The organism is Bradyrhizobium sp. WSM4873 (genome assembly GCF_055811355.1).
In genome coordinates this window covers 1-55,790 of record NZ_JBVVPS010000025.1, presented here as the reverse complement: position 1 = coordinate 55,790, position 55,790 = coordinate 1, and the positions used below count along the sequence as shown (strand labels likewise).

Genomic DNA, 55,790 nt, shown 5'->3' with positions numbered 1-55,790 from the left:
GCGATCATCCCGTCGATGCTGCCGCCGGTCGAATAGTCGATGAACGGATAGATGCCGTTCCAGAACATGTCGGCGACGTGAACGATGTTGGCTTCTGCGAAGGTGACGGAGATATCGCTGTCGGTGTGCGCGGGTCCGTAATACTTCAGGCCGATCGAGGTACCGTTGAGCTTAAGTTCGCGGTTGTCGGCAAAGACTTCGCTGGGGATTCCGCCCGCGCCGAGCGGAAGGAAATTGTAGTCCCAGTCCTCGACCCGCTGCACTTCGGCAAGGTGTTTGCGGGTGTTTTCCTGCGCAATGATTTTGGCGCCGGCTGTATGCAGCCATTCGTTGCCATCGGCGTGATCGAAATGCCAGTGGGTGTTGACGAGATGGGTGACGGGATCGGCGCCCAGATCGGCCAGCGCTTTGGTGAGTTGTGGGCGTGAGACGCGGATCCCCGCATCGATCAGGACCTTGCCGTCGGGCCCGGTAAGCACGGCAATGTTGCCCCCGGAGCCTTCCAGCACAGTGATGTTGTTTCGGAGCTTGTGCGTGACGATCGGCGATATTGCAGCGCTGTCCTTGATCAGGCTGACGATGCCTCGCGCCTCTGCGTAGGCTTGCCTGGGGCTAAGCCATCCCGAAGCGGCGGCGGTCGCGGCGCCGACGCAACACAGGCAGAAACCGCGTCGGGACAACGATGGGAGCTTTGGCGAACGCATGCAATTTTCGCTTTCTCGAGCGACAATCGACGGCGCCAATGATCGACCCCGCTGTCACGATGGAGCGTGGAGCCAATGCAGCATGCGGTCTATCACGATAGCACGATCGGCTGCGCTTGCGCGCAGCCACGAATTACTCCTTTACCGCGCCTGTCAGCGACGAGACGTAGTAGTCGACGAACAGCGAGTAGAAGATCGCAACCGGCAGCGAGCCGAGCAGCGATCCGGCCATCAGCGCGCCCCACTGGTAGACGTCGCCGGTGACGAGTTCGGTCAGGATCGCGACCGGCACCGTCTTGTTGGCGCCGCTCTGGATGAAGGCGAGCGCGTAGATGAACTCGTTCCAGGACAGCGTGAAGGAAAAGATGCCGGCCGAGATCAGGCCGGGCACCGCCAGTGGCAGCGTGATCCGGCGCAGGATCTGGAGCCGTGTGGCGCCGTCCACCAGCGCGCATTCCTCGAGTTCGTAGGGGATCGACTTGAAATAGCCGATCAGGAGCCAGGTGCAGAACGGCACCAGGAAGGTCGGATAGACCAGGATCAGGGCAAGCGGGCTGTCGAACAGGCCGAACTGCACGACCACGGTTGCGAGCGGAATGAACAGGATCGACGGCGGCACGAGATAGGCGAGATAAATGCCGAGGCCGACATAGGGGCTGCCGCGGAAGCGCAGGCGTTCGATCGCGTAGGCGGCAAGCGTGCTCGCGATCAGCGACAGCGTGGTCGCGCCGACCGCAACCAGCATCGTCGTCCACAGCCAGCGCGGATAGGCGGTATTGAACAAGAGGTGCTTGATGTGCGCCAGCGTCGGCGAGGAGATCCAGAACGGATTGTGCTCTTTGTAGTTCATCAGCTCGGCGTTCGGCTTGAACGAGGTGATCGCCATCCAGTAGAACGGAAACAGCAGGATCAGCACGAAGCAGCCGAGCGGCAGATAGATCATCATCAGCCGCCGCAGCCCGGAATCCCAGGCCATGGTATCCGGCGGTGTGGTGGCGACGGCGGCCGGCTGGGCGGCGGTATCAGTCATTGCTCTCTCCCTGCTGCCATTTGCGGCGCGCCAGGCCGAAATAAGAGAAAAGCGTCGCGAACACGAGGAACGGGATCATCGACACGGCGATCGCCGCGCCTTCACCGAGTTCGCCGCCGGCGATGCCGCGCTGGAAGGCCAGCGTGGCCAGCAGATGGGTCGAGTTGCCGGGGCCGCCGCGGGTGATGGCGTAGACCAGCTGGAAGTCGGTGAAGGTGAAGATGATCGAGAAGGTCATGACGATGGCGAGGATCGGCATCATCATCGGGAAGGTGATGTAGCGGAACCGCTGCCAGGCACTGGCGCCATCGAGCATCGCGGCCTCGTAGAGCGAGGGCGAAATGGTCTGCAGGCCCGCCAGCAGGGAGATCGCGACGAAGGGAATGCCGCGCCAGATGTTGGCGGCGATCAGCGAGAAACGCGCCGGCCAGGGCGAGCCGAGGAAGTCGATATTGGTGGTGCGCCAGTGCAGCACGTCGACCAGAAGGTAGGAGATGATCGAGAACTGCGGATCGTAAATCCACCAGAACGCCAGCGCCGAGAGCACCGTCGGCACGATCCAGGGCATCAGGATGATGGCACGCAACAGGCTCTTGAACGGAAAATGGTTGTTGAGCAGCAGCGCGAGCCAGAAGCCCAGCGCGAACTTTCCGAAGGTCGCGATGCCCGTGTAGACCACGCTGTAGAACACCGCGTTCCACCACAGGGAATCGGTGAGCAGATACTGGAAATTCTCGAAGCCGACGAAGACGCCTTTTCTGCCGATCGTGGTGTCGGTGAAGGCGAGCCAGATACCGAGGCCGAGGGGATAGGTCAGGAACACCGTGAGCAGCCCGATCGCGGGTGCGAGGCACATCACGATCAGGAACGGCTTGTGGTCGAACAGGCGCACCAGCCAGGAGGGCTGCCGTCGTGCGAGGGCGAGAGTGGGAAGTGTGGTCACGGACATCGGTCAGGCGTCCTGTTTTAGGCTGTCACCACATCCGTCATTGCGAGCGAAGCGAAGCAATCCAGTCTGTCTCCGCAGTTACAGTCTGGATTGCTTCGTCGCTTCGCTCCTCGCAACGACGGTCGCTTTATCGTCGGGCGTTACTTTTGCCGCCGGAAGTACCGCTTGCAGCGCTGCTCGGCTTCCGCGGCCGCGGCTTCCGGCGTGGCAGCGCCGGTCGCGACGGACGCGAACATCTGGATCAGCACGTAGTCGGCGGTGACCGCTCCGCTCGCGGTCGAGATCGGTCCCTTATAACCGCTGTAGTAAGTGCTATTCATGGTGTTCTTGAAGATCGATACCTTGGGGTCCTGCGCCCACACCGCGGCATCCGCATAGGCGGCGAGCGGCTGCGACCAGTAGCCGGAATTGGCGTTGAGCCACGGCTCGTACTGGTCCTTTTCCAGCATGTATTGCAGGAAGGCCTTTGCGGCGTTTGGATACTGGCTGTGTTTGAACACCATGGCGTTGAGCGTGAGTCCATCCATCGGAGAGACCTTGGCGAGGCCCTTGGGCAGTAGCTGATGCTCACTATCGTCCGCGATCGCCTTGGTCGCCGGATCGTTCTTCAGTGAGAAGTACAGCGAGACGCCGTTGGCGGTCAGCCCGATCTCCTGCGCGGAATAGGCGCGATTGTTCGACACGTCATTCCAGGACGTCGTGCCCGCGATGAAGGTCGGGTAGAGCTGCTTGACCCAGTTCAGCGCTGAGATGGTCTCCTTGCTGTTGATTGTGACGTTGCCGTCTTCGTCGAGCAGCGCCGCGTTGTGCGACCACAAAGACCAGTTCGCGAAACCGGTGCCGTCACCTCTGGCATTGCCGAGCGCGAAGCCTGCCGGCTTGCCGGCCTTCTGGAGCTTCTGGCAGAGGTCGAGGATTCCGGCATGGTCGTCCGGGACCTTGTCGAAGCCGACCGATTGCAGGATCGACTTGCGGTAGATCAGCGGACCCGCCGTGGCGCCGAACGGCAGTCCGATCCAGGCGTCGCTCTTGTTCTTCTTGCCGTAGCGCTGCGCCAGCGGCAGCCAGCCGCCGTAACGCTTGCCGACATAGTCGGCGACGTCGGTCAGCTCGATCAGCTTGTCGATATAGATGTGGGGAGCGTCGGAGAAGCCGATGATGATGTCGGGGCCGGCACCGGAATTCGCAGTCACCGCGGTCTGCTGGTTGATGTCCTCCCAGCCGACGAAGTCGACCTTGACCTCGACGCCGGTCTCCTTGGTGAATTTCGCCGCATTGGCGCGGAACACGTCCTCGTCGGCCTGGACGAAACGCACCGGTCGCAGCATGCGCAGGGATGCGCCTTTCTCGATCGGCAGTTTCGGGGTGGGGACATCCGCCGCCTTGATCGCGGATTGGGCATTTGCCGGAGCACCGGTTGCCGCGATTGCCGCAGCGGACAGGCCCAGCGCCAAGGCATCACGACGTGTGATGTCGTTCCTCATCGGTTCCTCCCTATGTGTTTCCCTTCCCGGCGTTGATCGCCGGTGAAGGGTCCTTCCGGTTGCCGGCGCGCCTTCGCGGCCGTCCCGCCTAGCTGTTCGGGCCGCGGTCCATGCTGACAGGCTGCCAGCGGCGGAGCGCGGTGTCTTGCAGCACCGACGGATTGACGCAGCTTACCGGCCACATGCCCTGAAGCACCAGTGACAATTCGTAGCCCACCCGGCGCTTGCGCGCCTCGTCGAACCGTGCCGAGGCGGAGGCGACGTGGGCGGTCAGGGTCACGTTATCCATGCCGAGCAGCGGATTGTTGTGCGAGGGCGGCTCCTTCTCCAGCACGTCGAGGGCGGCATGGGCGATCCAGCCCTCCTGAAGCGCCTTGATCAGGCTTTCCTCGTCCACGGTGGCGCCGCGGCCCGTGTTGATGAAGACCGAGCCCTTCTTCATCTGCCGGAAGTGCTTCTCGGTGAGCATGTGATGCACCTCGGGCCGGGCGGGGGCATGCATCGAGACGAAATCGGATTGCGACAACACCTCGTTCAGCGTCGCCGGAATCACGCCGTGGTCTGACATCAGCGTTTCCTGGATGAAGGGATCGTAGGCCATCATCCGCAGGCCGAAGGGAGCCGCGCGTTTCGCAACTGCACGCGCGACGCGGCCGAACGAGATGAAGCCGAGCGTCTGGCCCATCAGCCGTGGGATCTTCGACAACGCCGGCCGGCCCTCCGCCCAGCGGCCGCTGCGCACCATCCGGTCCTGCTCGACCAGCCGGCGGAAGCCCGAGAGCAGCAGCATCATGGCGTGGTCGGCGACCTCCTCGATGAAGGTGTCGGGGATGTTGGTGACGGGAATGCCACGCGCGGTCGCGGCCTTGATGTCGACGCTGTCGACGCCGACCGAGCCCAGCGTGATGACCTTGCAGCTCTCCAGCGCGTCGATGATGGTTTTGGTGATCGGGATGCCCTTGGCGTAGATCGCGTCCGCCGTCTTCGCGACCGCGATGAACCCGGCCTCGTCGGCCGGCGCCTCGACGATCTCGGCGTCGATCGGGTCGAGGGCCTCACGCTCGTAGGAATAATCGCTGCTCGCGACCGTGAAGCTCGCGCCCTTCGGCGTCACGATCCTGTATTTCGGCATGTCCTGCTCCCGATTTGGTTTCTTGTTGTGACCCGGACTTTGCGCGGGCCTTTGCGTCTTTTACGCGAAATCGGGGCGGGTGCGTACAATCGGCGGTTGTCGTTGCGGCGATTTGTGCGACTGGCCCCCTCGTTTTCTCCGGGCTTTTACGGGGCGTCCCGTAACAGGTTGCTAAGGGCTCGCCACTAAAAGTTGATTCAACTGCGACCGTTTCGCTCGCGTGCGTTAAGCTTGGAGCCAATCCCGTGAAGTTGACCAATATGAAGATCGCCCCCAAGCTTGGCATCCTTGTCGGCGTCACGTTGCTCGGCCTGTCCATTTCCGGTGTTCTTGCCGGCTACCTGATGAAGCGCGAAATGCTGAACGCGCGGATTGAACAGAGCCACGCCATCGTCGAGATGGCGCTCAACATGGCGCTCGGACTGCAAAAGCAGGTGGACGGGGGGCAACTGACCAAGGATGCGGCCATCGCGGAGTTCGGCCGTCGTGGCAGTACGCTCACTTATGACAAAGGCGCCGGATACGTATTCGCCTATACGATGGAAGGCGTGACCATCCTGTCACCCAGTCTCAAGACGATCGGTCAGAATCAGCTCGACGTCGAAACCAACGGCAGAAAGCTCGCGCGCGAGCTGCGCGACGGCGTTGCGGCCAACGGCAACGTGACCCTGCGCTATGAATATGTGAAGCCGGGTCAGGAGGATCCGATCCGCAAGCTGTCCTACGCGGTCGCAATACCGGGCTGGAACATGTTCGTCGGGACCGGCGTCTATCTTGACGATCTCGACGCCAGGATGGGCCCGGTCTACTGGCTGCTCGGCTTGGCCATGCTCGGCATCGTCATCGTCGCCGGCAGCGTTGCCTGGCTGCTCGGCCGCAGCATCAGCCGTCCCTTGGCGCTGCTCGGTGCCCGCATGAAGGATCTCGCCGAGGGCAAGCTCGAGGGCGACATTCCCGGTGTCGGCCGTGGCGACGAGGTCGGCGCGATGGCGTCGACCGTCCAGATCTTCAAGGACAACGCACTGCGCATTCGCGACCTCGAAAAGACCGAAGCCGATGCCAAGGATCGTGTCGCGGCGGAACGTCGCAGCGCGATGGAGGGCATCGCCAGCGACTTCGAACGCAGCGTCAACGGCATCGTCCGCTCGGTCTCCTCGGCCGCGACGGGTATGCAAGCCACGGCGCAATCGATGACCGCGACCGCCAGCGACGCCTCTTCGCGTGCGGCGACGGTCGGCGCCGCCTCGCAGAGAGCGTCGGGCAATGTCGGCACGGTTGCCGCCGCCGCCGAAGAGCTGTCGAGCTCGGTTGCGGAAATCTCGCGCCAGGTCACCCGCTCGACCGAAGTGGCGAGCCGCGCCGTCAACGACGCCGAGCGCACCAATGCCACGGTGCAGGAGCTCTCCACCGGCGCCGAGAAGATCGGCGAGGTGGTCAAGCTGATCCACTCGATCGCGGCGCAGACCAATCTGCTCGCCCTCAACGCCACCATCGAGGCGGCGCGTGCCGGTGAATCCGGCCGCGGCTTCGCCGTCGTCGCTTCCGAAGTCAAGGCCCTCGCCAACCAGACCGCCAAGGCGACCGAGGAAATCTCCGCCCAGGTCGCGGCGATGCAGACCTCGACCAGCGATGCGGTCGCCGCCATCGGCGGCATCACCCAAACCATCGCCGAGATGAGCCAGATCACCGCGGGCATTTCCGCCTCGATCGAGCAGCAGGGCGAGGCGACCCGCGAGATCGCCCGCAACATCCAGTCGGTCGCGGCCGGATCGAACGAGATCAACGCCAATATCGGCAGCGTCACCTCGGCCGCGGAAGCGACCGGCACGGCGGCAAGCGACGTGCTCACCAACGCCCGCGAGCTCGACAGCCAGTCCGGCGCGCTGCGCAGCGCAGTCGACGGCTTCCTCGCCAAGATGCGGGCGGCGTAAGGCAGGTCTCGTGCCCCGGACGCAGCGTAGCGCTTCTTCAGCGGTGCGCTGCAGAGCCGGGGCCCATGCTGCCGCATTCTAGTTCCCGGCTCTGCCTCGCACCGCTTCGCGCTGCGCCGCGTCCGGGACACGATACCGCCCTACTGCTTCTCGATTCCCGCCTCGCGGATCAGCTTCTCCCACAACACCAGCTGTTCGTTCACGAACGTACCGAGCTGCTCCGGCGTTCCCGAAAACGCGTCCATGCCGAGGGTGGCGAGCTTGGCCTTGATCTCCGGCTGCTCGATGATCTTCCGGATCTCGCCATTGAGTCGCGTCACGATCTCCTTGGGCATGCCGGCGGGTCCGAAATAGCCCTGCCACGACGAGATGTCGAAGTCCGGCACGCCGGCCTCCTGCATCGAGGGCAGGTTCGGCACCAGCGGCGAGCGGTCCTTTGTCGTGACGGCGAGCGCGCGTAGCGCGTTGCCCTGGACATGCGGCAGGCCGGTCAGGATGTCCACGAACATCATCGAGACGCGGCCGCCCATGACGTCGTTGAGCGCCGGCGGTGAGCTCTTGTAGGGCACGTGCAGGAGGTCGAGCCCGGCCTTGTGCGCAAAGGTCGCACCCGACACGATCGCCGAGGACGAGCCCGAGGCATAGCTCAGCTTGCCCGGATTGGCCTTGCCGTAGGCGATGAGTTCGCCGACCGTCTTGGCCGGCACCTCCGGGTGGATCACCAGCATGAAAGGCAGGTCGCCGGTGCGCGCGATCGGGGTGAAGTCCTTGACCGGATCATAGGTCAGGCTCTTGAGCAGATAGGGATTGGCCGAATGCGTGGTGTTGGTGGTCACCAGCAGCGTGTAGCCGTCGGGCGCGGCGCGCGCGACATAGGTGGCGGCGATCATGCCGTTGGCGCCCGCCTTGTTCTCGATGACGATGCCGACGCCGAGTGCCTGCGACAAATGCTGCGAGATCAGCCGCGTCGTGGTGTCGGTGCCGCTGCCGGCCGCGAACGGCAGCACCAGCGTGATGTTGCGGCTCGGATAGTTGTCGGCCTGCGCAGCGGATGCGGCGGCGAGACAAAGGGCGGCCGTGCCGATGGCACGCAGGTTTCGGATCAACGCTGAAAGCATCTCGGTTCGTTCCCTCTTTTTTCGTTGGCGGGGAACCTAGCGTCTCCTCGTCGAAATCGGAAGGCGCGAGTTTGTCGCCTCGTCTCGCGGCGCGGAATTACTTCACCGCGGACCCCTGGCGCGAGGCGATCACGACGCCGGCGAGCACCAGCAGGTAGCCGATCAGGTGGAATGGCTGAATCTTTTCGCCGAGCAGCAGGATCGCCATGGCCGAGCCGAACACCGGCACCAGATGGAAGAACGGCGCGGCGCGATTCGGGCCGATCAGCGCCACGCCCCGATTGAAGAACAGATAGGCCAGCGTCGAGGGAAAGATCAGGATGTAGCCCAGCGTCGCCAGCGTCACCGCGTCGAGTTGCAGGACGCGGCCGCTCCAGGCCTCCCAGATTGCGCTCGGCAGCAGCATCGTCGCGCCGCAGCAGGTGGTGAAGGAGAGAAAGGAGAGTTGGTGGATCTTCGGTCGCCGCGGGATGAAGGCGGAATAAATCCCGAACGCCACCAGCGAGGAGGCGAACATGATGTCGCCCCTGTTGAAGCTGATGCTCGCGAGCGCGGCGAGATCGCCGCGCAGGATGATGATCAGCACGCCGAGAAGCGAGATCCCGATGCCGGCGAGCTGCGCACCGGTCAGCCGCACGCCGAACAGCACCAGCGACCACAGCGCCACGAACAGCGGTCCGGCCGACTGGATCAGCAGCGCGTTCAGCGCCTCCGTGTACTGCATCGCCCAGTACGAGATCGCGTTGTTAAAGGCAAAGCCCACCAGCGACAGGAACAGCATCAGCGGCAGGCTCTTGCGCAGATTCGGCCAGTCGCGCTTCAGGTGCGGCCAGGCGAACGGCAGAAGGATCAGGAACACGCCGAACCAGCGGATCGTGGTCACCGTCAGCGGCGGCACATGCGCGCCGACGTGGCGCGCGAGCACGATGTTGCCGGCCCAGAACAGCGAGCTCAGGCTGAGCAGCAGATAAGGCTGGTTGTTGAGCCAACTGGCCGGATTGGAGGCCGGTGGCGCGGGCGAAGCGATCGTCATTGGCGTTGGATACAAGCTTGCGCCGGATTTGCGTCGTGACACAAGTCACGCGGCCGCAATGCTACAATGCAGGCATGACCAGAGGAGGCGGCATTGGCGGTTGATATGTTGAACATCGACGGCCTGGAGCGGCTCGATCGGGATGCACCGGTGGTGATGTTGAACCTGATGCGCTTCCACGCGCGCTCGGGTGACGGTTCCGGCTGGGACGCCTATTTGCGCTACAGTGCGGTCACAGTGCCGATGATCAAGGCGCGCGGCGGCACTCTGCTCTGGACCGGCGACGCCAAGGCGGTGGCGCTCGGCCCGCACGACGGCAACAAGTGGGATTTCGTCGCGCTGGTCTATTATCCCACGGTTGCGGCTTTCGTCGACATGATGACGTCGGAGGCCTACGAGAGCGAGGCCGATCCGCATCGCGTCAACGCCTGCGCCGAGCACGTCATCATTGCGACGAGCGAAGCGTACAGCAAATTCAAGACGAAGTAGGCTTGGCTGCCGCGCGGCGCTTTTCCCTCTCTTACGGCGGAGAGAGGACCTATGCCGCCTGCTTCCGTGACGCCACGAACACGCCGGCCAGCACCAGTGCGAAGCCGATGAAGTGGAACGCCTGCGGGTGCTCGCCCAGAAATGCCATTGCCATGATCGAGCCGAACACCGGCACGACATGGAAGAACGGCGCGGCGCGGTTGGCGCCGATCAGGCGGACGCCGCGATTGAAGCAGAGATAGGCGAGCGTCGAGGGGAACACTGCGACATAGAACAGGGTCAGCAGGTTCGGCCCGTCGAGCTTCATGACCGGACGCGCGGACAATTCCCAGATCTCCAGCGGAATGAGACAGGCCGCACCGCAGCCGAAAGTGAAGGCGAGGAACGACAGGCCGTGCATCGGCGGCCGCTTCAAGGTCAGCACCGAATAGAGCGCGAAGATGATCAGCGCGACGACGAAGATGAGGTCGCCCTTGTTGAAGTCGATGTTCGACAGCGTGGTGAAATCGCCATGCAGCAGGATGATCAGCACGCCGCACATCGACAGCAGCACGCCGAAGGCCTGCGCCGCGGTGAGGCGTACGCCGAGGATGGCCAGCGACCACAGCGCCACGACGAGCGGCGCGGCGGATTGCAAGAGGAGAGTGTTGAGCGCCTGCGTATGCTCCAGCGCCCAATATTGCAGCGTGTTGAAGGCGCCGATGCCGGTGATTGAGAGCGTGACCATCAGGCCGAGCTTGCCGCGGATCGCGGGCCAGTCCTGCGCAAGGTGTTTCCAGGCAAACGGCAGCACCAGCAGGAAGGCGAAGAACCAGCGCAGGAACGACAGTGTCACCGGCGGGATGTGGCCGGCGGCGAGCCGTCCGACGATGGCATTGCCGGCCCAGCACAGCGCGGTGATGCTGAGCAGCAGATAAGGCTGGTTGGCGATCCAGTTGTGGCCGGACGTGGCCGCGCCGGTGGTCTCGTCGGTGGCGGACATTGGATGGTTGTGGCCCCGCGTCATGCGCCAAGCCTCCGGCCCGGCGGCACCCGGGCCGGTTCAGACCCGGCCCGTTCAAAGACACGGAAATCCGGCCGATATCAATGGCGCGAGGTGCATCGCGTCCATGCACGGCAGTGGCCGGAACCTCGCTCAGCCCTTCAGCCCGGCACGGATCGCAAACGGCTTCAACAGTTCGGCGCAGGCGAGATAGACGACAACCAGAAGCGCGATGCCGGCCATCATGAGCGGTGGCGGCGCAACAAAGCCGAACCAGGCACCGAGCGGCGTGAAAGGCACCACCATCGCGACCAGCAAGGCCACCAGCGAGGAGACGGACAGCACCGGATCAGGCCAGCTGCGCCACGGTCGGCCGTTGGTGCGAATGATGAAGATCACGAGGATCTGCGTCGCCATGGATTCGATGAACCAGGCGGTGCGGAATTCGTCCGGCGATGCTTGAAACAGCAGGATGAGGGCGCCGAAGGTCAGGAAGTCGAAGACCGAGGACAACGGTCCCATGATCGCGGCGAAACGCACCAGCCGCGTCATGCTCCAGACCTGCGGCTGCGCGGTAGCCGCGCGCGAGACCTGGTCGAAGGGGATGCCGAGCTCGGAGAGATCGTAGAGCAGGTTGTTGAGCAGGATCTGCGTCGGCAGCATCGGCAGGAACGGCAGCGCCATCGAGGCGATCGCCATCGACAGCATGTTGCCGAAATTCGAGCTCGCGCCCATCCGGACATATTTCATGATGTTGGCGAAGGTGCGCCGGCCTTCTTCGACGCCGTCGGCGACGACTTCGAGATCCGAGGCGAGCAGGATGATGTCGGCGGCGGCCTGCGCCACGCCGGTCGCGCCTTCGACCGACAGGCCGATATCGGCGGCCTTCAGCGCCGGAGCGTCGTTGATGCCGTCGCCGAGAAAGCCGACCACCGCGCCGCCGGCCTGGAGTGCCTTCACGATGCGCGACTTCTGATGGGGCGCTAGCCGGCCGTAGGCGTCGGTCGATTGAACCTGGACTGCCAGTGCTTCGTCGCTGAGCTCGGCGATGTCGGCTCCCGATAGGACGCGGTCGGCATTCAGCCCGACCAGGCCGGCGAGCCGCTTCACCACCACCGGATCGTCGCCCGACAGGATCTTCAGCGTGATGCCGGTTGCCGCGAGCCGTGCGATGGCGGCCGCGGCCGTCAGCTTGGGCGGGTCGGCGAAGGCGCAAAAACCTTCGAAGACGAGATCGGTCTCGTCGGCGGTCTCGACCTCACGCGCTGCGCCGGTCCACGGCCGCGAGGCGATCGCGATGCTGCGTAGCCCTTCGCTCGCGAGCTCGTGCACGCGGGCGATCGCGCGGGCCCGGGCGCCGTCATCCATCACGCACAGCTCCAGCACCGCCTCCGGCGCGCCCTTGACGATGAGCAGCGCGCCTTCGGGGCTGGTCGCGAGCACGGATCCCAGCCGCCGTGAAAAGTCGAACGCTTGCCTGCCGGCAAGGGTCCAGCCCTGTGCGGCATTCGAGTGGCCGGCAACCAGCGCCGCGTCGAGCGAGCCGCGATCGCCGCCGAGTTTCGCGGCGATGGCGCCGAGCCGGGCGGCGCGGGCATCGTCCCCGCCGGCGGCATCGAGGCTCCTGGCCAGCGTGATCTCGGCCGAGGTCAGCGTGCCCGTCTTGTCCGTGCACAAGACGGTCATGGCGCCAAGATCGTGGATCGCGGCGAGGCGCTTGACGATCACCTTGCGGCCGGCCATGCGCAGCGCGCCGCGCGAGAGCGTCACCGTGGTGATCATCGGCAGCAGTTCCGGCGTCAGTCCGACCGCGAGCGCGACGGCAAACAGCAGCGAGTCCATCACCGGGCGGCCGAACACCACGCGGACGGTGAGCACGACCAGCACCAACGCGAGCGTGGCGCGCGCGATCACGAGGCCGAACTCGCGCAAGTCGCGCTCGAACGGTGAAGCCGTCTGGGCCTCGGCGAGCGCGGAGGCCGCCGCTCCGAACACCGTGTCGCGTCCGGTCCTGACGACGAGCGCGATCGCCTCGCCGGTTTGCGCGACGGCGCCGCGAAACAGTGCATTCGACGTGTCGTCTGGGTCGGTGGTGGCGCCGGCGCGCTTCTGGACCGGATAGGGTTCGCCGGTGAGCGCCGCTTCGCCCGCGGTGAAGGCTGTGCTCTCCAGGATGAGCGCGTCCGCGGGAATGATGTCGCCTGAACGGACGCGCAGGATGTCGCCGGGCACCAGCCGATCGACGTCGATCTCGCGGAAGTCGTTGTCGCGTCTGACTTCGGCCTTGAGCGCCACTGATCGGCGGAGCACTTCCGCGGCCTGCAGCGCCTGGCCTTCCTGGACGGTGTCGAGCCCGATCGAGAGCGCGAGTATTAGGACAATGATGAGCCCGCCGATATCGTCGCCGGTGAGCATCGAGACGATGCCGGCAACCAGCAGGATCAGCGACAGCGGCTCCAGCAGCCGGCGCATGATCGCGCGCGCCGCCCCCTCAACGCGCGGCCGCGCATCGCTGTTCGGCCCAAAGCGATCGAGGCGTTCGGAGGCGTCTGCGGCGGTCAGGCCTGTGAGGCCGCAGCCCAGTCGCTTGCATAATTGATCGGGTGAAAGATGACAGAAGCGGTTGTCGGCCTGCGCTGGACTGTCCGACAAGCAAGGCTCCCGTTTCAAAATGTCTCCTCAGGCAAATGCCTCGAAATTCGGCGTAACCTGTTGACCTACCGCAATTTGGATGGCCGCGCGCCCTGGCTTCGCCGACATCTGCCGACTGAAACGAGGTGCTGCATCGCATTGATCTCGAGCTCGACCATTGCTGCGGCCGCATCATCGAAGTGGTCGATGGCCGCATCCGGGCCTAACGTCGTCAAGCCCATCCGACAAAGCGGATTTTTAGGGGATATCAAGGGCTTGGATAGCGCATTGGGCCCCGAAAAAGCCCCGTTCTTGCTTGCTTACAGAGGCTGCATCCTTTATCCGGTTGGCTGCCTCGCGTTCGAGCGGCCTCGGCCGTGATTGGGCTGGGCGCATCTAACAGATTGCATAGGGATTACCCGCGAATGGCCAATGTTGTCGTCGTCGGCGCCCAGTGGGGCGACGAAGGAAAGGGCAAGATCGTCGACTGGTTGTCGGAGCAGGCGGATATCGTCGTCCGTTTCCAGGGCGGCCATAACGCCGGCCACACGCTGGTGATCAACGGCAAGACCTACAAGCTGGCGCTGCTGCCCTCGGGCGTGCTGCGCGAGCAGAAGCTGTCGGTGATCGGCAACGGCGTCGTGTTCGATCCCGCCGCCTTCCTCGACGAGGTCACGAAGCTGCGGTCGCAGGGTGTCGCGGTCAGCCCGGACAATCTGCGGGTCGCCGAGAACGTCACGCTCATCCTGCCGCTGCACCGCGAACTCGACGCGCATCGCGAATCCGCCAATGCGGCGACCGCGATCGGCACCACCCGCCGCGGCATTGGCCCGGCCTACGAGGACAAGGTCGGCCGCCGCGCCATCCGCCTGATGGACCTCGCCGATCTCGACACGCTGCCGCACAAGATCGACCGGCTGCTGGCGCATCACAATGCATTGCGCCGCGGCCTCGCCCTGCCGGAGTTCGACGGCAAGGAGATCCTGAAGGAATTGACCGCGCTCGCGCCGCAGCTCCTGCCCTATGCCGAGACGGTGTGGCGGCTGCTCGACATCAAGCGGCGCGAAGGCAAGCGCATGCTGTTCGAAGGCGCGCAAGGTGCGCTGCTCGACGTGGATCACGGCACATACCCTTACGTCACTTCGTCCAACACGGTGGCGGCGCAGGCCGCCACCGGATCGGGTCTCGGCCCCGCCGCGGTCGGCTATGTGCTCGGCCTCTGCAAGGCCTACACGACCCGCGTCGGCCAGGGCCCGTTCCCGACCGAGCAGGACAACCCGACCGGCCGCAAGATCGGCGAACGCGGCCGCGAGTTCGGCACCAATACCGGACGGCCCCGCCGCTGCGGCTGGTTCGATGCGGTTCTGGTTCGCCAGGCGGTCCGGACCTGCGGCATCAACGGTCTGGCGCTGACCAAGCTCGACATTCTGGACGGCTTCGACACGATCGAGGTCTGCACCGGCTATAAGCTGGACGGCAAGGAGATCGACCACTTCCCGGCGGGCGAAGGCGCCCAGGCCCGGGTCGAGCCGATTTACGAGACCATCGAAGGCTGGAAGGAGCCGACCGCCAATGCGCGGTCCTGGGCCCAGCTGCCGGCCCAGGCGATCAAATATGTCCGCCGGATCGAGGAATTGGTGGGGTGCCCGGTCGCACTGCTTTCCACCAGCCCCGAACGCGAGGATACTATCCTGGTACAAAATCCGTTTGAGGCTTAACGATCTCTTACCGGGACGCGCGTATAATTGAGTAGAAATGGCTGATTACTATCCGCTGATCGCCCGCGCTATTGCCGCCCTGGACCCCAACGCTCCCGGCGAGAGCCGTCGCGCGCTCTACGAGCGGGCGCGCACGGCGCTGATCGCGCAGCTCCGCAGCGTGCAGCCGCCGCTCTCCGAATCCGAGATCACCCGCGAGCGCCTCTCGCTGGAAGAGGCCGTCCGCAAGGTCGAATCGGAGGCTGCCCAGCGTGCCCGCGAGGCCTCGCGCCCCGGTGGCGGCGCCCGCAGCAGCGGCAGCGGCGATGCCTTCCGCCGCGCCAGCACCCGCGCCACCGAGGGCAACGCGCCCGCGCCCCAAAGCGCTGCCCCGCCGCGCGCCCGTCCGGCTCCGCCGCCGCCGCGCGCCGACCGGCCCTCCTTCAACGTCGATGACCAGGGCGACGCCCCGCGTGCGCCACGGGCTCCGCGTTTCGACGCGCCGCGGCAGCCGGGTCCGTCGGCACCGCCGGCGATGCCGGAGCCTCCGCCGGCCGGACGTGATCGCGCCAGTGGGCGCCGTCCGCCGGACATGGGACCTCCGCCGCCGCTGCCGCCGGCACCGGGCGTGCGCGGCTTCCGCGACATCACAGCCGACGCCAACGATCTCGGCGGCGCCGCCGCGCAGGCCAACCGCGCGGCGCGCCGCACCTACGCCAACGTGCCCTCGCCCTCGCCGGAATTCGACCGGCTCGAGCCGAGCCTGGAGAATCGCGCCGCCGGGACGGACGCGCCCTACTCCTACGACGAATCGATCGAGGAAGCCGAGCGCTACGCGCCGCAGTCGCAGCCGCCGTCGCAACGTCCACACATCCCGGTTCTCGACCGCGAACCTAAGAGGAAGCGCGCCCGCACTGGCTCCGCCTTTCCGTTCAAGAGCGCGATCGCCGTCGGCATCGTGCTGATCCTGGTCGGTGCCGGCATCCTCTGGGGCAAGCAGCTGGTTCAGACCGCGACCAACCTGTTGAAGTCTTCGCCGACGCAGGTGGTGGAGGCGCCCAGGGATTCGTCTCAGCCGCAGAGCAAGCCCAAGATTCCGGATCGCGTCGGCCAGCCCTCGGCCAGCGACCAGCCGGTCGCGCCGGTGGCGCAGAAGGTCGTGCTCTACGACGAGGATCCATCCGATCCGAAGGGCAAGCAATATGTCGGCTCGGTGGTGTGGCGGCTCGAGCCGATCAAGGCGTCGGGCAACCAGAAGGCCGACGTCGCCGTGCGCGCCGACATCGAGATCCCCGACCGCAAGTTCAAGATGACGATGTCGTTCCGCCGCAACACCGACTCCTCCCTGCCGGCGAGCCATACCGCGGAGCTGACCTTCGTCCTGCCGGCGGACTTTTCGGGCGGCGGCGTCGCCAACGTGCCGGGCATCCTGATGAAGTCGAACGAGCAGGCACGCGGCACGCCGCTCGCAGGCCTCGCGGTCAAGGTCACCGACGGCTTCTTCCTGGTCGGCCTCTCCAACGTCGACGCCGACCGCAGCCGCAACGTCCAGCTCCTGAAGGAGCGCTCCTGGTTCGACGTGCCCCTGGTCTACGCCAACCAGCGCCGCGCCATCATCGCCATCGAGAAGGGCGCTCCCGGCGAGCGCGCCTTCAACGACGCCTTCGCGCAGTGGGGCGACTAGATCTCTACTCCGTGAGACCTCGGCCTGCGTGGCTCGAGACGCCCGCCTTGGCGGGCTCCTCACCATGAGGGTTTGATATCTCGCCGCGAAACGAGACCTCATCCTGAGGGCCCGCCCCTTGGGCGGGCGTCTCGAAGGATGGCCGCAGGTACGCTCTCTCTACTGCGCCGTGGCTTCCCGCTTGCGCGATGTCGCGGCTGCGTGCTCGCGGTCCATTACGGCGCGGCAGCCGGGGCTGACCTGAGCTTTCTTCTGCACCATGCAGGCCCTGATCCTGGGGATGTCGGGGATCTCACTGGAGCACAGCCGCATCGCATCGCCCGAGCACATCTGCTGCGCTTCGGACGAGAACGCGAAGCCGGGCGATGTCGGGATTGCGATGGCGGTGGTGGCGAGGGCGAAGAGAGTTGCGATGGTCTGATTGCGTGTCATGCAGAATGCGTCCCCGAGTTCCGTGGGCTTGAGCCACTTGATTTTGGGGCGCCGCACGCGGCTTGACCTGCCGCATGTCTCAGCCATCACGCCGGGACCTCAATCCCGCATGTGGTTGCTCGATCTCTCGTGATGTTCGAATCGAAAAGTGCTGCGCCGCCCGAATCAAGTATGCGCCATTGTCGCGCGGCCGCAATGGCAGGCGAAAAGGAATTCGCAATTGTTGCGCGCACGTCACGCACAATGCGACTCGCGTGCGATCAGATCAATCGATCGGAGGATACGCTCGCTTGTTCCGCATCGCTTGCGCCAAGGGCTGCGTGCTCTTCGACAGCCGTAACGCCCTTTGCCGTGAGCTCGAACAGATCGCCGTCCTTCATCACGTAACCGTCGGCGATCAGCTCGCCTATCTTGCCGTGCCGGTCGTCGGCAAAGGCGATGGATTGGCTGATGTCCCTGAGGATCGAGAGCTGTTCGTCGCGCAACATGGCTTCACTCTCCGTTCGCGGGGGATGGTTCCGGTCCTCACATGCCGTGGCTCTGAAACACCTTGCTGCAAGACCGCGACAGCTTGGCCCTGTTGGCTTGCAAGCAGCCTTGTACGGCCATGTCGTTGCCGAGGTCCTTGCGGCAGAAGCGCGAGGCGTCCCGCGAACAGGCCTTCTGCTCCTGCGGCGTACCCATATGGCCTTGCGCGAAAGCGGGCGCGTTCGACAGGCCGCTGACGGCCGTCAGCGCGATCATCGCCAGGAAGAACAGTTTGCGGGACATCGGCGGCTCCAGATCTGACAGGTGAGTTTCAAGTCCGTCGCTATGCCGCTTGTTCCCAGCGCGGAGCCCGCACCTCCCGCTATTCAAGGTTCCCGCGGCGCTGCTATAACGGGGCGAAGGATGAGGGTGCCTGATGAAACGCTATCTCGTGTTTGCGCTGGTTGGCCCGTTCGTGGGCGGATTCCTGCTGCTGCTGACGACGACCTATCAGTCCGGCTATTGGACCCAGACCAGTCTCGCTGAGGTCGGCAAGCTGTTCGCAGTGTTCTTCAAATCCCTGCAATACAGTTATCTGTTCGGCTTCCTGCCCTCGCTGATGATCGGTGCGGTCGATGACATCCTGGTGCACATCCGCCGGATCGGCCCGGTGCTGCGGATTCTGCTGGTCGGCGTGTTCGCCTTCATCCTGGCCTCGCTGACCTACAGCTCGCGCGGGCCGGACTCGGGCGCGGTGCAGTTCATCCTGTACGGCCTCGTCGGCTTCGTGCCGGCGGTGATTTCATCCTGGCTCGTGCATAGATATGTCGCGGAGCCGCAGCCGGCGGCGGCACAGACTTGAAGGCGCGACCTTCGATCACGCCGCAGCAACCTCCGCCGCTGTGGTGCGTTCCCTACAGGCCATGACCATGCCCGATGACGACATTCTTGCTCCGCGTCGATCCCGTCCGGGAAGCCGCTCGGGTGCGGCCTCTTCGGGCACCGAGGGGCGTGGGCCGATCATCGATCAGGACGGCCACGAGATCCGGCCCGAAACGCTGGAGCAGGGCTTTCGCGAGTTTCGCTTCGAGTTCGGGAAGGACAGTCCCTTCGCGGGCAACCCGTTTGGCAATCTGACGCGCGAGCAGCGGATCGCGCGGATCGAGGCGATCGCAAAGCTGCTCGACGTCGCCTTCGTGCTGCCCGGAACCAATATCCGCTATGGCATCGACGGCTTGATCGGGTTGATCCCGGTCGTCGGTGACATCATCACCACTGCGATCTCGCTTTGGCTGGTGCGAGAGGCGAGGGCGCTCGGGGCGCCCTGGTACATCACCGCGCGCATGCTCGGCAATGTCGCCCTCGATGGCGTCGTCGGCATCGTCCCGTTCGCGGGCGACGCCTTCGACGTCATGTTCCGTGCCAACATGCGCAATGTGCGCCTGCTCCGCCGCTGGCTCGACAAGCAGCCTCGCATCTGACACGCCCCAAAACGCAAAAAGCGCGACGGCCTTTCGGCCACCGCGCCCTCAGCGCACATCGGAGTGCTTCGCGAAAACTTATGCCGCGTCGGCGGCGTCGGTGCTGGCTTCCACCGGCTTGCGGTGACGGGGCAGCGGGAAGGCTTCGCTCTCGTAGAGCGAGCGGATGCCGTTCTGGTCGAAGCGCGCTTCCTCGACCTGGAGATAGGCGCCGTTCAGCGAGTCCGTCGGCAACTGCTCCATCGCGAACTGGACGGCTTCGGCCGCGGTGCCGAACCGGCGATAGGTGAATCCTGCACGCTTCTTCTTGCGAATCGCAGCGGGGAAGAGCTCGGCGGAAGTGTTGAAGTTGAACGGACGCAGTGGACGCATGGTCAAAGACCTCGTGATCTCTCTGGGGCTTTAAGCGCGTGGGGTTGGGACGGGCAGAGGCCACCATTGGAGTGGGCGCCGCACATGTCATTTTCGTCCTCTAATATAGCCCGTTTTGACAAAATTGCGACCCCCGCGATGCGAGATGATGAATCCGCGCATGGCAGATCCGCAACTCAGAAATTTGTAATGATATCAATGGCTTGAATGGTTTATAGCTTGCCAAGGAGCAGCAGCACGAGCAGCACCACCAGGACGAGGCCGCCGATCCCCATACCGGAATGACCCATTCCGTAGCCGTAGCCGCCGATGCGGCCCGACAGGCCGCCCACGAGATAAATGATCACCAGGATGATCAGGATGGTCCCAAGCGTCATGGCATCCTCCCTGGCGGCCGCCGCAACGCCATGGCCGGCCGCACCACCAGGTAAGAAAAGCACATCGCGCCGCCGGGTTCCATGACGGAACCCGGCGGCGCGCAAGGTTTATTTGGGTTCGAGCTTCAGCGCTGCGGAATTGATGCAGTAACGCAAGCCCGTCGGCCCCGGGCCGTCGGGAAAGACATGGCCGAGATGGCCGCTGCACTTGGCGCACAGCACCTCGGTGCGGATCATGCCGTGGCTGACGTCCCGCTCCTCGTCGATATGGCCCTCGACGGCGGGCTGGGTGAAGCTCGGCCAGCCGCAGCCGGAATCGAACTTCGCGTCGGACTCGAACAGCACATTGCCGCAGCCGGCGCAGGTGTAGGTGCCGGCGCGGTGGTCGTGCTCATATTCGCCGGAGAAGGGACGCTCGGTCGCCTTCTCGCGCAGCACCGCGTATTGCATCGGCGACAACTCGCTGCGCCATTGCTCTTCGCTCTTGATGACCTTGTCGTCCGTGGTTTTCGTCTTGGTGTCGGGCATGGGTCTCCCGTTTTTTCGATGATCTTGTTTTCGGTGATCTTGTTCAGTGATCTTGCGATCAGTTGGTGACCTTGCTGGCGCTCACCAGCGTCGGCTTCTCGATATAGTTATCCGCGAACAGCTTTTTCAGGTTCTCGACCTTCGGGAGGTCGTTGTAGGCGATATAGGGCTGGTTCGGGTGCAGCGTCAGATAATCCTGGTGATAGGCCTCCGCCGGATAGAACGCCTCAAGCGCCCCGACCTTGGTCGCGATCGGCTTGCTGAAGACCTTGGCGCCGTTGAGCTGGGCGATATAGGCTTCGGCCACCTTCTTCTGCTCGTCGGAAGTGGTGAAGATCGCCGAGCGATATTGCGTCCCGCTATCGGGGCCCTGCCGGTTGAGCTGGGTCGGGTCGTGCGCCACCGAGAAGTAGATCTGGAGGATCTTGCCATAGGAGATCTTCTTCGGGTCGTATTTGATCTCGACCGATTCCGCGTGCCCGGTCCGGCCGCTCGAGACGGTCTGGTAGTCGGCCGTCGCCTTGGTGCCGCCGGCATAGCCGGAGACCGCGTTGACGACGCCCGCGGTGTGCTGGAACACGCCCTGCACGCCCCAGAAGCAGCCGCCGGCGATCACTGCGGTCTGGATCCCGCTGGCGGGCGCCGCGTCAAGGGCGGGAGCGGGGATCACGACCGCATCTTCTGCGGCCCGGGTCGGCGCGGCAAAAGCCAGCGTCAGGGCGGTGGTTGCGGCGAGCAGGGACAGGAGGGCAGGTCGGCGCATGGCGATCCTCTTTCCGAAGGTCTGACAGTCTAGGGCGGTTGGGGCCGGGCGAACAGCCTGCCCGGCAATTTCGGACATTCGAGATACGGGCCGACCGGGCGATTGTTACGGCCGGACGGACACGAGTCTGTGAAACGCGCCGCCTGGAGCAGCCCGGCTTGGCGAGGACAGGAACTCCGCGCTAGATGAACCGGCGCGATCGGTGATCGACCCAAAGAATGATGGCTGGAGCTGACCTGACAACATGCTGCGCCTCGTATCCCTGACCTTCGTCCCCGTGCTCGCCGTCCTGGCCGGCTGGAGCTCGATCGCGGCGGCCGAACCGCAACCCGGCGACGACCTCGCCCTTTGCCGCGACCGCCAGGCGGATGCCCAGGCGAGGGCGCAGGCCTGCGTCAAACTGCTCAATGCCGATCGTGTCACCGGCAAGGACAAGGGCATCGCGCTTTCCGTGCGCGGCAATACGCTGATCAACAAGCGCGACTACGGCCACGCGATCGAGACGTTGTCCATGGCCGTCGACCTCGATCCCGACAACGTCGTCACGCTCAATTTGCGCGGCCTCGCTTATGAGCGGACGGGCCAGGACGACCATGCGATGGCGGACTACAACCTCGCGCTCCAGAAGCGCCCGACCTACGGTGTCCCCTACAACAACCGCGGCATCATCCAGTTGCGCCGGGGTGCGCTGCAAAGCGCGCTCGACGATTTCAACCTGTCGATCAAATACGCCCCCAAGTTTCTGCTCGGCTACACCAACCGCGCCCGCGTGCGCACGCTGATGAAGGATTTTGACGGCGCGCTCGCCGATTTCGCGGAGGCCGAGAAGATCGAACCGGCCGCGCAGCAGATCACCGGCAACCGCTGCATCACCTACGGCTTGATGGGCAAGTTCGATCAGGCCTTCGCCGACTGCAACGGCCTGATCGAGAAGCAGCCGAAGAACACCTACGCGATCAACAATCGCGCCGACGTCAACATGCTGAAAGGCGATCTCGACGCCGCGCTGAAGGACTACAACATTGCGATCCAGATCAACCCGAACAATGTGCGGGCACATTCAGGTCGCGGCCAGATCTACGAGCGCAAGAAGGATCTCGCCCAGGCCCGTGCCGACTATCGTGCGGCGGCCTATTCGCTGACGAAGTTCGACGAGCTCGACGTCGCGCGCGCCCGCGCGATCGCGCAGGAGCGATTGGCCGCGCTGACCCCGCAGGCGCCGGCCGGATCCGCGGGGCGCCGCGTGGCGCTGGTGATCGGGAACGGCGCCTACAAGAACGTCCACGCCTTGCCCAATCCGCCACGCGACTCGCAAATGATCGCAGCCGCGCTGCGCGATGTCGGCTTCCAGACCGTGATATCCGTCAGCGACCTGACCCGCGACAAGTTCTTCGAAGCGTTGCAGACGTTTGCCGCCGAAGCGGAGAAGGCCGATTGGGCGGTGGTCTATTACGCCGGCCACGGTTTCGAGATCGGCGGCGTCAATTATCTCGTTCCCGTCGATGCCAAGCTTGCCGCCGACAGGGACGCCGAGACCCAGGCAGTTGCGCTGGAGCAGGTGATCGCGGCGGTAGGCGCGGCGCGAAAAGTACGTCTGGTGATGCTGGATGCCTGCCGCGACAATCCGTTCGCGCCGACCATGCAGCACACGCTGTCGCTGAAGCTGGTGGACAAGGGCTTTTCCAACATCGAGCCCGGCGCCGGCTTCATGGTGGTCTACGCCGCCAAGCACGGCGAGACCGCGATGGACGGCGACGGCGGCGCCGACAGCCCGTTCGCCACCGCGCTCGCCCGCGAAATCAAGGTGCCGCGCGTCGAGATCCGAAAACTGTTCGACATCGTCCGCGACGACGTCTGGCTCGTGACCAAGCACGTGCAGCAGCCGTTCTCGTACGGCTCGCCGCCGGGAAGAGAGGATTTTTATTTCGTTGTGGGGAAGTGAGCCGCGATGCCGGTGCCGTAGGGTGGGCAAAGCGAAGCGTGCCCACCGTTTCTATTCTTCTGTGAAGAGATGGTGGGCACGGCGCTTTGCGCCTTTGCCCACCCTACGGCAGCGCGACATCAAACGACGATGCTCAGCCGCTTCGCCGCCCGCGTGATGCCCGTGTACAGCCACCTCGCCCGGCTCTCCTGAAACGCAAAGCTCTCGTCGAACAGCACGACGTCGTCCCATTGCGAGCCCTGCGACTTGTGCACGGTCAGCACGTAGCCGTAGTCGAACTCGTCATAGGGCTTGCGCTGCTCCCAGGCGATCGCCTCGACGCCGCCCTCGAAGCAATCGGCGCGCACCGAGACCTTCGTCACCTTGTGGCCGAGATCCTCGTCCGGCGACAGCCTCATGCTGAGAATGCGGGATTTCGAGCGCGAGGTGTTGCGCGACTTCACGCGCCAAAGCCCGCCATTGAACAGGCCCTTCTTGCGATTGTTGCGCAGGCAGACCAGCTTGTCGCCGGCGACGGGGAAGACGTCCTCGATGTTCTGGCGCTGGCGCACCCGCATATTGTACGCGCGCCGCGTGTTGTTGCGGCCGACCAGCACCTGGTCGGCGGCCATGACGCGATCAGGATCGAGCTCCTTGCGCGACACCACCTCGCTCTCGCCGTAGCGGCCGATGTCGAGCTCGCGTCCCTCGCGGACGTCCATCGACATCCGCACGATCGGGTCGTCCTGGGCCTGGCGGTGCACCTCGGTCAGCATCGCGTCCGGCTCGGTATTGGTGAAGAAGCCGCCGCCCTGGATCGGCGGCAGCTGGGCGGGATCGCCCAGCACCAGCAGCGGGCAGTCGAACGACATCAGGTCGCGGCCCAGTTCGGCATCGACCATCGAGCATTCGTCGATCACGATCAGCTTGGCCTTCGAGGCCGGGGCGTCGTCCCACAATTCGAAGCTCGGCTGCTCCTCGCCGGATTCGCGGGTGCGGTAGATCAGCGAATGGATGGTGGAGGCCTCGTCGCAACCCTTGTTGCGCATGACCAGCGCCGCCTTGCCGGTGAAAGCGGCGAACTTCACCTCGCCATCGACGCCATCGGCGATGTGCCGCGCCAGCGTGGTCTTGCCGGTACCGGCATAGCCGAACAGGCGGAACACCGGCGGCGTGCCGTTGCGGCCGGGTTTGGCCTTGAGCCAGTCGCCAACGGCCTTGAGCGCGGCATCCTGATGCGGGGTGAATGTGGCCATGTCTGTCTTGAGGAGGGGGCGAAACGGAGCGATTCGCCAGCCCCAAAACTAACCATTCGCACCGCCGGTTCAAGCCGGGCGGGGCGCCCTACTGCCAGCCGGGAACGCCGCGCATGTCGGGCAGATGGTGGGCGATGCCCTTGTGGCAGTCGATGCAGGTCTTTTCCTTGGTGAACAGGAAGCGCTGATGGGCGACCGAGGCCCGCGGCGACTGCTTGGTGATGTCCATGGAATCGGCGCTGTGGCAGTTGCGGCATTCCAGCGAATCGTTGGACTTGAAGCGCGCCCATTCATGCGCCGCCAGCTCGAGCCGGTGATCCTGGAATTTCTCGCGGGTGTCGATCGTGCCGAAGATCTTGCCCCAGACCTCCTTGGAGGCCTGCATCTTGCGGGCGATCTTGTCGGTCCAGTTGTGCGGGACGTGGCAATCCGGACAGGTCGCGCGCACGCCGGAGCGGTTGGCGAAGTGGATGGTCGACTTCAGCTCGGCGAAGACGTTGTCCTTCATCTCGTGGCAGCCGGTGCAAAATTTTTCGGTGTTGGTCAATTCCAGTGCGGTGTTGAAGCCGCCCCAGAAGATCACGCCGGCCATGAAGCCCGCCAGCACCAGCACGCCGAGCCCGAACACCGAACTCGGACGGATCAGCACTTGCCAGAGCTCGCGCGCAAAGTCCCAGCTTCGCGTGACGAAGCCGCGTTTGGCCTTCATTCCCTCGTCGGGCTCATCAGCGATCGTCGTCATCGGCGGCCACCGGGGCTTGCGCGCGACAGCAGCGTGTCGATGTCGGTGAAGTCGTTGCTGACCGGCGGATTGGCGGTGTTCTGCGGCACGTGGCATTCCGTGCAGAAGAAGCGGCGCGGCGAGATCGAAGCCAGGAACTGGCCGTCGCGATCCATGAAGTGGGTGATCGAGACCATCGGCGCCTGCGATTCCGCGATGCGCGCCCGCGCATGGCAGGACAGGCACTTGTTGCCGTTGAGGTCGATCTGATAGCCGTCGATCGTATGCGGAATGACAGGCGGCTGTTCCGGATAGTTGCGCACTTCCCTTTCGGAGGTGTTGCGGTTCGGCAGCATCGGCGGCGCCGGACCTTCGTCGTTGAGCGGGGTCGGGCCGCGCAGGCCTGACGTCACCGTCTGCGCGGTCAGCGAACTCGCGCCGGCTGCGATCGCGACTGCGAGCAGCGCTACTCCAAATCGTTTCATCATGACACGTTCACCCGCTCGATGCGCACGGCGCACTTCTTGTAGTCGGTTTGCAGCGAGATCGGATCGGTGGCGTCCAGCGTCACCTTGTTGATCAGCTTGGATTCGTCGAACCACGGCACGAAGACCAGGCCACGCGGCGGCCGGTCGCGGCCGCGGGTCTCGACGCGGACACGGATGAAGCCGCGGCGGGAGACCACCTTGACCTCGTCGCCGCGGCGGATCTTCGCCTCCTGCGCGTCGTCGGGATGCATGAAGCACACGGCCTCGGGGAAGGCCTTGTAGAGCTCGGGCACCCGGCGCGTCATGGTGCCGGAATGCCAGTGCTCGAGCACCCGGCCGGTGGAGAGCCAGTAGGGATATTCGTTGTCGGGCGATTCCGCCGGCGGCTCGTAGGGAAGGGCGAAGATGCGCGCCTTGCCGTCGGGATAGCCGTAGAACTGCACGTCGGTGCCCTGCTTGACGTAGGGGTCGCTGCCCTCGCGGAAACGCCATTTGGTTTCCTGGCCGTTGACGACAGGCCAGCGCAGGCCGCGCTCGCGGTGATAGGTGTCGAACGGCGCGAGGTCGTGGCCGTGGCCGCGGCCGAAGGTGGCGTATTCCTCGAACAGGCCCTTGTGGACGTAGAAGCCGAACGCCTTGGACTCGTCGTTGAGGTAGCCCTGCTCGATGTCGGAGACCGGAAACTTGTCGACATGGCCGTTCTTGTACAGCACGTCGAACAGCGTCTTGCCGCGCACGTCCGGCTTCTTGGCAATCAGCTCCTCGGGCCAGACCTCCTCGATCTTGAAGCGCTTTGAGAATTCCATGAGCTGCCAGAGATCGGACTTCGACTCGCCCGGGGCAGCGACGAGTTGATGCCAGAACTGCGTACGCCGCTCGGCATTGCCGTAAGCGCCTTCCTTCTCCACCCACATCGCGGTCGGCAGGATCAAATCGGCGGCGAGCGCGGTGACCGACGGATAGGCGTCCGAAACCACGATGAAATTGTCGGGATTGCGGAAGCCCGGATAGGTCTCTTCGTTGGCGTTGGGACCAGCCTGAAGGTTGTTGTTGACCTGCACCCAATAGGCGTTGATCAGGCCGTCCTTCAGCATGCGGCTTTGCAGCACGGCATGCGCGCCGGGCTTGTCGGGAATGGTGCCTTCGGGCAGCTGCCAGATGTGCTCGGTCTTGGTGCGGTGTTCCTTGTTGGTGACCACCATGTCCGCAGGCAGGCGGTGCGAGAACGTGCCGACCTCACGCGCGGTGCCGCAGGCCGAGGGCTGGCCGGTCAGCGAGAACGGGCTGTTGCCGGGCGAGGAGATCTTTCCGGTCAACAGATGAATGTTGTAGACGAGGTTGTTGCACCAGACGCCGCGGGTGTGCTGGTTGAAGCCCATGGTCCAGAACGAGACCACTTTGGTCTTGGGGTCGGCATAGAGCTCGGCCAGCGCCTCCAGCCGGTTGAGCGGCACGCCCGACATCTCGGCCGCCTTCTCCAGCGTGTACTCCGAAACGAACTTGACGTACTCGTCGTAGCTCATCTCGGTGGAATCGTTGGCCTTCGCCGCGCCTGTTGCCTTCTTCTGCAACGGATGCTCGGGCCTCAAACCATAGCCAATGTCGGTCTGGCCGCGCCTGAAGATGGTATGCGCGGCAACGAAGTCCTTGTTGACCCGGCCGGTCTTGATGATGTGGTTGGCGATGGCATTCAGCAGATAGAGATCGGTCTGCGGCTTGAACACCATGCCGATGTCGGCGAGGTCGAACGAGCGATGCTCGAACGTCGAGAGCACGGCGACGCGGACATGCGGCGCGGAGAGCCTGCGGTCGGCGAGGCGGGTCCACAGGATCGGATGCATCTCCGCCATGTTGGAGCCCCACAGCACGAAGGCGTCGGTGGCCTCGATGTCGTCATAGCAGCCGGCCGGCTCGTCGATGCCGAAGGTGCGCATCATGCCGGCCACGGCGGAGGCCATGCAGTGGCGCGCGTTGGGATCGATGTTGTTGGTGCGGAAGCCGGCCTTGAACAGCTTTGAGGCCGCGTAGCCTTCCCAGATCGTCCACTGGCCGGAGCCGAACATGGCGACGCCGTTCGGCCCGCGCTTCTTGATCGCCTCCTTCCACTTCACCTCCATGATGTCGAAGGCTTCGGTCCAGGAGATGGGCGTGAACTCGCCGTTCTTGTCGTATTTGCCTGCCGTCTTGCGCAGCATCGGCTGCGTCAGGCGATCGTGGCCGTACATGATCTTGGAGAGGAAGTAGCCCTTGACGCAGTTGAGGCCGCGATTGACCTCGGCCTTGATATCGCCGTGGGTGGCGACGACGCGATTGTTCTTGGTCGCGACCATCACCGAGCAGCCGGTACCGCAGAAGCGGCAGGCGGCCTTGTCCCATTTCAGTTCGGCCACGTCGCGCTCGGCGACGAGGTTTGCGGCGAGCGCCGGTGCCGGCATGCCCGCAGCGGCGGCCGCGATGGCGGCGGCCTCGAGCTTCAGCATCTGGCGGCGGTCGAGCTTTGGCGATGTCATAATGGCTCTTCCTGACTCAGGCGGTTTCAATGGCGTGGAAGACGAGCGCTGCGGAATAGACGTCGGGCAGCGACTGGATGGTGTTGAGCAGGGTGCCGAGGCTGCCGGCATCAGGCGCTTCGGTCACGATGATGAGCTTGCCGCGCGGGTCGCGGCCGTGGATCTCGCAGCCGGCAAGGGCAGTGATCGCGGCCTCGAGTGCGGCGAGCCGCTCGGGGCGCGCCTGCACGATGATGCTGGCGATTTCGCAACCGGGCGGCGCGACGATGCGGTCGGCGCTGAGCACCCGGCCGGTGATCAATGCGCGGCGGTTGAGTTTGGATTCGGCCATGATGCCTGTCTTTCGCTTCGAGGAGATCAATGCGGGGAGGGCGGCGGGCCGGGAGGGCCGGCAAACATCTGGTAGATCCAGACGCCGAGCCCGTAGGAGCCCACCGTTCCGACCGCGAGGACGGGCATCACGATCGCGGTCAGGAACAGGAATGCGAAAATCTCCATGCGCTTACGGCGCACGCGCGAAGTCGCGTCGTCGGGGGCCGACATGTTCGGTCTCGTCTGAAATGTGGGGATTGGGACGGCATCCGGGCCGTTGCCTTGCCGCACCTTAGATGCAGCAGGGCCACTGACGCCTTGATCTGGATCAATCCGTCGAGCTGCGATGATGGCCGCGGCCAGACCACAAGCGCAAGTTTGGGTTGTACCCGTGCGAAGGCGATGCGACAGTTTGGCATCGAACGGGGATACGAGTGGTGAACGCGGCAGGGCTGACGGCGATCGATCTCGGACTTCGCGGCGCGGCGAGCAGCGTGTTCCTGTTGATCGTTCTCGTGGCATTGCTGCGTCGTGCGACCGGCCAACAGGCTTTTCTGGGCATCGCGATGTGCGCAGGCGGCATATTCTATGCGATCGCGACGGCGCCCAGCCTGCCCAAAACGGCTTGGTGGTGGACGTTGCCGATCCTGTCCGCGCAGCCTGCGGTCTTCTGGCTGTGGGCGCGCGCGGCGTTCGACGACGATTTTGTGCTGAGGCGTTGGCACGGCGCGCTGTGGCTGAGCATCGTGGCTTTCGGATTTGCGATCACGCTGGGCTGGGCGAACTGGCCCGCTTTGGCCGGCGCAGGCGGGCGAGTCCTGGCTCTGGCCACCCTGGTGCTGGCCCTCGCCGCCGCCATTCAGACGGTCAAGACCTGGCGAGCCGATCTGGTCGCGCGGCGACGCCGACTGCGGCTGGCGATGCTTGCGATCAATGTCGTGCTCATCGCGACCGTCGCCGTCGCCGGCTTCGCCGCAATTCCCGTCGCGGTTCCCGGCGCGCCCGGCAGTCTCCCGACCGCGCTCGGGCTGTTCATCGTGGCCATGCTTGCCGCCATCGGGCTGTTCAGCGCGCCGGCGATGGCCGTCGATGACGCCACGGCCGCGATCGCATCCGGCGAGGCGGGGAGGCAAGCCCCGGCCGCCGATCGCGCCGCCGCGGGGCGGGTCGTCGTCGATCCGATCCTGCTCCGGCGTCTCGACCATCTGATGACGGTCGAGCGAACCTACCGCCAGGAAGGCCTTGCGATCGGAGCGCTCGCGGCGCGGCTCGACGTTCCCGAGCATCGGCTGCGCCAAGCGATCAATGAAGGGCTGGGCTATCGCAACTTCAATGCTTTCCTCAACCGCTACCGTATCGAGGACGCCAGGCTGGCGCTGTCCGACGGGACGCAGCGGGAGGTCCCGGTGCTGACCATCGCCATGGATGCGGGCTTCCAGTCGATCGGACCTTTCAATCGCGCGTTCAAGGCCGAAACCGGCATGACCCCGACCGAATTCCGGCGTGAGGCGCTGAGCCGGCCCGACAGCGCTGAACTCAGCCAGCCGCGCCGCGAAATCGGCTAGCCGATTTTTGGATCAGGCGAGAACGCCCTGTGCCGATTGGGCAGACTGTCCGGCAGATCCTCTCGCCAGCCGAATGAGCCCACCCATGTCACCTTCGACCGCCGCCACCCCTGCATCGGAACGGCTGCACGCTCTTGATGCACTCAGGGGCGGCGCCCTGCTGCTCGGCATCGTCCTGCACGCGGCCATGTCGTTCGTGCCCGCCACGCCCCGGTTCTGGTTCATCCAGGACACCCATCCAAGCCTGCTCCTGGGCCTGCTGACCTTCACCATCCACGTCTTCCGGATGACGACTTTCTTCCTGATGGCGGGTTTTTTCGCCCGCATGAGCTTTCATCGCCGGGGCGTTAGGGGCTTCGTCCGCGACAGGCTCCCGAGAATCGGGCTGCCGCTCGTGATCGGTTGGCCGATCCTGTTCACGCCCATGTACTTCATCGCGATCTGGGCGTCTCATTTCCCGAACGGCGGCTGGTCCCGCAGCTGGCCACCGGTGCTGCCGAATTTCCCCTTGACCCATCTCTGGTTCGTCTATGTGCTGCTGGAGCTTTATGTCGCCGTTCTGCTCCTGCGCGGCGCATTTGTCTGGCTAGATGCGTCAGGCGGGTGGCGAGCGGTGATTGACCGTGCTTTCGCGCGGATCATGCGAAATCCGCTGGCCCCCCTGGTTCTGGCAATCCCGATCGGCATCGCCTTCTGTCTCGATCAACGCTGGATCAACGTGATGGGCGTGAGGACGCCGGATCAATCGTTCATCACCAACGCGCAGGCCTGGATCGGTTTCGGCACCGCATTCGCGATCGGCTGGCTGCTGCATCGGCAGATCGATCTGCTGCGGCTGATTGAGCGGCGCTGGCTGCCGCATCTTCTGCTCGCAATCACTCTGATCCTGATCAGTTTCGTGCTGGTTGGGGCGATGACGTCTGCGCCGGGTGCACCGAAACTGCCTTTCGGCTTCGCCACGCTCCGGCTTGTCTCCGTGATCCTGTATGCGCCGGCGATATGGATTTCGACCTTCGCAGTCATCGGCCTCGCGCTCCGCTTCATGTCCGGCTTCAGTCGGACGTGGCGCTACCTCGCCGATGCATCCTACTGGCTCTATCTGATCCACCTGCCGATCGTGATGGCGCTGCAGGTCGCGCTGTCGCAGCTCGACTGGCCCGGGCTGATCAAGTTCGGCGTTCTTCTCGTCGTCGCGCTTCCTCCGATGCTGGCGAGCTATCATCTGCTGGTGCGCTTTACCTTCATCGGTGTGGTCCTGAATGGCCGCCGCGCCGAAAAGCACCTTCTCCCGCAAGACGGAATTGCGACTGCGTAGACAGCGCCGCCCCACCCATTAAGATGCCCGCAACAAAAATATAAGCGGCAAGAAAACTCAAGAAAACTTGGGAGAGGCGTCATGAAGTTCGGCATCTTCTATGAGCTGCAACTGCCACGGCCATGGGTGGCCGGTGACGAGCTCAGCCTCTATCAGAACGCGCTCTCGCAGATGGAACTGGCCGACAGCCTTGGCTACGACCACGCCTGGGTTGTCGAGCATCATTTTCTCGAAGAGTACTCCCACTCGCCCTCGCCGGAATCGTTTCTCGCAGCCGCGAGCCAGCGCACCAGGAACATCCGGCTCGGCCACGGCATCCTCCAGCTCACCACCAACCACCCCGCACGTGTCGCCGAGCGCGTCGCGGTGCTCGACCTGCTCTCCAACGGCCGCTGTGAATTCGGCATGGGCGAGAGTGCTTCCATCACCGAGCTCACGCCGTTCGGCCGCGACATGGAGACCAAGAAAGAGGTGTTCGAGGAAGCCGTCGCCGCGATCTTCCCGATGTTCAAGGACGCGGGCAGCGAGCATCACGGCAAATATTTCGACATCCCCTTGCGCAACGTCGTGCCGAAACCGGTACAGAAGCCGCATCCGCCATTGTGGATGGCCTGCTCGCAATTACAGACCATCGAGCGCGCCGGCCGCCATGGCTTTGGCGCGCTCGGCTTCCAGTTCGTTAGCGCGGATGCCGCGCATGCCTGGGTGCACGCCTATTACAACGCCATGACCAAGCGCCTCGCCAAGCTCGCCGACTACGAGATCAACCCGAACATGGCGCTGGTGTCGTTCTTCATGTGCGCGAAGACGGACGAGGAGGCCCGCGCCCGCGCCGATGGTGCCACCTTCTTCCAGTTCGCGTTGCGCTTCTACGGCGCCTCGCAGAATCGCCAGCGTCCCGCGCCCTACACCGTCAACATGTGGGACGAGTACAACAAGTGGAAGCGCGACAATCCGGAGGCGCAGGAGGCCGCGCTGCGCGGCGGTCTGATCGGCTCGCCCGAGACGATCCGCAGGAAGCTGAAGCGCTTCCAGGGCTCGCACATCGATCAGGTCATTTTGCTCAACCAGGCGGGCAAGAACAGCCACGAGCACATCTGCGAATCGTTGGAGCTGTTCGGCCGCGAGGTGATGCCGGAATTCCAGAACGATCCGGCGCAGACCGCCTGGAAGCAGGGCGTCATGAGCGGCGAGATCAAGCTCGAGGAAATCGACACGGAGGCCTTTACCGACCGTTACGGTAAGCTCGCCGTCAGCGTTGCGCCGGCGAAGGCGGCGGCGGGGTAGGGTGTCACGTCCTGCAACAAGCGATCCCGGAGTGCTCATGACAAAACACCGGATCTACACCACCAGCTTCGCAAGCGTTTACCCGCTTTACGTTGCGAAGGCGGAGAAGAAAGGACGCACCAAAGCAGAGGTCGATCAGGTCATCTCCTGGTTGACAGGCTATGGTCAGAAGGAGCTGGAAGCCCAACTGGAACAGCGGACGGACTTCGAAACCTTCTTTGCGAAAGCCCCCAAGATCAATCCTTCGCGAGCCCTGATCAAGGGCGTGGTTTGCGGCGTCCGGGTCGAGGATGTCAAAGAGCCGACGATGCGAGAGATCCGCTACCTGGACAAGCTGATCGATGAGCTGGCCAAGGGAAAAGCGATGGACAAGATTTTGCGCAAAAGTGCCAACTGAGGAGCCCCCTTCGTCCGCCTGGCTTGGCGACGTTACGGCAGATATCCGGCGACACCCGCCTTCCGCTGCGCGGCCATTGCTGATAAATTTCGTCAAAAGACGATGGGGAGAAAACGATGCGCCCTCACGGGACGCCCGCAAATCCGGCAGATGGCGATGTCACGTCCGCGGTGCTTGCCATCGGTCGTCCGGATTTCCCTGATATCCTGATCGATACGCTGCGCGGGCAGGCCGGCGTCGGGCATTGCATGGTGTTCGCGCTGAGCCGCGCGGGCGCCGCACATTGCCTGCTCGATGCCGGCAACATCCCGATCGGCGGCGATCTCGGCGCCGCCTATGCCGGCCAGTTCCACCAATCCGATCCCAACCGCGATGCGCTGTTCGAAGGCGAGGGCCGCGCGACGCTCGTGTTGCCCTCCTTCGCGCCGCGCATGTACGGCGCCCGCTACCGAAAACTGTTCTTTGTGGATTCCGGCATCGTCGACAAATGCGCGACCGCGATCTGGGTCGACGAGACCTGCTTCTACGTCAATTTCTATCGCATCGCTGTCCAGGGCCGCTTCAGCGACGCGCAGCGTGCGCGGCTTCAGGCCATCGCGCCGGCCATCAGTGCGAGCGTGGCACGCCACTTCCAGCACGGCTCGTCGGCGACGACCGAGCAGTCTCTCGCCGCGCTCTTCGCGACGCGTGCGCCGCTCGCCAGCCTCACCCCGCGCGAGCAGGACGTTTGCCGGCGCATCCTCTCCGGCTTCAGCTCCGAGGCGATCTCGCAGGCACTCGGCATCAGCCTGCATTCGACGCTGACCTACCGCAAGCGCGCCTATGAGCGGCTCGGCATCTCGTCACAAAGCGAGCTGTTTGCGATCGTGCTGCGCCTGCTCGCCGGCCCGCGCGGCCTGAACTGAAGCTGTCCCAATCGCTGGGGACAGACGGCGCCTCCTGAAGCCGCTAACATTGGCGGCGAACAGCAATGGAGCGAAGCTTGAGCACGGCGCCGCGCATCGACATCGACCCGGCCGCGTTCTGGGCCGACCCCTATCCGATGCTCGCCAAGATGCGCAAGGAGGCGCCGATCGCCTTCGTGCCGCAGCTCGGCTCGACCCTGCTGACGAGCCGCGACGACATCTCGATCTCCGAGAAGCAGATCGACGTGTTCTCCTCGCACCAGCCCGCGGGCCTGATGAACCGGCTGATGGGCCACAACATGATGCGCAAGGACGGCGATGCGCACCAGGTCGAGCGCCGCGCGATGTTTCCAACGGTGTCGCCGAAGACGGTGAAGGCGCACTGGACCGCGCTGTTCCAGGCCCATGCCGATCGCATCATCGACGCGATCGCGCCGGGGCGGATCGATTTCATGCGCGACTTCGCGTTGCCGTTCTCCGGCGAATGCCTGAAGTCGATCACCGGCCTCACCAATATCGGCTTTACGGACATGGACGCCTGGTCACAGGGCATGATCGAGGGCATCGCCAATTACAGCGGCGACGCAGCCGTCGAGGCGCGCTGCCATGCGGCGACGTCGGGCATCGATGCGGCGATCGACGACATCCTGCCGGTGATGCGCAAGCATCCCGACCAGAGCATCCTCGGCGTGCTCCTCGCCTCAGGGATGGCGATGGAGAGCGTGCGCGCGAATGTCAAACTTGCGATCTCCGGCGGCCAGAACGAGCCGCGCAAAGCGATCGCCGGCACGGTTTGGGCACTGCTGAGCCATCCCGACCAGCTCGATCTCGTGCGCCAGGGCGAGGTGACCTGGCTCCAGGCGTTCGAGGAATATGCCCGCTGGATCTCGCCGATCGGCATGTCGCCGCGACGCATCGCAAAGCCGTGGACGATCCGAGACGTCGCATTCGAAACCGATGAACGCGTATTCCTCATGTTCGGCTCCGCTAATCGCGATGAGAAGCACTTCGTGCGCGCCGACCAGTTCGACGTGCGGCGTGATACGGCCAAGAGTGTCGCTTTCGGTGCTGGCCCGCATTTCTGCGCCGGCGCCTGGGCCTCGCGCGCCATGATCGCCGACGTCGCACTGCCGACCTTGTTCGCCCGTGCCAGCCGGCTCGAGATCGCCGACGACGAACCGGTGCGGATCGGCGGCTGGGCCTTTCGCGGGCTGCAAAATCTGCCCGTGAGATGGTTTTAACAGTTTCGGTGTCATCGCCCGCGAAGGCGGGCGATCCAGTACGCCGCGGCTGTCGTGTGACGCGTTGACGTCTCTGGGATACTGGATTCCCCGCCTTCGCGGGGAATGACAGTGGAATGGAGGACGCTGCGCACCACGACAGCTCCCAGTGCGCCATGATGCCATCCTGCTCCTGTTTTGCCCGACGAGTCAAAACAAATTTCGGATAAGCGTAAGTTATTGTTTTCGCACGCCCCGGCTACTGTGCATGGGGTTGTTTTCGCGATTTGTTAATTTCTCGGTCGGGCGCGTGCGTTTTTCACATTCGCGTGCGGAAAAATATCCCCTGCATTCGCTCCGTGGATTGAAAGATTAATCATGCGCTCCGCCACGCGCGCAGTGCCTGCATCGCTATTTTTCCGCGCGTCTCGACACCTCCGATCAGCCGCACCATCATTCCCGAGCACGAATGAAGGACGGCCGCACGCGGCCTGGAGTGTCGGATGCAACGTCGGGACTTTCTCAAACTATCCGTTGTAACTGCGGCAGTCGCCGCATTCGCTTCGAGTGCCAAAGCACAAGGAACGTCACAAGGCGCGGTAAAGGAAATTCGTATCGGCTACCAGAAGACCGGCGTGCTGGTTATCACGCGTCAGCAGGCCGCCCTGGAAAAACATTTCGCGCCCTTGGGCATCGACGTGAAATGGGTCGAGTTCTCGTCGGGACCTCCGATGATGGAGGCGATGAATGTCGGCAGCGTCGATTTTGGCGCGGTCGGCGATTCCCCGCCGGTGTTCGCCCAGGCGGCGGGCGCCGCGATCGTCTATGCCGCCGGCCAGCCCATCACCAACGGGCAGGGCATCCTGGTGCCGAAGGACTCGCCGATCCGCGGCATCGCCGACCTGAAGGGCAAGCGCGTCGGCTTCACCAAGGGCTCCAGCGCCCACAACGTCGTGGTGCAGACGCTGGAGAAAGCCGGCCTCACCTATGCCGACATCACGCCGGTCTATCTGACGCCGCCGGACGCCGGGCCTGCCTTCGCCAATGGCAGCATCGAGGCCTGGGCGATCTGGGATCCTTACTTCGCGATCGGCGAGACAAAGCAGGGCGGCCGCATCCTGATCAATGCGCGCGACGTCACCAAGACCAATTCCTTCTTCATCGCCAACCGCGATTTCGCGGGGAATCACGGCGCGATCCTGCAGCAGATCATCGACGTGACGACCGCGGCGGGTCAGTGGGCCGAACAGCACCGCGACGAGGTCGCCAAATCGCTCGCCGCGATCACCGGCGTTCCATTGGACATCCAGACCCTCGCAGCCAATCGCGCGAACTTCGTGGTCGGTCCCGTCACCGACGACATCGTCACGACGCAGCAGGGCGTCGCCGACCGCTTCCACAAGCTCGGCCTGATCCCCAAGCCCATCGTCATTCGCGATATCGTCTGGCGCAACCCGGCAGCCTGATCGTGCCAACCAATCTCCCCATTTCAAAGGGTTTGAACATGAGGCGTGTCGTTCAACGCGTAGTCGCAGCCATCGTCATGTCGATCGGCATCGTCGCCGCCGCGGTCGGGACGACTTACGGTTAGTCATCGGAGCACATCCATGAGCAACGCCAACATCCTCTGGTTCCTGCCGACCCACGGCGACGGCCGCTATCTCGGCACCGGCATCGGCGGCCGCGAGGTCAATTTCAACTATCTGCGCCAGATCGCGCAGGCCGCCGACCAGCTCGGCTATTTCGGCGTGCTGCTGCCGACCGGGCGGTCTTGCGAGGATTCCTGGATCGTCGCCTCCTCGGTCGCGCCGTTCACCGAGCGGTTGCGCTATCTCGTGGCGGTCAGGCCCGGCCTGCAATCGCCGAGCGTGGCCGCGCGCATGACCGCGACGCTCGACCGCATCACCAATGGCCGGCTCCTGGTCAACGTCGTCACTGGCGGCGATCCGGTCGAGAACAAGGGCGACGGCATCTTCCTTGCCCATGACGAGCGCTACGAGGTCACCCGCGAGTTCCTCAGCGTCTACAGCGAGCTGCTCGCCGGCAAGACGGTCAATGTCGAGGGCAAGCACATCCATGTCGAAGGCGGCAAGCTGCTGTTTCCGCCGGTGCAGTCGCCGCGTCCGCCGCTCTATTTCGGCGGCTCGTCGGATGCCGGCATCGACGTCGCTGTCGATACCGTCGACAAATACCTCACCTGGGGCGAGCCGCCGGCGTTGGTCGCCGAGAAGATCGCGAAGGTGAGGGAGGTGGCCGCCGCACGCGGTCGAAAACTATCGTTCGGCATCCGGCTCCACGTGATTGTCCGCGAGACCAATGAGGCGGCCTGGCGAGCGGCCAACGAGCTGATCAAGCATGTCAGCGACGAGACCATCGCGACCGCGCAGAAGAACTTTGCGCGGATGGATTCGGTTGGCCAGCAGCGCATGGCGCAGCTCCATGGCGGCAAGCGCGACAAGCTCGAGATCGCCCCGAACCTGTGGGCCGGCGTCGGCCTCGTGCGCGGCGGCGCCGGCACGGCGCTGGTCGGCGATGCCCAGACGGTCGCGGCCCGCATCAAGGAGTATCAGGACATTGGCGTCGATACCTTCATCATGTCGGGTTACCCGCATCTGGAGGAAGCCTATCGTTTCGCCGAGCTGGTGTTCCCGCTGCTCTCGCTGGAGCAGCCCAGCAACGTGACTAGACTTCACTTCAACGGTGGCCCCTTCGGCGAGACCGTCGGCAGTGATTATCGTCCGCAGCAGCAGGTGTCGCAATCATGAGCCTGATCGACAGCGTTTCGCTTCCCCGCGGCTTGCGCCTGCCGCGCGTCGAGGGCCTGATCCAGTGGATCGTGCCGCTCGCCATCATCGCGATCTGGCAGGTCGCCAGCATCACCGGCTTCGTGCCGACTCGGGTCTTGCCGGCGCCGAGCGACGTGTTGCTTGCGGGCTGGAAGCTGCTGCTCTCCGGCGAGCTCGTTCGCAACATCTGGGTCTCGTTCTGGCGCGCCTCGATCGGCTTCCTGATCGGCGGCAGCATCGGCTTTGCCTTCGGCCTCGCCAACGGCCTGTCGCAGCTCTCGGCCAAGCTCACCGACACCACGCTGCAGATGGTGCGCAACGTGCCGCATCTGGCGCTGATCCCGCTTGTCATCCTGTGGTTCGGCATCGACGAGAGCGCGAAGCTGTTTTTGGTCGCGCTCGGCGTGTTCTTCCCGATCTACCTCAACACGCTGCATGGCATCCGCACCGTCGATCCCCAGCTGATCGAGATGGGCCGCATCTACGGCATGACCGACGGCGAGCTGTTCCGCCGCGTGATCTTTCCGGGCGCGCTGCCCTCGATCTTCGTCGGAATCCGTTTTGCGCTCGGCATCATGTGGCTGACCCTGATCGTCGCCGAGACCATCGCGGCGTCTTCGGGCCTCGGTTACATGGCGATGCAGGCGCGCGAGTTCATGCTGATCGACGTCGTGGTGCTCTCGATCCTGATCTACGCGCTGCTCGGCAAGCTCGCCGACAGCGCCTCCCGCGTGCTGGAGCGCCTGACGCTCTCCTGGCACCCGGCTTATTGGAAACGCTGAGCAGACATACTGGGAATCACATGCAGACAGCCCTTCGTACCTCCCTTCCGGAAACCGAGCTCGCCAACCGCGCCAATTTCGCGCCTCACGCCCGCGTGGTGCGCGAGGAGCGCCCAGCGCATAACAGCGGCCTGCCGCTCAGCATCCGCGGCCTGCGCAAATCCTACGGCGACAACGAGGTGCTGCGCGGCATCGACCTGCACATCCCCGCCGGCCAGTTCGTCGCGATCGTGGGCAAGAGCGGCTGTGGCAAGAGCACGCTGCTGCGCCTCATCGCGGGTCTGGAGAAGTTCAACGCCGGCAGCATCTCGCTCGGCGACGCCGTGAAGCCCGAGGATATCCGCGTGATGTTCCAGGAGCCGCGGCTGTTGCCCTGGGCCCGCGTTCTCTCCAATGTCGAGGTCGGCCTCGGTCGCGATCGTTCATCCAGTGATGCGCATACACGCGCCGATAAGGCGTTGACCGAAGTCGGGCTGACCGACAAGCGCGATCAGTGGCCCTCGGTACTGTCGGGCGGCCAGAAGCAGCGCGTAGCTCTTGCCCGCGCGCTGGTCTCGCGTCCCCGTGTGCTCGCCTTCGACGAGCCGCTTGGCGCGCTGGATGCGCTGACCCGCATCTCGATGCAGCGGTTGCTGGAGCGCGTCTGGCGCGACCAGGGCTTTACCGCGATCCTGGTGACCCACGATGTCGCCGAGGCGGTCGCGCTGGCCGACCGGGTGCTGGTGATCGAGGAAGGGCGGATCGCCCATGACGTCGTGGTTAACACGGCCCGGCCGCGCGAACGCGGCTCGGCCGAGCTCGCGGGCCTCGAAGGCTCGATCCTGAGCCACCTTTTGTCGGCGGACGATCGTACCTAAATAGAGGGAACCCCGCTTCGGGGAGTATGCCATGAATGTAGTGCCCCGCGATCTCATGACTGAAATCCCCGTTTTGCCCGCCGATTTCCGCGGCGCCATGCGCCACCTCACCGGCGGCGTCAGCGTCATCACCGCCGGACGGGGTAAGGACATCACCGGCATGACGGTCACCTCGGTCAGCTCGTTCTCTGTCGATCCGCCGACGCTGATCGTCAGCATCAACCGCGACGCCTCCTCCTTCCCGCTGATCCGCCGCTACGGTGCCTTCGGCGTGAACATCCTCGCGGCCGATCAGCTCGACATCGCCGAGCGTTTTGCCGGCAAGGGCGGGCTCAAGGGTGCCGATCGTTTCGCGGGCGCCAGTTGGGTGACCGCCGTCTCGGGTGTTCCGCTGCTTGTGGGCGCATTGTCGGCCGTCGATTGCGAAGTCGAGGAGATCTTCGAGCGTCATTCACACGGGATCATCATCGGGCGGGTGCGAGACGTCAGGAATTCGACCCGCAACGCTGCGCTGGCCTATTGGCACGGTCAGTACCTGGCGGTGGATCAGGACGAAGACGCACTCAGGCTTGCGGACGTCAGCGTTCCCACCCACGTCCGGCGTGGCATTTGATCGCCGCCGGCGATCGGCCGTGCAGGCTGGCCTTTTCCCCGTCATCGCTCTAGAAGCGCTGCCTGAGCCTCCCGCCGGGACAGCAATGGAGCGCAATGATGAAACGCGTCGCGACCTGGGCCTTCTACGCGGTCGGCGCGCTCGCGATCGCCTATCTCGCGCTCTACGCCTATGCGATGTTCAGCGGCCATCCGATGGTGCCGGGCGACCCCATCCAGATCTTCCGCAGGCCGGATGCGCCGAGCTATTCGTGACGTTCTCGCGGACGGGCGCGGCACCTGTTCTCACCCCCGCAAGATCGCCAGCGCCAGCGCCTGCGCGCGCGGCACGATGCTGTCGAGCTCGAGATATTCCTCCGGCGTGTGCGCGAGCCCGCCGACCGGGCCGAGCCCGCAGATGGTCGGCGTTCCGACCGCGGCGGTGAAGCCGGAATCGGCGCAGCCGCCGGAGAACTCGCCCTGAAGCGTCGTGAGGCCGGCCTGCTTTGCGGCGGCCTGATAGTTCTCGAACAGCGCCTTTGAATCGGCGCTCTGCACCACCGGCACGAACTCGCCCTTGACGGTCAACGTCGCGCTGGTGCCGGGCACGTAGGGTGTCGCGATGATCGTCTCGATCGCGGCCATCACCCTCGCGCGATCCGCCGGATCGACATAGCGCAGGTCGATCTGCCCTTCCGCGTAAGGCGCCGTCGTGTTGACGGACTGCCCGCCCGAGACGAGGCCGACATTGAGCGTGATGCCCTTGTCGAGATCGGTGAGCGCGTGGATATGCACGATCTTGTGCGCGAGCTCGCCGATCGCGCTGACGCCGGCGGCGAAATTGGCGCCGGAATGCGCGGCTTTGCCGGTGATGGCGAAATGCATGAAGATGCCGCCCTTGCGTCCCGTGACGATATTGCCGGTCGGGCGGCCCGGCTCGGAATTGAACACCGCGCGCGCGGCGCGTCCCTCGCGCTCGATCACCGGCCGCGAGGAGGGCGAGCCGATCTCCTCGTCCGAGGTGATCAGCAGCTTGATGGGATGCGGGTTGCCGCCGAATTTGTGGAAGGCGGTTGCCACGAATATGTTCATGACGACGCCGGACTTCATGTCGGCAACACCAGGACCATAGGCGCGCGTACCCTGGATCGTAAACGGACGCCGTCCGGCCTCGCCCTTGCCGAACACGGTGTCGCGATGCCCCATCAACAGCACCGCCTTCTCGTTGCTACCGGGCTTTGCGACTTCGGCGTGGATCGCATCGCCGAAAGTAGCGTGGCTTTCGCGTCGGAACGGAATGCCGTGCTCGGCAAAATGCCGCTCGAACCGCGCCCCGACCGCATCGACGCCTTCCTTGTCATAGGACCCGGAATCGATGTTCACGACATCGCGCAGCAGATCGATCATCGCCTGCCGCTGCGTCGCCAGCCAGTCCGTGATTTGAGCTTGAGACATGTTGACCCTCGCGTGGTTCTCACGCGGGGTTATAGGGCGTTGTGTGAGCCTGACCTAGTCGGAGAATGCGGTGCGGCCATGTCGCAGTCTGCGGGTTTTGATCCACGCTGCCTTTCCCAACGTCGTCCTGGCGAAAGCCAGGACCCATACCGCGGAATCTATCGGCGGAGGGCGGTAGGAGTACCGAACGACGAATCTTCGTCAAACTCCTCCTTGGGGTAATGGGTCCTGGCTTTCGCCAGGACGACATCGAGAGTCTGGAGGCTGTCTGCACTTCACCAACAAAAATGCCCGGGACTGGGCCCGGGCATTCGCATTATCTCAATCGGCGTGGATCTTACGCCCCCACCATCGGCATGCGCGGATATTCACCGGGCGTGCCAGCCGGCGTGATCGGAATGCCGCCGTCGGAATATTCGTTGAGCTTGTTGCGCAGCGTACGGATTGAGATGCCCAGAATGTTCGCGGCATGGGTCCGGTTGCCAAGGCAGTGCTTCAGCGTCTCCAGGATCAGGTCGCGCTCGACATCGGCGACGGTGCGGCCGACGAGGGCCCGCGTAACCTGCTCGGCGGCCATGGTGGCATGCGCCACGGCCGGTGCGGTCTTGGCGAGGTCGAGGCGGTCGCCGTCGGGCGTGAGGATCGCATCGGCGCCGATCTCGTCGCCCTGTGCCATCAGGACCGAACGGTGCATGGTGTTTTCGAGTTCGCGGACGTTGCCCTGCCAGCGGTTGGTGGAGAGCACGCGCCGCGCTTCCGCCGAGATCGGGCGCATCGGCACGCCGTTGGCTTCGGCATATTTCTTCACGAAGTGCTGGGCGAGCTCGAGGATGTCGAGGGGACGCTCGCGCAGCGGCGGGATCTTCAAATTCACGACGTTGAGCCGGAACAAGAGGTCCTCGCGGAACGTGCCTTCGCGCACGGCCTCGACCAGGTTGCGGTTCGAGGTCGCGATGATGCGGATGTCCACCGGGACGGGCTTGGTGCCGCCGACGCGGTCGATCACGCGCTCCTGGATGGCGCGGAGCAGTTTGGATTGAAGGCGGACGTCCATCTCCGAGATTTCGTCGAGCAGCAGCGTGCCGCCGGTTGCCTCCTCGAACTTGCCGATGCGCCGGGCGATCGCGCCGGTGAAGGCGCCCTTCTCATGGCCGAACAGCTCGGACTCCAGCAGATGCTCGGGGATCGCGGCGCAGTTGATCGAGATGAACGGGCGCTTGGCGCGGGCCGAACGGGTGTGGACGTAGCGCGCCAGCACTTCCTTGCCCGTCCCGGATTCGCCGGTGATCATCACCGAAGCGTCCGAGCCCGCGATCTGCTGGGCGAGCTTGATCACCTTGGCCATTGCCTCGTCGCGATAGACCAGCTCGCGGGAATCGTTGGCGACGGCAGCCAGCACCGCCGCGATCAGCTCCGGGTCCGGCGGCAGCGGGATGTATTCCTTGGCGCCGGCGTGGATCGCGGCAACCGCGGCGCGGGCGTCGTTGGTGATGCCGCAGGCGACGATCGGCGCGTGGATGTGCTCGGCCTCGAGCCGCATCACGAGATCGCGGATGTCGAGGGCGACGTCGACCAGCAGCAGGTCGGCACCCTTGCCGCCGCGCAGCACGCGCATCGCCTGATCGTGATCCTCGGCGTGGGTCACGGTGGCGCCGTTCGCCATCGCGATCTTGGTGGCGGTGGTGAGCTGGCCCTTCAATGTGCCAACGATGAGAAGCCGCATGTCAGTCTCCTGTCCGTCTGGTCGCGCTGCCGCGCGTCATCGCTTTAGGCGCGTTCAGTCTTGATGATTTCGGTCATGGTCACGCCGAGCTTGTCCTCGACCAGGACGACTTCGCCCCGGGCGACCAGCTTGTTGTTGACGTAGATGTCGATGGCCTCGCCGACACGCCGGTCGAGCTCGAGCACGGTCCCGGGTCCGAGCTTCAACAGCTCGCTGACGTCCATCTTGGAGCGGCCGAGCACCGCCGAGACCTGCACCGGTACGTCGAACACGGCCTCGAGGTCGGCGGCGGCGCGCGTCGCGTATTCGTCCTCGTTGTAGCCGACGTCGGTGCCGGTAGGCGGCATCGGGCCATTGAGATCGGGCAGCGGGACCTGTCCGTCAGTGTCGCTCATGATTTAACTCCCCCTGCGGGATGCAACGTAGCGTCCCACCATTTCGTCGATCTTGGCCGCGATAGCGGCGCGCTCCAGCACGACGCCGCCATCGGCCCATTCGATCCGGCAGTCGCCGGTGGCAATCTCGGGCTCGGCCAGAATCACCAGCCGGCCTTCGAAGCCGTTCTGCCTGGCCAGCCGCTCGATGTTCTCGCGCGCGGAATCGTAGAGCGCGTCGTTGATGCGGACGACGAGATGCGGCGTCGCGACCAGATGCGAGAAGCAGTCCTTGACCAGCGCGACGATCTCGCCGAGCGGCTCGGCGGCGACCAGATCGGCGCACAGCTTGCGCGCCACCGCGACCGCGACGTCGACCGCCTCGGTCTCCATCTTGGATTCGATGTTGCCGATGCCCGAGGCGATGCCCCGGACGGCGATGTTGATCTCTTCCAGGGCGAGTGCGACACGGCGGTCGCTCTCGGCCTTGGCCTCGCGCTGGCCGGCGGCGAAGCCGTCCTGATAGGCGCGCGCCTCGGCTTCCGCGACCTTCTGGGCGATCTCGGCTGCGGTTGCGGCCTTCTCGCGCGTCCGGTCGGGCGCTGCGAAGTCGTTGTCGAACAGGAATTTTGCCGGAGCGGCCATCAATACACCAGCTCGTCGTCGGCGCGGTTCTTGGTCAGCATGATCTCGCCCTTGGCGGCGAGATCCTTGGCGAGGTTGACCAGCAGCGCCTGGGCCTCGTCGACGTCGCGCAGGCGGACCGGGCCCATCGCCGCCATGTCGTCCTGGAGCATTTTTGCCGCACGCGAGGACATGTTGCCGAAGAAGAAGTTGCGGACGTCCTCGTTGGCGCTCTTGAGCGCGACGCCGAGCTTGTCCTTGTCGACGTTGCGCATCAGGGTCTGGGCGGAGCCGGAATCGAGCTTCACGAGGTCGTCGAAGGTGAACATCAGCGCCTTGATGCGCTCGGCCGATTCGCGGTTGTCCTCTTCCAGCGAGGTGATGAAGCGGGTTTCGGTCTGGCGGTCGAAATTGTTGAAGATTTCCGCCATCACTTCGTGGGCGTCGCGTCGGCGGGTCTGTGACAAATTGGACATGAATTCGGTGCGCAGCGTCTTCTCCACACTCTCGATCACCTCCTTCTGCACCGCCTCCATCTTCAGCATGCGGTTGACGACGTCGAGCGCCAGATCCTCGGGGAAGATGCCGAGCACGCGCGCGGCGTGTTCCGGCTTCAGCTTCGACAGCACCACCGCGATGGTCTGCGGATATTCGTTCTTGAGATAGTTGGCGAGCACCTCTTCCTGCACGTTGGAGAGCTTCTCCCACATGTTACGGCCGGCCGGGCCGCGGATTTCGTCCATGATGCCGTTGACGCGCTCGGGTGCCAAATATTGCTGGAGCAGCCGCTCGGTGGCATCGAAATTGCCCATCAGCGCGCCGGAGGCCGACATCCGCGAGACGAACTCGAGCAGCATGTCCTCCACCGTGTCGACCTCGACGGTGCCGAGCGTCGACATCTCCAGGGAGAGCTGGCGCACCTCGTCGTCGTCGAGCAAGCCCCAGATCTTGCCGCCATATTGCTCGCCGAGCGCCAGCATCAGGATCGCGGCGCGCTTCGGTCCCGGTACTGCTTCGGTCTTGGCGCCCGCGCGGCCGACGGCACGCTGACCGAGCGTGGAGATCACGCTGGTGATGTCGTTGGAATTGGCATTTTGCAGGGCAGCGGCCATGTCAGATCACTTCTCGATTATTTCGCGGGTTCGGTCAGCCATTGGCGGATGATGGCGACGGTCTCGTTGGGATTGCGCTCGGCGAGTTCGCCGACGCGATGGACGGATTGGGCATGGACCTGGCCCTGGACGGTGGCGACGTCGATCGCGCTCGCGGCGCCGCTCGGCAGGAGCGGCTGGCTGGCGGGCGCGGCCTCGTCGCTCGCCGGACCGGTGAGGGCGCCGGAAATGGCGGCTGCGACTTCATCGGATGCCAGAATGCGCTTGACCAGCGGCCGGATCACCAGGAACAGCACGACCAGGCCGAGCAGCATCATCACGCCGAGCTCGACGAAGTACATGACGTCGTCCTTGGTGAACTGGAGCATGCCGAGCAAGCCGCTCGGCTCCGCGATCGGGGTGGTGGAGGGGGCGTCGGCAAAGCGCAGATTGACGACCTCGACCTGGTCGCCGCGCTTCTGGTCGAAGCCGATCGCCGAGCGCACCAGCGTGGCGATGCGGTCGAGCTGCTCCTTGGTGCGGTCCTGGTAGGCCAGATCGCCCTTCTCGTTCTTGGAGTAGATGCCGTCGACCAGCACCGCGACCGAGATGCGGTTGACCCGACCGGCCTCGGTGACCTCGGTCTTGGTGGTGCGGGAGATCTCGTAATTGTTGGTCTCTTCGCTCTTCTTGCTCTGGTCCTTGGCCGCGACGCCGCCGTTCTGCTGGTTGCCCGGCAACTCGTTGTTGACGGTGACCTGGCCGTTGTTGTCGGCGGTCATGCTCTGTTCTTCGCGGGTCTGGCTCGAGCGCAGCACGCGGCCTTCGGGGTCGTACTTGTCCGAGGTCTGGGTGATCTTGTTGAAGTCGAAATCGGCGGAGAGCTGGACCCGGGCGCGTCCCGTGCCCACCACGGAGGAGACGATGTCCTCGACCTGCTTGCGCATCCGCTTCTCGAAGGCGGTGCGGCGCTCGTCGCCCATCTGCTGGTCCGGATCGGTCTGGGCGCCGTCGGCGAGCAGCTGACCGGTCTCGTCGACGATCGAAACCCGCTGCGGCTTCAGCCCGTTCACGGCCGAGGCGACGAGGTGGCGGATGGCGCGGATCTGCTGGGCCTCCAGCGCGCCGCGGACCCGCACCACGATCGAGGCCGACGGCTCGGGCGCCTCGCGCGAGAACAGCGGGCGCTCCGGCAGCACCAGATGGACGCGGGCGGCCTGGATGCGGTCGATGGCGCGGATGGTGCGGGCGAGCTCGCCTTCCAGCGCGCGGAGATGGTTGATGTTCTGGACGAAAGAGGTGGTGCCGAGCGCATCCGACTTGTCGAACACCTCGTAGCCGACGCCGCCGCCCTTGGGCAGGCCGCCCTCGGCGAGCTTCATCCGCAGCCGGGTGACCTTGTCCTTGGGCACCATGATGATGCTGCCTTCGTTGCGCAGCTCGAACTGGATGCCCTGGCGCTCCAGGTCCTTGATGATGCCCGAGGAGTCCTCGACGCTGAGGTCGGTGAACAGCGTCGTCATCTGCGGCGTGGTGACGCGCATGATGACGAACGCAAAGAAGCCGACGAGCGCGGCGGTGACCGCGATCATCGCCCCGAACCGGGCGGCTCCGATACCCTTCAGAAAGTCCGCAAGACCTTGCAAGCAACCGCCCCGAGAGATTCGGCTGCTTTCACAGGAAAGGCCGACTGGGCAATTATTGCCTAGGTGATGGTTTCGATATGGTTAACGAAGGTTAAGAGCTGCGACAAAAGTCGCGCCAAAACGAAACATGAAAAAAATCGGCCTCGCGAGGCGAGGCCGATTTTCGTCAAAAGCCGCAGATTTCCGGATTGCCTACTGGCGATATTGTTGGATACGGGTGGTGCGAAGTCCCGCCAGACCATGCTGGTCGATCGAAAACTGCCAGGAGAGGAATTCGTCAACCGTCAGCGTATAACGGCTGCAGGCCTCCTCGAGGGAGAGAAGACCGCCACGGACTGCGGCGACGACCTCGGCCTTGCGGCGGATGACCCAGCGTTTGGTGCCGGGTGCAGGCAGATCCGCAATCGTCAACGGACTACCGTCCGGCCCGATGACGTATTTTACCCTCGGGCGATGGGGTTCTGTCATGGCGTACTCACAAACTCTCAACCACTGAACTCACTCAGGAACCCTACGCCCGCCGGCTTAAAAATCCGCTAAGCCTAAGGCTTCAATACAATTCTCGTTGAAAATGGCTGGAACGCAGCCGTCTCGACCGGCGGGACGGTGCGTCCAGGCGGGCCGAGGGGGGTGTTCGTAAATACTTTACTAACGAACGAGGCCTGCGCGGGGTGCCGCAAGGCCCAAATTGTCGTCCTGGCGAACGCCAGGACCCATTACCCCAGCGCGAAGTTTGGCGACGACTCGGGGCTACTCCCTCGAACCAAAACTACTTTCGGTGGCAATGGGTCCTGGCTTTCGCCAGGACGACGCGGAATGTGCTTCGCGTGCCGCCTTTAATTGCTGGCCGTCGCGATGATGCTCTTGACCTGGCTCAGGGTGTAGCTGGAGCCGTCGATGGTCAGCAGCGGCGGCGACTGGGTCAGGTCGACGGACGACACCGTGCCCTGCACCTGCGCGGCGATGCCGACATTGTTGTTGGCGACGTCCTTGCCCGTGGCCGAGATCGTGTACTTGCCGTCGGGCCATTGCGTGCCGTCATTGCCCTGGCCGTTCCAGGTGAACGGAACGTCGGTGCCCGCGCCGGCGGTGTATTTGCCGGTGAACACGGTCTGGCCGCTGGCATTGGCGATGGTGATGTCGACGGTCGCGTCGCTGGGCACGTTGAGATGCCAGGTTGCCGACGAATTCGTCATGGTCCCGGTGGTGCCGTCGACCAGAGCGGTCTTGCCGACGAAGCCGAGCGCCTGGGTCGCCTGCGTCGTCTGCTGCAGCGTGACGAGCTGGGACAGCGAGTCGTTGGTCTTGAGCTGCTGCTCGACGCCGGCGAACTGCACCAGCTGCTGCGTGAACTGGTTGGTGTCCAGCGGATCGAGCGGGTTCTGGTTCTGCAGCTGCGTCGTCAGCAGCGTCAGGAAGGTCTGGAAATTGCCGGCCAGCGTCGCGCCGGTGCTTGAGCCCAGGCTTGGGTTCGACGAGGATTTCGGCAGGTCGGTCGTGCCCGAGACGACGGACGGGGCGGTGGCGGCATTCGTGGTGGTCATGATCGAATACTCCTCACACTCTGATATCGACGCCGCTGCTCGATCCGAGCATGCGGCCGTAGCTGCGCCCGACCGGGGCCGCGGGAACTGCGTCCTCGTCGCTGACGATCAGCCGGCGGGCATTGCCGCCATTGTCGTTGTTCTGGCCGGAGTTCTGGCCCGATGAATTCTGGTCGCGCAGGCTGAAGGACAGCCCGTTGCTGCCGGTCTTGAGGCCGGCATCGTCGAGCGCGCGCTGCAATTGCGGCGCGTCCTGCCGCAGCATCTGCAGCGTCTCCGGCTTCTCGACGGTGAGATGCGAGGTGACCTGGCCGTTGCGGTCGACATTGATGCGGACGTCGATGCGGCCGAGGTCGAGCGGATCGAGACTGATGTCGAACCGGGTCTTGCCCGCGCGTGCGGCGGCGGCAATTTCGATCGGCACGCCGCTGATCGGAATGGCCTTGGCATTCGCCGCGGTCACGGTAAGCGTCGCGGTCGATGCGGTCGCGGCCGAAGTCGTATTGGTCAGGGGCGCTTGAATGGCGGAGGCCGCCTGCGCGCTGGTGTCGGTGGTGGGGACAGCGGCCTGCGTGCCCGCATGGGCATGCGTCGTGGCCGTCGCCGGTGCCGCATCGGCGGTGCGGTCGGAAGTCCCAGCCTTGCCGTCGGCCGCGTTCGCGTCGATCGGCGGCTTGTCGGCTTGCGGATGCGCCGTGGTGGCGGACGCTGCCGTCGCCGGGGTCTGCGCGGCGTTGGCCTTGCCGGTGTCCTGGCCGATATTGGAGACGTCGCTCGCGCCTTGCGCGACGGCCGCGGCCTTGAACGAGGTTTTTGGCGTGCCCTGGTCGACGGCGGCGATCAGGCCGCCATTGGTCTTTGCATCGGTCGCTGTCGAATCGGTCGTCCCGGTCGCGGCATCGGCCAGCGTCGCCGAGGTGTCGGCATCGACTTTGGCGCTTGCGGTCTTGGCGCTCTTGTCGCCCGGCGTCGCGGTATCGGTCTTGACGCCGGTGATCTGCGCCGCGATGGATGCGCTGGCGGCAATGCCGGCGGCGGCGATCGTCAGCGGCGAGGAGGCGGCGCCAGTGGCCTGGTTCGCGGCCGCGTTGGGATCGACCGGCACGGCGATCACGAGTGCGTTTGGATCGGGTAAGGCGGCCTGCGTCGCGTCAATCTGCGCGGCGGCTGCGGTATCGACGGCGGCGGCGAGGCCATCGGTGCCGTCGGCCTTGTCCCCCTTGGTCTGGTCGGACTTGTCCGCAGACTTGTCGGCCGATTTGGTGTCGGACGCCTCCGGCTTGTCCTTGGTCTTGCCGTCGGCCTTGGCGGCATCATCCGTCGCGTCGCTCTTGGCGTTGCTCTTCGCGTCGTTCCTGGTGTCGCTTTTGGCGGCCGCGGAATTGTCGGCGTCGTCGCTGGCCTTGCTCTGCGAGGACTTGTCGGTCACTGAGCGATCGCGCGGGCTCTTGTCCGGGGCGGAGGACGATGAGTCGGTGCGGCGCGGGGTGTCCTGCACGGAGGACGCCGCGCTGTCGCTGATCGCCTGGGTGTTGCTGTCCACCAGCGAGCCAAAGGAGTCGTTGGCGGAGCTCTCTTTCGGCGCTTGCGACCGGGCAGGCTTTTGCTGCGCGCTTGGGACTTGCACGCTTGCCACGACATCTGACGTACGACCGACCACAGGCAACCCCTTGGAAACATCTTCGCCATGAGAGGGAGCAAGGAGCGGGCCATCCTCGCGCAAATAGATTTTGTCAATTAAAATCAATGGCTTGGCAAATTGACATCCCCGCTGCGGGGCCTCTCAAAGCCCCGCCATTTCTGCCTCCCCGGCAAGAATTGCCGTAAACCTTGCGGGGTCCGTGATTGCTTCACCGGAAGGCCGCCTATATTAAAGAGACAGCTCTCAACCGCTTTCGACCGGGCAGGCCGCGCCCTTCGGGAACTCTCGGTTCCCGGGGATCGCCTTTGTCCCGCCGGAAGCCCCCAGCGGATCGCCCAACGCCGCCGTCACAACGCTTTAAGGCCCATGCTCAACAGTCTGGATCTCGAAGGCCGTCCTGAGGATACCAGGGTCGTCGTTGCCATGTCGGGCGGCGTCGATTCATCGACGACGGCTGCGCTCTTGAAGGCGGAAGGCTACGACGTCGTCGGCATCACGCTGCAGCTCTACGACCATGGTGCTGCGACCCATCGCAAGGGCGCCTGCTGCGCCGGCCAGGACATCCACGACGCGCGCGACGTCGCGGCCAAGCTCGGCATTCCCCATTACGTGCTCGACTACGAGGACCGCTTTCGCGAATCCGTCATCGACAATTTCGCCGACAGCTACGCGCTCGGCGAGACGCCGGTGCCGTGCATCGAGTGCAACCGCTCGGTCAAGTTTCGCGACCTCTTGAAGACCGCGCGCGAACTCGGCGCCACCGCGCTCGCCACCGGCCATTACGTCGCCTCGCGCCGCCGCGCCGACGGCTCGCGCGCGCTGGTGTGTGCCGCCGACGCCGATCGCGACCAGAGCTACTTTCTGTTTGCGACCACGCAGGAGCAGCTCGATTATCTGCGCTTTCCGCTCGGCGACATGACCAAGCCCGAGACGCGCGAACTGGCGCGGCGTTTTGGTCTGGCGGTCGCCGACAAGCACGACAGCCAGGACATCTGCTTCGTGCCGACCGGCCGCTACACCGACATCATCACCCGCCTGCGGCCGAACGCGATGGACCCCGGCGACATCGTCGATCTCGACGGCCGCGTGCTCGGCCGTCACAACGGCATCGCCAATTTCACCATCGGCCAGCGCCGCGGCCTCGGCATCGCAGCCGCCGCGCCGCTGTTCGTGGTGCGGCTGGAGGCCGCCAACCGCCGCGTCGTCGTCGGCCCGCGCGAGGCGCTGAAGATGCACCGCATCGTGTTGCGCGACGTCAACTGGATCGGCGATGGCGACATCGACCGCGCCATCGGCGATGGCCTCGAAATGTTCGTGCGCGTGCGCTCGACCCGCGCGCCCCAGCCGGCGTGGCTGCGCGGCGCGAACGGCCATTACGAGGTCGAGCTCGTCGCCGGCGAAGAGGGCGTTTCGCCGGGACAGGCCTGCGTGTTCTACGACGCACCTGGCGGCCAGGCCCGCGTGCTCGGCGGCGGCTTCATTCAAAGCGCCGCCGCGAAGGCCGCAAGCAGCACGACGAGGCCGCTCGCAGAAGCGGTCCGCGGCTAAAAAATACATAGGGCAGGGGCATGGCAGCAGACATCTCGCGGGCCGGGGTCGAGAAGGCCTATGGCCGCTGGGCGCCGGTCTATGATCTCGTGTTCGGCAAGGTGTTCGACGCCGGAAGGCAGTCGACCATCGCCGAGGCCGACCGCATCGGCGGCCGCATCCTCGACGTCGGCGTCGGCACCGGGCTTTCGCTCTCGGATTATGCGCGCACCACGAAGATCTGCGGCGTCGACATCTCCGAGCCGATGCTGCGCAAGGCGCAATCGCGCGTGCGCAGCTTGCGGCTCTCCAATGTCGAGGTGCTCTCGGTGATGGACGCGAAAAACCTCGCCTTCCCCGAAAACTTCTTCGACGCGGTGGTCGCGCAATACGTCATCACCGCGGTGCCCGATCCCGAAGGCACGCTCGACGAGTTCGTGCGCGTCCTGAAGCCCGGCGGCGAGCTGATCCTGGTCAACCACATCGGCGCCGAAAAGGGTTTGCGCAAACTCTCCGAGCTGGCGTTTGCGCCGCTCGCCCGCCGTCTCGGCTGGCGCCCGGAATTTCCATGGGAGCGCCTGGTCGACTGGGCCGCAAAACACGGCGGCGTTACGCTCGCCGAGCGCCGCCCGATGCCGCCGATGGGCCACTTTTCGCTGATCCGATACCTCAAATCGTGATCGGGGGCGCGGAACACGCGGCAGCACCCGCGCGTTTCCCTCCCATGCGCACCACATCGAACATCATTCTGGCCAGCCTCCTGATCGCCGCCTCCGGCAGCGCGATCGCGCAGGCCCCGCCCGCCCCGGCGACGCCGCCGCAACAAACCGCGCCGCCATCCCCGCAGCACGCCACCAATTGCACGCCGCAGGACCGCCCGAACCGCTCGGCCGACGGCACCACCACCGGCCAGTCCCGGGAACCGCTCGGCGACAAACTGGCAAAATCGGACGGCGTGCTCTGCCCGCCCTCCGGCGTCGACCCCGAGATGCACGCCCCGGCGCCCAGCACGAACGGCGCCATGCCCGTCATCCCGCCCCCCGGCAGCCCCGGCGGCGATCCGACCGTGCGGCCGAAATAACAAATAGTCGCGCCTGTTCGCCTCTCCCCGCCTGCGGGGAGAGGCCGGAATGCGCGCGAAGCGCGGATTCCGGGTGAGGGGGACTCTCCACGACTCTGGTGCTTGAGTGGCGCGATTCCCGCGCCAAATCGGCCCGAACAGAAGCCGGCGACCTTAGCTTGACAGCCCGCCGCCCCCTTCCTTATATGCCGCGCGTTCGCGAGATCGGTCTGTTTCGGCCCTCGCGACCCTGTGGCGGGGTAGCTCAGCTGGTTAGAGCACGGGAATCATAATCCTGGGGTCGGGGGTTCGAGTCCCTCTCCCGCTACCATTTTCCCGAGCTTCGCATGTCCGTCCTTCACGATGTGGTGCGTATACTGATCTTCGTGGATTGGGGATGCGCGGTCGTGCTCGTAGCGATGGCAGCCCGCCTGGCATTTCTGAGAGCCGGAGAGTTACCGGAATCGCGCGGCCTGCTGACGCTCCGGCGCCCGCTGGCGAGCGAGTTCTCAAAGGAATTCCACGCGTACAATCGAATTCATCCGCCTGATGCTCGCTCTCGCCCTGGTCTTGGCGATCGGCGCCTTCTTGCTTTGGCTGGGTATTCTGTTCTTTGGCGCGTCGAGCAATTGATGAGTCTTGCGATCGGTCGTTTCGGCCACCGCGTTCCCGTGGCGGGGTTCTGCTGGTTAGGGCAACGGATGGACGAGGCCTTTTTATTTGCTCGCCCGCTTCTTCACAGGCTTCTTCGCCGCGCGAAGCTTCATGTTGATCTGTTCTTCGGCAGGCGAAAATTCCAAAACCTCGATAATTTTATAGTGCGTCTCGCCGTGCTCATCATTCGGTGGTGTAACTTCCATCTTCACTCTGTAGCGGTCATTCATGAATGACCCGCCGCGCTTCACCGCGTCCTTGGCAATACTTGTGCCCTTGATGTCGGCGTAGATAGGTTTCCTCCGATATAGGAATCGCCAGTTAGGAGCCTTTGGTTCGAATACAGGACCATGAGAGTACAAGGTCGCGGTGACGACCTTTGGCTCCTCTTCCTCATCATCGGCCACCTCAATTTCGCCAGGGCCCTCGCAAGACGCGATAATCGCCTTGATGTCATTACCTCTGAAGTAGGCAAGTGGCTTGTCGTTTTTGCGAAACTCGATCGCTTTGGCTGCTTTATGGTCTATCGGCGCTAGCGTGCCCTCGACCGCTTCTAACACTTGCGGATTTTGAGAGAGCCGGAAAACATCACTGCCGATTTGAACCGTGTTGTTATCGCCTTCGACTTTAATGACAACCGCGCCGGGCGAACTCTTCACCTCTTGAACTGATTCGACCTTTCGACCGTTGCGCCACTTCAAATAGCCAAACAGACCGGCCGCCGCCGTACCGCCACTGACACCGACTTTCTGCAGCACGTCGGCCGCGTGCTTCACGCCCTCGTCGTTAAGAAAGTCTTTGACAGTATCGAGGATGGTTTGCAGCGTCTCGAAATTTATAAGGAAGCACTTGTGCTCGAAATTTGAATCGACGAGCACCTTCATGGTTGCGCGGTTCTGATTGAATTCAGCGTTCGCGGCACGGAGGAGTTGCCCGAACGCTAGGAGCGCTGGACCTAGCGCCTCCACATCCATGCTGTGATCATTTTCATCGTCGCCAATATAGGCGACTTGAAACCGCTCCCGGTTCTGCGCGCTTTCGGTCAACAATCCCCCCACTGGTAGCGTGCTGTCGTCAATCGCTCCGTGCGTACGCTGCTAGTTGACGACGATGCGAGTCTAGTGGCGCGATCTTTCTATAACCAATCGGAGGCAGTGCCACCGCATCCAGAATTGCCCGTGCTAAGAAAAGCTAAGCGCCAGCCGGGCCCTGCGCGATATCAATGACGTGACGTTCACCGCCGACCGTGATGACGATCGTGTAGATCTTGGGGCCGCCGCCCTGGTCCGTTGGTGGCGCGAGATGGAGCTGGCCCCCGTACCATTCGCTAGGCATCAAGGTGTTGTCCTTGATGACAGCTTGTTCCAGGACGGCCATGTTTCGTTGTCCTGTCTCAACGGTCGCTGCAATCATTGCGTCGTTTTGAACGGTTGCGTTATTCTGAGCCATCACCGCAGCCGTCGGGCTATAAAACGTACCCGATCGACCGCTAGGCGTCGTGTAATGGCCGTGGCCGGCCTGCGATGCGCCGTAGGCGTTACCGGCAACAGCGAGGCCGGTTATGAGGGCTGCGGCCACCTGACGATTGCGTTCTTCCTGAACAAGCATTTCATAGGTAACGATCTTCATCTCAAAATCCGAACCGGCAGCATGTTGCACGGCCTCAACTTGGGAGACCCGAAAGTCGATCGGCTGTCTGCCCATGTTGTTGATGCCGACGACAAAGACGGGCCGGCCGTCTTTCTGCATTTGTCGAGCCGCAGGTCGTACCAGCACCAGCGAATTCCGCTGGCGCGAAACCAAAGCGGGCTGCCCATCACGCATAAGCGCTTGCTGCTGCGGGTTCGACGCCCGAAACTGAACTGTCTCTGTGTTGGTGACGCAGCCGCTCACCATGGCGCCAAGCGCTGCAATCGCTAAAATACGCATTTTGGCCCCCAGACCTAAAGGCCTATCCAAGCGCAACCGGTGGGTGAGCGCAATCCGGGCCGATCCGGATGTAACGTATGCTTTAGTCTGGTGAGGCGGCCAACTACGGTAATGGTGCACCAAGCTCGTGAGCGATCAACTGCGAGGCTTCGACGTATGGGAGGCACTGCCCGTCGGGCGAAACACCCCCCACCCCGTCAACCCTTCCCCACAAAAATATTCCACTTTACCGAAATTCGGTTTTGACGTATGTGTCGCTCATCCCGGCTCATCCTTGAGGGGCGATCTCGTTGTCGTCTTGATTGCGAGCCGGGCTTGCGATG

The 55,790-nt window shown here is 64.5% G+C and carries 55 protein-coding genes and 1 tRNA gene (1 of these 56 running past the window's edge); 23 read left to right on the top strand and 33 right to left on the bottom strand.

The window, feature by feature from the left end:
* The 5 genes from AC0L21_RS27560 to AC0L21_RS27540 form a co-directional block, all read right to left on the bottom strand.
* Positions 1-704: the 5' portion of an MBL fold metallo-hydrolase gene (locus AC0L21_RS27560; RefSeq protein WP_473264847.1), read on the bottom strand. 265 nt of this gene lie to the left of the window's left edge; the window shows 704 of its 969 coding nt (coding positions 1-704); the start codon lies at positions 702-704; the stop codon falls past the left edge of the window.
* A gap of 133 nt (positions 705-837) precedes the next feature.
* A complete protein-coding gene (locus AC0L21_RS27555; protein WP_456768077.1) occupies positions 838-1,734 on the bottom strand; it encodes a carbohydrate ABC transporter permease in 897 nt (298 codons plus the stop codon).
* Positions 1,727-2,683, bottom strand: a complete 957-nt coding sequence (locus AC0L21_RS27550) for a carbohydrate ABC transporter permease (protein WP_473264846.1) — start codon at positions 2,681-2,683, stop codon at positions 1,727-1,729. Before AC0L21_RS27550 ends, AC0L21_RS27555 begins: the two co-directional genes overlap by 8 nt.
* Positions 2,684-2,823: 140 nt before the next feature.
* Positions 2,824-4,167, bottom strand: a complete 1,344-nt coding sequence (locus AC0L21_RS27545) for an ABC transporter substrate-binding protein (RefSeq protein WP_473264845.1) — start codon at positions 4,165-4,167, stop codon at positions 2,824-2,826.
* Between the two features lie 88 nt (positions 4,168-4,255).
* Positions 4,256-5,299 carry a C-terminal binding protein gene (locus AC0L21_RS27540; protein ID WP_473264844.1) on the bottom strand — a complete coding sequence of 348 codons (1,044 nt, stop codon included), beginning with the start codon at positions 5,297-5,299 and terminating at the stop codon, positions 4,256-4,258.
* A 245-nt stretch (positions 5,300-5,544) separates the two neighbouring features.
* On the opposite strand from AC0L21_RS27540, the gene AC0L21_RS27535 reads away from it, so the two are divergent.
* On the top strand, positions 5,545-7,230 hold the full coding sequence (locus tag AC0L21_RS27535) for a methyl-accepting chemotaxis protein (RefSeq protein ID WP_473264843.1): 1,686 nt from the start codon (positions 5,545-5,547) through the stop codon (positions 7,228-7,230).
* Positions 7,231-7,370: 140 nt separating this feature from the next.
* Here AC0L21_RS27535 and AC0L21_RS27530 read toward each other — a convergent pair whose 3' ends face one another.
* Together AC0L21_RS27530 and AC0L21_RS27525 are read right to left on the bottom strand one after the other, a co-directional pair.
* The gene (locus AC0L21_RS27530; protein ID WP_473264842.1) at positions 7,371-8,348 is read right to left on the bottom strand and encodes a Bug family tripartite tricarboxylate transporter substrate binding protein; all 978 of its coding nucleotides are present in this window, start codon (positions 8,346-8,348) and stop codon (positions 7,371-7,373) included.
* Between the two features lie 97 nt (positions 8,349-8,445).
* Positions 8,446-9,381 (bottom strand): DMT family transporter, encoded by a 936-nt coding sequence (locus tag AC0L21_RS27525; RefSeq protein WP_473264841.1) that lies wholly within the window; start codon positions 9,379-9,381, stop codon positions 8,446-8,448.
* A 105-nt stretch (positions 9,382-9,486) separates the two neighbouring features.
* Here AC0L21_RS27525 and AC0L21_RS27520 point away from each other — a divergent pair, with 105 nt between their 5' ends.
* Positions 9,487-9,870, top strand: coding sequence for a DUF1330 domain-containing protein (locus AC0L21_RS27520; protein ID WP_473264888.1), 384 nt, complete (start codon positions 9,487-9,489; stop codon positions 9,868-9,870).
* 49 nt (positions 9,871-9,919) lie between these two features.
* Here the strand turns inward: AC0L21_RS27520 and AC0L21_RS27515 are convergent, their stop codons facing one another.
* Both AC0L21_RS27515 and mgtA read right to left on the bottom strand, forming a co-directional pair.
* Positions 9,920-10,852, bottom strand: coding sequence for a DMT family transporter (locus AC0L21_RS27515; protein WP_473264887.1), 933 nt, complete (start codon positions 10,850-10,852; stop codon positions 9,920-9,922).
* Positions 10,853-11,005: 153 nt separating this feature from the next.
* Positions 11,006-13,504, bottom strand: coding sequence for a magnesium-translocating P-type ATPase (gene mgtA, locus AC0L21_RS27510; protein ID WP_473264840.1), 2,499 nt, complete (start codon positions 13,502-13,504; stop codon positions 11,006-11,008).
* Positions 13,505-13,908: 404 nt separating this feature from the next.
* Here mgtA and AC0L21_RS27505 point away from each other — a divergent pair, with 404 nt between their 5' ends.
* Together AC0L21_RS27505 and AC0L21_RS27500 are read left to right on the top strand one after the other, a co-directional pair.
* The gene (locus AC0L21_RS27505; RefSeq protein ID WP_473264839.1) at positions 13,909-15,201 is read left to right on the top strand and encodes an adenylosuccinate synthase; all 1,293 of its coding nucleotides are present in this window, start codon (positions 13,909-13,911) and stop codon (positions 15,199-15,201) included.
* A 37-nt stretch (positions 15,202-15,238) separates the two neighbouring features.
* Positions 15,239-16,864 (top strand): hypothetical protein, encoded by a 1,626-nt coding sequence (locus tag AC0L21_RS27500; protein WP_473264838.1) that lies wholly within the window; start codon positions 15,239-15,241, stop codon positions 16,862-16,864.
* Between the two features lie 159 nt (positions 16,865-17,023).
* Here AC0L21_RS27500 and AC0L21_RS27495 read toward each other — a convergent pair whose 3' ends face one another.
* From AC0L21_RS27495 to AC0L21_RS27485, 3 genes are all read right to left on the bottom strand, one after another.
* The gene (locus AC0L21_RS27495) at positions 17,024-17,296 is read right to left on the bottom strand and encodes a hypothetical protein (RefSeq protein ID WP_473264837.1); all 273 of its coding nucleotides are present in this window, start codon (positions 17,294-17,296) and stop codon (positions 17,024-17,026) included.
* Positions 17,297-17,556: 260 nt separating this feature from the next.
* A complete protein-coding gene (locus AC0L21_RS27490; protein ID WP_007614124.1) occupies positions 17,557-17,784 on the bottom strand; it encodes a hypothetical protein in 228 nt (75 codons plus the stop codon).
* 37 nt (positions 17,785-17,821) lie between these two features.
* The gene (locus AC0L21_RS27485) at positions 17,822-18,067 is read right to left on the bottom strand and encodes a hypothetical protein (RefSeq protein WP_473264836.1); all 246 of its coding nucleotides are present in this window, start codon (positions 18,065-18,067) and stop codon (positions 17,822-17,824) included.
* Between the two features lie 133 nt (positions 18,068-18,200).
* On the opposite strand from AC0L21_RS27485, the gene AC0L21_RS27480 reads away from it, so the two are divergent.
* Positions 18,201-18,626: a DUF5413 family protein gene (locus AC0L21_RS27480; protein ID WP_473264835.1), complete on the top strand. Its 426-nt coding sequence runs from the start codon at positions 18,201-18,203 to the stop codon at positions 18,624-18,626.
* Between the two features lie 61 nt (positions 18,627-18,687).
* Positions 18,688-19,245 carry a DUF4112 domain-containing protein gene (locus tag AC0L21_RS27475; protein WP_473264834.1) on the top strand — a complete coding sequence of 186 codons (558 nt, stop codon included), beginning with the start codon at positions 18,688-18,690 and terminating at the stop codon, positions 19,243-19,245.
* Positions 19,246-19,323: 78 nt separating this feature from the next.
* Here the strand turns inward: AC0L21_RS27475 and AC0L21_RS27470 are convergent, their stop codons facing one another.
* From AC0L21_RS27470 to msrA, 4 genes are all read right to left on the bottom strand, one after another.
* On the bottom strand, positions 19,324-19,617 hold the full coding sequence (locus AC0L21_RS27470; protein WP_007596188.1) for a hypothetical protein: 294 nt from the start codon (positions 19,615-19,617) through the stop codon (positions 19,324-19,326).
* A 212-nt stretch (positions 19,618-19,829) separates the two neighbouring features.
* The gene (locus tag AC0L21_RS27465) at positions 19,830-19,994 is read right to left on the bottom strand and encodes a DUF3309 family protein (protein ID WP_007596187.1); all 165 of its coding nucleotides are present in this window, start codon (positions 19,992-19,994) and stop codon (positions 19,830-19,832) included.
* A gap of 108 nt (positions 19,995-20,102) precedes the next feature.
* Positions 20,103-20,522: a peptide-methionine (R)-S-oxide reductase MsrB gene (gene msrB / locus AC0L21_RS27460; RefSeq protein ID WP_473264833.1), complete on the bottom strand. Its 420-nt coding sequence runs from the start codon at positions 20,520-20,522 to the stop codon at positions 20,103-20,105.
* A gap of 58 nt (positions 20,523-20,580) precedes the next feature.
* Positions 20,581-21,285: a peptide-methionine (S)-S-oxide reductase MsrA gene (gene msrA, locus AC0L21_RS27455; RefSeq protein ID WP_473264832.1), complete on the bottom strand. Its 705-nt coding sequence runs from the start codon at positions 21,283-21,285 to the stop codon at positions 20,581-20,583.
* Between the two features lie 244 nt (positions 21,286-21,529).
* Between msrA and AC0L21_RS27450 the strand changes: the two genes are divergently transcribed.
* Entirely contained in the window at positions 21,530-23,227 is a 1,698-nt protein-coding gene (locus AC0L21_RS27450; protein ID WP_473264831.1) for a caspase family protein, read from the top strand.
* A gap of 119 nt (positions 23,228-23,346) precedes the next feature.
* Here AC0L21_RS27450 and AC0L21_RS27445 read toward each other — a convergent pair whose 3' ends face one another.
* The 6 genes from AC0L21_RS27445 to napE form a co-directional block, all read right to left on the bottom strand.
* Positions 23,347-24,462, bottom strand: a complete 1,116-nt coding sequence (locus AC0L21_RS27445) for an ATP-dependent DNA helicase (RefSeq protein ID WP_007596183.1) — start codon at positions 24,460-24,462, stop codon at positions 23,347-23,349.
* A gap of 88 nt (positions 24,463-24,550) precedes the next feature.
* Entirely contained in the window at positions 24,551-25,204 is a 654-nt protein-coding gene (locus AC0L21_RS27440) for a NapC/NirT family cytochrome c (RefSeq protein ID WP_473264830.1), read from the bottom strand.
* Positions 25,201-25,671 (bottom strand): nitrate reductase cytochrome c-type subunit, encoded by a 471-nt coding sequence (locus AC0L21_RS27435; RefSeq protein WP_007614113.1) that lies wholly within the window; start codon positions 25,669-25,671, stop codon positions 25,201-25,203. The genes AC0L21_RS27440 and AC0L21_RS27435 overlap by 4 nt, the downstream gene beginning before the upstream one ends.
* Positions 25,668-28,181: a nitrate reductase catalytic subunit NapA gene (gene napA, locus AC0L21_RS27430; RefSeq protein ID WP_473264829.1), complete on the bottom strand. Its 2,514-nt coding sequence runs from the start codon at positions 28,179-28,181 to the stop codon at positions 25,668-25,670. The genes AC0L21_RS27435 and napA overlap by 4 nt, the downstream gene beginning before the upstream one ends.
* A 16-nt stretch (positions 28,182-28,197) precedes the next feature.
* Entirely contained in the window at positions 28,198-28,512 is a 315-nt protein-coding gene (locus AC0L21_RS27425) for a chaperone NapD (RefSeq protein WP_473264828.1), read from the bottom strand.
* Positions 28,513-28,538: 26 nt separating this feature from the next.
* Complete coding sequence (gene napE / locus AC0L21_RS27420) at positions 28,539-28,724, bottom strand: periplasmic nitrate reductase, NapE protein (RefSeq protein WP_007596178.1); 186 nt, start codon at positions 28,722-28,724, stop codon at positions 28,539-28,541.
* Positions 28,725-28,930: 206 nt separating this feature from the next.
* On the opposite strand from napE, the gene AC0L21_RS27415 reads away from it, so the two are divergent.
* The 12 genes from AC0L21_RS27415 to AC0L21_RS27360 all read left to right on the top strand — a co-directional run bounded on the left by AC0L21_RS27415 (position 28,931) and on the right by AC0L21_RS27360 (position 40,474).
* Positions 28,931-30,058 (top strand): AraC family transcriptional regulator, encoded by a 1,128-nt coding sequence (locus AC0L21_RS27415; protein WP_473264827.1) that lies wholly within the window; start codon positions 28,931-28,933, stop codon positions 30,056-30,058.
* Positions 30,059-30,143: 85 nt separating this feature from the next.
* Positions 30,144-31,373: an acyltransferase family protein gene (locus tag AC0L21_RS27410; RefSeq protein ID WP_473264826.1), complete on the top strand. Its 1,230-nt coding sequence runs from the start codon at positions 30,144-30,146 to the stop codon at positions 31,371-31,373.
* Positions 31,374-31,454: 81 nt separating this feature from the next.
* Entirely contained in the window at positions 31,455-32,660 is a 1,206-nt protein-coding gene (locus AC0L21_RS27405) for an LLM class flavin-dependent oxidoreductase (RefSeq protein WP_473264825.1), read from the top strand.
* Positions 32,661-32,697: 37 nt separating this feature from the next.
* Positions 32,698-33,057 (top strand): DUF2200 domain-containing protein, encoded by a 360-nt coding sequence (locus tag AC0L21_RS27400; RefSeq protein WP_473264824.1) that lies wholly within the window; start codon positions 32,698-32,700, stop codon positions 33,055-33,057.
* A gap of 116 nt (positions 33,058-33,173) precedes the next feature.
* Positions 33,174-33,962 (top strand): helix-turn-helix transcriptional regulator, encoded by a 789-nt coding sequence (locus AC0L21_RS27395; RefSeq protein WP_473264823.1) that lies wholly within the window; start codon positions 33,174-33,176, stop codon positions 33,960-33,962.
* 77 nt (positions 33,963-34,039) lie between these two features.
* A complete protein-coding gene (locus AC0L21_RS27390) occupies positions 34,040-35,203 on the top strand; it encodes a cytochrome P450 (RefSeq protein WP_473264822.1) in 1,164 nt (387 codons plus the stop codon).
* 482 nt (positions 35,204-35,685) lie between these two features.
* A complete protein-coding gene (locus AC0L21_RS27385) occupies positions 35,686-36,648 on the top strand; it encodes a sulfonate ABC transporter substrate-binding protein (RefSeq protein WP_473264821.1) in 963 nt (320 codons plus the stop codon).
* Between the two features lie 141 nt (positions 36,649-36,789).
* Complete coding sequence (gene ssuD / locus AC0L21_RS27380; protein WP_473264820.1) at positions 36,790-37,947, top strand: FMNH2-dependent alkanesulfonate monooxygenase; 1,158 nt, start codon at positions 36,790-36,792, stop codon at positions 37,945-37,947.
* Positions 37,944-38,750 carry an aliphatic sulfonate ABC transporter permease SsuC gene (gene ssuC / locus AC0L21_RS27375; RefSeq protein ID WP_473264819.1) on the top strand — a complete coding sequence of 269 codons (807 nt, stop codon included), beginning with the start codon at positions 37,944-37,946 and terminating at the stop codon, positions 38,748-38,750. Before ssuD ends, ssuC begins: the two co-directional genes overlap by 4 nt.
* Positions 38,751-38,770: 20 nt before the next feature.
* A complete protein-coding gene (locus tag AC0L21_RS27370; RefSeq protein WP_473264818.1) occupies positions 38,771-39,607 on the top strand; it encodes an ATP-binding cassette domain-containing protein in 837 nt (278 codons plus the stop codon).
* Between the two features lie 31 nt (positions 39,608-39,638).
* On the top strand, positions 39,639-40,220 hold the full coding sequence (locus AC0L21_RS27365) for a flavin reductase family protein (protein ID WP_473264817.1): 582 nt from the start codon (positions 39,639-39,641) through the stop codon (positions 40,218-40,220).
* A gap of 95 nt (positions 40,221-40,315) precedes the next feature.
* Positions 40,316-40,474, top strand: coding sequence for a hypothetical protein (locus AC0L21_RS27360; protein WP_473264890.1), 159 nt, complete (start codon positions 40,316-40,318; stop codon positions 40,472-40,474).
* Positions 40,475-40,504: 30 nt separating this feature from the next.
* Here the strand turns inward: AC0L21_RS27360 and AC0L21_RS27355 are convergent, their stop codons facing one another.
* The 9 genes from AC0L21_RS27355 to AC0L21_RS27315 form a co-directional block, all read right to left on the bottom strand.
* On the bottom strand, positions 40,505-41,653 hold the full coding sequence (locus tag AC0L21_RS27355) for a M20 family metallopeptidase (protein WP_473264816.1): 1,149 nt from the start codon (positions 41,651-41,653) through the stop codon (positions 40,505-40,507).
* 337 nt (positions 41,654-41,990) lie between these two features.
* Positions 41,991-43,376, bottom strand: a complete 1,386-nt coding sequence (flbD, locus tag AC0L21_RS27350; RefSeq protein WP_473264814.1) for a sigma-54-dependent transcriptional regulator FlbD — start codon at positions 43,374-43,376, stop codon at positions 41,991-41,993.
* A 44-nt stretch (positions 43,377-43,420) separates the two neighbouring features.
* Positions 43,421-43,771: a flagellar motor switch protein FliN gene (gene fliN, locus AC0L21_RS27345; RefSeq protein WP_007596160.1), complete on the bottom strand. Its 351-nt coding sequence runs from the start codon at positions 43,769-43,771 to the stop codon at positions 43,421-43,423.
* A 3-nt stretch (positions 43,772-43,774) separates the two neighbouring features.
* Positions 43,775-44,395: a FliH/SctL family protein gene (locus tag AC0L21_RS27340; protein WP_473264813.1), complete on the bottom strand. Its 621-nt coding sequence runs from the start codon at positions 44,393-44,395 to the stop codon at positions 43,775-43,777.
* Positions 44,395-45,486, bottom strand: a complete 1,092-nt coding sequence (fliG, locus tag AC0L21_RS27335) for a flagellar motor switch protein FliG (RefSeq protein ID WP_007614076.1) — start codon at positions 45,484-45,486, stop codon at positions 44,395-44,397. Before fliG ends, AC0L21_RS27340 begins: the two co-directional genes overlap by 1 nt.
* Positions 45,487-45,503: 17 nt before the next feature.
* Positions 45,504-47,111: a flagellar basal-body MS-ring/collar protein FliF gene (fliF, locus tag AC0L21_RS27330; protein WP_473264810.1), complete on the bottom strand. Its 1,608-nt coding sequence runs from the start codon at positions 47,109-47,111 to the stop codon at positions 45,504-45,506.
* A 192-nt stretch (positions 47,112-47,303) separates the two neighbouring features.
* Positions 47,304-47,579, bottom strand: a complete 276-nt coding sequence (sciP, locus tag AC0L21_RS27325) for a CtrA inhibitor SciP (protein ID WP_002714638.1) — start codon at positions 47,577-47,579, stop codon at positions 47,304-47,306.
* Between the two features lie 368 nt (positions 47,580-47,947).
* Positions 47,948-48,655, bottom strand: a complete 708-nt coding sequence (locus tag AC0L21_RS27320) for a flagellar hook assembly protein FlgD (protein WP_027519911.1) — start codon at positions 48,653-48,655, stop codon at positions 47,948-47,950.
* Between the two features lie 13 nt (positions 48,656-48,668).
* Positions 48,669-50,315 carry a flagellar hook-length control protein FliK gene (locus AC0L21_RS27315; RefSeq protein ID WP_473264809.1) on the bottom strand — a complete coding sequence of 549 codons (1,647 nt, stop codon included), beginning with the start codon at positions 50,313-50,315 and terminating at the stop codon, positions 48,669-48,671.
* Positions 50,316-50,663: 348 nt separating this feature from the next.
* Between AC0L21_RS27315 and mnmA the strand changes: the two genes are divergently transcribed.
* The 4 genes from mnmA (at position 50,664) to AC0L21_RS27295 (ending at position 53,215) form a co-directional block, all read left to right on the top strand.
* Positions 50,664-51,845 (top strand): tRNA 2-thiouridine(34) synthase MnmA, encoded by a 1,182-nt coding sequence (gene mnmA / locus AC0L21_RS27310; protein ID WP_247337677.1) that lies wholly within the window; start codon positions 50,664-50,666, stop codon positions 51,843-51,845.
* Positions 51,846-51,865: 20 nt separating this feature from the next.
* Positions 51,866-52,504 (top strand): class I SAM-dependent methyltransferase, encoded by a 639-nt coding sequence (locus AC0L21_RS27305; RefSeq protein ID WP_473264808.1) that lies wholly within the window; start codon positions 51,866-51,868, stop codon positions 52,502-52,504.
* Between the two features lie 44 nt (positions 52,505-52,548).
* The gene (locus tag AC0L21_RS27300; protein ID WP_007596151.1) at positions 52,549-52,905 is read left to right on the top strand and encodes a hypothetical protein; all 357 of its coding nucleotides are present in this window, start codon (positions 52,549-52,551) and stop codon (positions 52,903-52,905) included.
* 233 nt (positions 52,906-53,138) lie between these two features.
* Positions 53,139-53,215 (top strand) — tRNA-Met (locus AC0L21_RS27295).
* 385 nt (positions 53,216-53,600) lie between these two features.
* Here the strand turns inward: AC0L21_RS27295 and AC0L21_RS27290 are convergent.
* A complete protein-coding gene (locus AC0L21_RS27290; RefSeq protein ID WP_473264807.1) occupies positions 53,601-54,584 on the bottom strand; it encodes an LAPAL motif-containing putative phage structural protein in 984 nt (327 codons plus the stop codon).
* 145 nt (positions 54,585-54,729) lie between these two features.
* Complete coding sequence (locus AC0L21_RS27285) at positions 54,730-55,467, bottom strand: hypothetical protein (RefSeq protein ID WP_473264806.1); 738 nt, start codon at positions 55,465-55,467, stop codon at positions 54,730-54,732.
* Positions 55,468-55,790: the final 323 nt, after the last annotated feature.

Excerpts from the sequence above, each read along its gene's own strand:
- AC0L21_RS27555 (WP_456768077.1), bottom strand. The coding sequence starts at position 1,734 with ATGACTGATACCGCCGCCCAGCCGGCCGCCGTCGCCACCACACCGCCG.
- AC0L21_RS27550 (WP_473264846.1), bottom strand. The coding sequence starts at position 2,683 with ATGTCCGTGACCACACTTCCCACTCTCGCCCTCGCACGACGGCAGCCC.
- AC0L21_RS27545 (WP_473264845.1), bottom strand. The coding sequence starts at position 4,167 with ATGAGGAACGACATCACACGTCGTGATGCCTTGGCGCTGGGCCTGTCC.
- AC0L21_RS27540 (WP_473264844.1), bottom strand. The coding sequence starts at position 5,299 with ATGCCGAAATACAGGATCGTGACGCCGAAGGGCGCGAGCTTCACGGTC.
- AC0L21_RS27530 (WP_473264842.1), bottom strand. The coding sequence starts at position 8,348 with ATGCTTTCAGCGTTGATCCGAAACCTGCGTGCCATCGGCACGGCCGCC.
- AC0L21_RS27525 (WP_473264841.1), bottom strand. The coding sequence starts at position 9,381 with ATGACGATCGCTTCGCCCGCGCCACCGGCCTCCAATCCGGCCAGTTGG.
- AC0L21_RS27520 (WP_473264888.1), top strand. The coding sequence starts at position 9,487 with ATGTTGAACATCGACGGCCTGGAGCGGCTCGATCGGGATGCACCGGTG.
- AC0L21_RS27515 (WP_473264887.1), bottom strand. The coding sequence starts at position 10,852 with ATGTCCGCCACCGACGAGACCACCGGCGCGGCCACGTCCGGCCACAAC.
- AC0L21_RS27505 (WP_473264839.1), top strand. The coding sequence starts at position 13,909 with ATGGCCAATGTTGTCGTCGTCGGCGCCCAGTGGGGCGACGAAGGAAAG.
- AC0L21_RS27500 (WP_473264838.1), top strand. The coding sequence starts at position 15,239 with ATGGCTGATTACTATCCGCTGATCGCCCGCGCTATTGCCGCCCTGGAC.
- AC0L21_RS27495 (WP_473264837.1), bottom strand. The coding sequence starts at position 17,296 with ATGACACGCAATCAGACCATCGCAACTCTCTTCGCCCTCGCCACCACC.
- AC0L21_RS27490 (WP_007614124.1), bottom strand. The coding sequence starts at position 17,784 with ATGTTGCGCGACGAACAGCTCTCGATCCTCAGGGACATCAGCCAATCC.
- AC0L21_RS27485 (WP_473264836.1), bottom strand. The coding sequence starts at position 18,067 with ATGTCCCGCAAACTGTTCTTCCTGGCGATGATCGCGCTGACGGCCGTC.
- AC0L21_RS27480 (WP_473264835.1), top strand. The coding sequence starts at position 18,201 with ATGAAACGCTATCTCGTGTTTGCGCTGGTTGGCCCGTTCGTGGGCGGA.
- AC0L21_RS27475 (WP_473264834.1), top strand. The coding sequence starts at position 18,688 with ATGACCATGCCCGATGACGACATTCTTGCTCCGCGTCGATCCCGTCCG.
- AC0L21_RS27470 (WP_007596188.1), bottom strand. The coding sequence starts at position 19,617 with ATGCGTCCACTGCGTCCGTTCAACTTCAACACTTCCGCCGAGCTCTTC.
- AC0L21_RS27465 (WP_007596187.1), bottom strand. The coding sequence starts at position 19,994 with ATGACGCTTGGGACCATCCTGATCATCCTGGTGATCATTTATCTCGTG.
- msrB (WP_473264833.1), bottom strand. The coding sequence starts at position 20,522 with ATGCCCGACACCAAGACGAAAACCACGGACGACAAGGTCATCAAGAGC.
- msrA (WP_473264832.1), bottom strand. The coding sequence starts at position 21,285 with ATGCGCCGACCTGCCCTCCTGTCCCTGCTCGCCGCAACCACCGCCCTG.
- AC0L21_RS27450 (WP_473264831.1), top strand. The coding sequence starts at position 21,530 with ATGCTGCGCCTCGTATCCCTGACCTTCGTCCCCGTGCTCGCCGTCCTG.
- AC0L21_RS27445 (WP_007596183.1), bottom strand. The coding sequence starts at position 24,462 with ATGGCCACATTCACCCCGCATCAGGATGCCGCGCTCAAGGCCGTTGGC.
- AC0L21_RS27440 (WP_473264830.1), bottom strand. The coding sequence starts at position 25,204 with ATGACGACGATCGCTGATGAGCCCGACGAGGGAATGAAGGCCAAACGC.
- AC0L21_RS27435 (WP_007614113.1), bottom strand. The coding sequence starts at position 25,671 with ATGATGAAACGATTTGGAGTAGCGCTGCTCGCAGTCGCGATCGCAGCC.
- napA (WP_473264829.1), bottom strand. The coding sequence starts at position 28,181 with ATGACATCGCCAAAGCTCGACCGCCGCCAGATGCTGAAGCTCGAGGCC.
- AC0L21_RS27425 (WP_473264828.1), bottom strand. The coding sequence starts at position 28,512 with ATGGCCGAATCCAAACTCAACCGCCGCGCATTGATCACCGGCCGGGTG.
- napE (WP_007596178.1), bottom strand. The coding sequence starts at position 28,724 with ATGTCGGCCCCCGACGACGCGACTTCGCGCGTGCGCCGTAAGCGCATG.
- AC0L21_RS27410 (WP_473264826.1), top strand. The coding sequence starts at position 30,144 with ATGTCACCTTCGACCGCCGCCACCCCTGCATCGGAACGGCTGCACGCT.
- AC0L21_RS27405 (WP_473264825.1), top strand. The coding sequence starts at position 31,455 with ATGAAGTTCGGCATCTTCTATGAGCTGCAACTGCCACGGCCATGGGTG.
- AC0L21_RS27400 (WP_473264824.1), top strand. The coding sequence starts at position 32,698 with ATGACAAAACACCGGATCTACACCACCAGCTTCGCAAGCGTTTACCCG.
- AC0L21_RS27395 (WP_473264823.1), top strand. The coding sequence starts at position 33,174 with ATGCGCCCTCACGGGACGCCCGCAAATCCGGCAGATGGCGATGTCACG.
- AC0L21_RS27385 (WP_473264821.1), top strand. The coding sequence starts at position 35,686 with ATGCAACGTCGGGACTTTCTCAAACTATCCGTTGTAACTGCGGCAGTC.
- ssuD (WP_473264820.1), top strand. The coding sequence starts at position 36,790 with ATGAGCAACGCCAACATCCTCTGGTTCCTGCCGACCCACGGCGACGGC.
- ssuC (WP_473264819.1), top strand. The coding sequence starts at position 37,944 with ATGAGCCTGATCGACAGCGTTTCGCTTCCCCGCGGCTTGCGCCTGCCG.
- AC0L21_RS27370 (WP_473264818.1), top strand. The coding sequence starts at position 38,771 with ATGCAGACAGCCCTTCGTACCTCCCTTCCGGAAACCGAGCTCGCCAAC.
- AC0L21_RS27365 (WP_473264817.1), top strand. The coding sequence starts at position 39,639 with ATGAATGTAGTGCCCCGCGATCTCATGACTGAAATCCCCGTTTTGCCC.
- AC0L21_RS27360 (WP_473264890.1), top strand. The coding sequence starts at position 40,316 with ATGATGAAACGCGTCGCGACCTGGGCCTTCTACGCGGTCGGCGCGCTC.
- AC0L21_RS27355 (WP_473264816.1), bottom strand. The coding sequence starts at position 41,653 with ATGTCTCAAGCTCAAATCACGGACTGGCTGGCGACGCAGCGGCAGGCG.
- flbD (WP_473264814.1), bottom strand. The coding sequence starts at position 43,376 with ATGCGGCTTCTCATCGTTGGCACATTGAAGGGCCAGCTCACCACCGCC.
- fliN (WP_007596160.1), bottom strand. The coding sequence starts at position 43,771 with ATGAGCGACACTGACGGACAGGTCCCGCTGCCCGATCTCAATGGCCCG.
- AC0L21_RS27340 (WP_473264813.1), bottom strand. The coding sequence starts at position 44,395 with ATGGCCGCTCCGGCAAAATTCCTGTTCGACAACGACTTCGCAGCGCCC.
- fliG (WP_007614076.1), bottom strand. The coding sequence starts at position 45,486 with ATGGCCGCTGCCCTGCAAAATGCCAATTCCAACGACATCACCAGCGTG.
- sciP (WP_002714638.1), bottom strand. The coding sequence starts at position 47,579 with ATGACAGAACCCCATCGCCCGAGGGTAAAATACGTCATCGGGCCGGAC.
- AC0L21_RS27320 (WP_027519911.1), bottom strand. The coding sequence starts at position 48,655 with ATGACCACCACGAATGCCGCCACCGCCCCGTCCGTCGTCTCGGGCACG.
- mnmA (WP_247337677.1), top strand. The coding sequence starts at position 50,664 with ATGCTCAACAGTCTGGATCTCGAAGGCCGTCCTGAGGATACCAGGGTC.
- AC0L21_RS27305 (WP_473264808.1), top strand. The coding sequence starts at position 51,866 with ATGGCAGCAGACATCTCGCGGGCCGGGGTCGAGAAGGCCTATGGCCGC.
- AC0L21_RS27300 (WP_007596151.1), top strand. The coding sequence starts at position 52,549 with ATGCGCACCACATCGAACATCATTCTGGCCAGCCTCCTGATCGCCGCC.
- AC0L21_RS27285 (WP_473264806.1), bottom strand. The coding sequence starts at position 55,467 with ATGCGTATTTTAGCGATTGCAGCGCTTGGCGCCATGGTGAGCGGCTGC.